The sequence below is a fragment of the Pantoea sp. X-Soil-ISGK-285 genome, assembly GCF_059730815.1.
Window position 1 is genome coordinate 1,432,571 of record NZ_AP035938.1, and the last position, 55,022, is coordinate 1,487,592.

60 protein-coding genes, 2 tRNA genes and 1 pseudogene (1 of these 63 cut by a window edge) are annotated in these 55,022 nt (G+C 60.3%); 19 read left to right on the forward strand and 44 right to left on the reverse strand.

The window, feature by feature from the left end; genetic code table 11:
• The first annotated feature begins 44 nt into the window (after window positions 1-44).
• Window positions 45-1,055: a quinone-dependent dihydroorotate dehydrogenase gene (pyrD, locus tag AC6I8B_RS06680; RefSeq protein ID WP_010255000.1), complete on the forward strand. Its 1,011-nt coding sequence runs from the start codon at window positions 45-47 to the stop codon at window positions 1,053-1,055.
• Between the two features lie 153 nt (window positions 1,056-1,208).
• Window positions 1,209-1,751 (forward strand): cell division protein ZapC, encoded by a 543-nt coding sequence (locus AC6I8B_RS06685; RefSeq protein ID WP_033757182.1) that lies wholly within the window; start codon window positions 1,209-1,211, stop codon window positions 1,749-1,751.
• Here the strand turns inward: AC6I8B_RS06685 and AC6I8B_RS06690 are convergent, their stop codons facing one another.
• A complete protein-coding gene (locus AC6I8B_RS06690) occupies window positions 1,752-2,861 on the reverse strand; it encodes a YcbX family protein (protein WP_033771293.1) in 1,110 nt (369 codons plus the stop codon).
• A gap of 110 nt (window positions 2,862-2,971) precedes the next feature.
• Here AC6I8B_RS06690 and rlmKL point away from each other — a divergent pair, with 110 nt between their 5' ends.
• The 6 genes from rlmKL to rmf all read left to right on the forward strand — a co-directional run bounded on the left by rlmKL (window position 2,972) and on the right by rmf (window position 10,935).
• Window positions 2,972-5,086: a bifunctional 23S rRNA (guanine(2069)-N(7))-methyltransferase RlmK/23S rRNA (guanine(2445)-N(2))-methyltransferase RlmL gene (gene rlmKL, locus AC6I8B_RS06695; RefSeq protein WP_010669780.1), complete on the forward strand. Its 2,115-nt coding sequence runs from the start codon at window positions 2,972-2,974 to the stop codon at window positions 5,084-5,086.
• A 6-nt stretch (window positions 5,087-5,092) separates the two neighbouring features.
• Window positions 5,093-7,009: an ABC transporter ATP-binding protein gene (locus AC6I8B_RS06700; protein ID WP_033757185.1), complete on the forward strand. Its 1,917-nt coding sequence runs from the start codon at window positions 5,093-5,095 to the stop codon at window positions 7,007-7,009.
• Between the two features lie 14 nt (window positions 7,010-7,023).
• Window positions 7,024-8,292 carry a membrane integrity-associated transporter subunit PqiA gene (gene pqiA, locus AC6I8B_RS06705; protein ID WP_010669781.1) on the forward strand — a complete coding sequence of 423 codons (1,269 nt, stop codon included), beginning with the start codon at window positions 7,024-7,026 and terminating at the stop codon, window positions 8,290-8,292.
• On the forward strand, window positions 8,279-9,922 hold the full coding sequence (pqiB, locus tag AC6I8B_RS06710) for an intermembrane transport protein PqiB (RefSeq protein ID WP_010255015.1): 1,644 nt from the start codon (window positions 8,279-8,281) through the stop codon (window positions 9,920-9,922). The genes pqiA and pqiB overlap by 14 nt, the downstream gene beginning before the upstream one ends.
• A complete protein-coding gene (gene pqiC / locus AC6I8B_RS06715; RefSeq protein WP_033757190.1) occupies window positions 9,919-10,488 on the forward strand; it encodes a membrane integrity-associated transporter subunit PqiC in 570 nt (189 codons plus the stop codon). The genes pqiB and pqiC overlap by 4 nt, the downstream gene beginning before the upstream one ends.
• Before the next feature lie 279 nt (window positions 10,489-10,767).
• Window positions 10,768-10,935, forward strand: coding sequence for a ribosome modulation factor (gene rmf, locus AC6I8B_RS06720; RefSeq protein ID WP_008925875.1), 168 nt, complete (start codon window positions 10,768-10,770; stop codon window positions 10,933-10,935).
• 68 nt (window positions 10,936-11,003) lie between these two features.
• Here rmf and fabA read toward each other — a convergent pair whose 3' ends face one another.
• Together fabA and AC6I8B_RS06730 are read right to left on the reverse strand one after the other, a co-directional pair.
• Window positions 11,004-11,522 carry a bifunctional 3-hydroxydecanoyl-ACP dehydratase/trans-2-decenoyl-ACP isomerase gene (fabA, locus tag AC6I8B_RS06725; protein ID WP_009091047.1) on the reverse strand — a complete coding sequence of 173 codons (519 nt, stop codon included), beginning with the start codon at window positions 11,520-11,522 and terminating at the stop codon, window positions 11,004-11,006.
• A 68-nt stretch (window positions 11,523-11,590) separates the two neighbouring features.
• Complete coding sequence (locus tag AC6I8B_RS06730) at window positions 11,591-13,459, reverse strand: AAA family ATPase (protein ID WP_050482636.1); 1,869 nt, start codon at window positions 13,457-13,459, stop codon at window positions 11,591-11,593.
• A 53-nt stretch (window positions 13,460-13,512) separates the two neighbouring features.
• Here AC6I8B_RS06730 and matP point away from each other — a divergent pair, with 53 nt between their 5' ends.
• Complete coding sequence (gene matP, locus AC6I8B_RS06735) at window positions 13,513-13,980, forward strand: macrodomain Ter protein MatP (RefSeq protein ID WP_138919647.1); 468 nt, start codon at window positions 13,513-13,515, stop codon at window positions 13,978-13,980.
• Window positions 13,981-14,081: 101 nt separating this feature from the next.
• Here the strand turns inward: matP and ompA are convergent, their stop codons facing one another.
• Complete coding sequence (gene ompA, locus AC6I8B_RS06740) at window positions 14,082-15,152, reverse strand: porin OmpA (protein ID WP_010255028.1); 1,071 nt, start codon at window positions 15,150-15,152, stop codon at window positions 14,082-14,084.
• 350 nt (window positions 15,153-15,502) lie between these two features.
• Entirely contained in the window at window positions 15,503-15,994 is a 492-nt protein-coding gene (gene sulA / locus AC6I8B_RS06745; protein WP_010255031.1) for an SOS-induced cell division inhibitor SulA, read from the reverse strand.
• Between the two features lie 210 nt (window positions 15,995-16,204).
• Here sulA and AC6I8B_RS06750 point away from each other — a divergent pair, with 210 nt between their 5' ends.
• Entirely contained in the window at window positions 16,205-16,834 is a 630-nt protein-coding gene (locus AC6I8B_RS06750; RefSeq protein ID WP_022625925.1) for a TfoX/Sxy family DNA transformation protein, read from the forward strand.
• Here AC6I8B_RS06750 and yccS read toward each other — a convergent pair.
• A complete protein-coding gene (gene yccS, locus AC6I8B_RS06755; RefSeq protein WP_031592830.1) occupies window positions 16,831-18,990 on the reverse strand; it encodes a YccS family putative transporter in 2,160 nt (719 codons plus the stop codon). The genes AC6I8B_RS06750 and yccS overlap by 4 nt on opposite strands.
• On the reverse strand, window positions 18,974-19,414 hold the full coding sequence (locus AC6I8B_RS06760; protein ID WP_010669786.1) for a YccF domain-containing protein: 441 nt from the start codon (window positions 19,412-19,414) through the stop codon (window positions 18,974-18,976). Before AC6I8B_RS06760 ends, yccS begins: the two co-directional genes overlap by 17 nt.
• A 123-nt stretch (window positions 19,415-19,537) precedes the next feature.
• On the opposite strand from AC6I8B_RS06760, the gene helD reads away from it, so the two are divergent.
• Complete coding sequence (helD, locus tag AC6I8B_RS06765) at window positions 19,538-21,592, forward strand: DNA helicase IV (RefSeq protein ID WP_427053094.1); 2,055 nt, start codon at window positions 19,538-19,540, stop codon at window positions 21,590-21,592.
• A gap of 1 nt (window position 21,593) precedes the next feature.
• On the opposite strand, the gene mgsA is transcribed toward helD, so the two are convergent.
• Together mgsA and AC6I8B_RS06775 are read right to left on the reverse strand one after the other, a co-directional pair.
• Window positions 21,594-22,052, reverse strand: coding sequence for a methylglyoxal synthase (gene mgsA / locus AC6I8B_RS06770; RefSeq protein WP_010246657.1), 459 nt, complete (start codon window positions 22,050-22,052; stop codon window positions 21,594-21,596).
• Between the two features lie 69 nt (window positions 22,053-22,121).
• Window positions 22,122-22,763 carry a YccT family protein gene (locus tag AC6I8B_RS06775; protein ID WP_064704751.1) on the reverse strand — a complete coding sequence of 214 codons (642 nt, stop codon included), beginning with the start codon at window positions 22,761-22,763 and terminating at the stop codon, window positions 22,122-22,124.
• Between the two features lie 176 nt (window positions 22,764-22,939).
• Between AC6I8B_RS06775 and AC6I8B_RS06780 the strand changes: the two genes are divergently transcribed.
• Entirely contained in the window at window positions 22,940-23,359 is a 420-nt protein-coding gene (locus AC6I8B_RS06780) for a CoA-binding protein (protein WP_010669789.1), read from the forward strand.
• A 31-nt stretch (window positions 23,360-23,390) separates the two neighbouring features.
• On the opposite strand, the gene hspQ is transcribed toward AC6I8B_RS06780, so the two are convergent.
• Together hspQ and rlmI are read right to left on the reverse strand one after the other, a co-directional pair.
• Window positions 23,391-23,708, reverse strand: coding sequence for a heat shock protein HspQ (hspQ, locus tag AC6I8B_RS06785; protein WP_010246651.1), 318 nt, complete (start codon window positions 23,706-23,708; stop codon window positions 23,391-23,393).
• Window positions 23,709-23,767: 59 nt separating this feature from the next.
• Window positions 23,768-24,958 carry a 23S rRNA (cytosine(1962)-C(5))-methyltransferase RlmI gene (gene rlmI / locus AC6I8B_RS06790; RefSeq protein ID WP_245116733.1) on the reverse strand — a complete coding sequence of 397 codons (1,191 nt, stop codon included), beginning with the start codon at window positions 24,956-24,958 and terminating at the stop codon, window positions 23,768-23,770.
• Window positions 24,959-25,043: 85 nt separating this feature from the next.
• Here rlmI and yccX point away from each other — a divergent pair, with 85 nt between their 5' ends.
• Window positions 25,044-25,322 (forward strand): acylphosphatase, encoded by a 279-nt coding sequence (gene yccX, locus AC6I8B_RS06795; RefSeq protein ID WP_157351821.1) that lies wholly within the window; start codon window positions 25,044-25,046, stop codon window positions 25,320-25,322.
• Here the strand turns inward: yccX and AC6I8B_RS06800 are convergent, their stop codons facing one another.
• Together AC6I8B_RS06800 and yccA are read right to left on the reverse strand one after the other, a co-directional pair.
• On the reverse strand, window positions 25,323-25,649 hold the full coding sequence (locus AC6I8B_RS06800) for a TusE/DsrC/DsvC family sulfur relay protein (RefSeq protein ID WP_010669791.1): 327 nt from the start codon (window positions 25,647-25,649) through the stop codon (window positions 25,323-25,325).
• A 104-nt stretch (window positions 25,650-25,753) separates the two neighbouring features.
• Entirely contained in the window at window positions 25,754-26,407 is a 654-nt protein-coding gene (gene yccA / locus AC6I8B_RS06805) for an FtsH protease modulator YccA (protein ID WP_003850014.1), read from the reverse strand.
• Window positions 26,408-26,627: 220 nt separating this feature from the next.
• On the opposite strand from yccA, the gene AC6I8B_RS06810 reads away from it, so the two are divergent.
• The 3 genes from AC6I8B_RS06810 to AC6I8B_RS06820 all read left to right on the forward strand — a co-directional run bounded on the left by AC6I8B_RS06810 (window position 26,628) and on the right by AC6I8B_RS06820 (window position 27,224).
• A tRNA-Ser gene (locus tag AC6I8B_RS06810) sits at window positions 26,628-26,715 on the forward strand.
• A gap of 67 nt (window positions 26,716-26,782) precedes the next feature.
• A tRNA-Ser gene (locus AC6I8B_RS06815) sits at window positions 26,783-26,870 on the forward strand.
• Complete coding sequence (locus AC6I8B_RS06820) at window positions 26,829-27,224, forward strand: hypothetical protein (protein WP_497817620.1); 396 nt, start codon at window positions 26,829-26,831, stop codon at window positions 27,222-27,224. The genes AC6I8B_RS06815 and AC6I8B_RS06820 overlap by 42 nt, the downstream gene beginning before the upstream one ends.
• Before the next feature lie 222 nt (window positions 27,225-27,446).
• Here AC6I8B_RS06820 and AC6I8B_RS06825 read toward each other — a convergent pair.
• From AC6I8B_RS06825 to trbB, 15 genes and pseudogenes are all read right to left on the reverse strand, one after another.
• Window positions 27,447-28,490: pseudogene (locus AC6I8B_RS06825) on the reverse strand (recombinase family protein); the annotation flags it as partial.
• Entirely contained in the window at window positions 28,487-28,876 is a 390-nt protein-coding gene (locus AC6I8B_RS06830) for an HVO_A0114 family putative DNA-binding protein (protein ID WP_497817621.1), read from the reverse strand. The gene AC6I8B_RS06830 and the pseudogene AC6I8B_RS06825, both read right to left, overlap by 4 nt.
• On the reverse strand, window positions 28,873-29,226 hold the full coding sequence (locus AC6I8B_RS06835; protein WP_497817622.1) for a toxin-antitoxin system TumE family protein: 354 nt from the start codon (window positions 29,224-29,226) through the stop codon (window positions 28,873-28,875). The genes AC6I8B_RS06830 and AC6I8B_RS06835 overlap by 4 nt, the downstream gene beginning before the upstream one ends.
• Window positions 29,223-29,522, reverse strand: coding sequence for a hypothetical protein (locus AC6I8B_RS06840; RefSeq protein WP_497817623.1), 300 nt, complete (start codon window positions 29,520-29,522; stop codon window positions 29,223-29,225). The genes AC6I8B_RS06835 and AC6I8B_RS06840 overlap by 4 nt, the downstream gene beginning before the upstream one ends.
• 117 nt (window positions 29,523-29,639) lie before the next feature.
• Complete coding sequence (locus AC6I8B_RS06845; RefSeq protein ID WP_497817624.1) at window positions 29,640-29,876, reverse strand: DUF2274 domain-containing protein; 237 nt, start codon at window positions 29,874-29,876, stop codon at window positions 29,640-29,642.
• A gap of 1 nt (window position 29,877) precedes the next feature.
• Window positions 29,878-31,128 (reverse strand): TraB/TrbI/VirB10 family type IV secretion system protein, encoded by a 1,251-nt coding sequence (locus tag AC6I8B_RS06850; RefSeq protein WP_497817625.1) that lies wholly within the window; start codon window positions 31,126-31,128, stop codon window positions 29,878-29,880.
• Window positions 31,125-32,201 (reverse strand): P-type conjugative transfer protein TrbG, encoded by a 1,077-nt coding sequence (trbG, locus tag AC6I8B_RS06855; protein WP_497817626.1) that lies wholly within the window; start codon window positions 32,199-32,201, stop codon window positions 31,125-31,127. The genes AC6I8B_RS06850 and trbG overlap by 4 nt, the downstream gene beginning before the upstream one ends.
• Window positions 32,198-32,881 (reverse strand): conjugal transfer protein TrbF, encoded by a 684-nt coding sequence (trbF, locus tag AC6I8B_RS06860; RefSeq protein WP_497817627.1) that lies wholly within the window; start codon window positions 32,879-32,881, stop codon window positions 32,198-32,200. Before trbF ends, trbG begins: the two co-directional genes overlap by 4 nt.
• Before the next feature lie 3 nt (window positions 32,882-32,884).
• Window positions 32,885-34,249 (reverse strand): P-type conjugative transfer protein TrbL, encoded by a 1,365-nt coding sequence (gene trbL, locus AC6I8B_RS06865; protein ID WP_497817628.1) that lies wholly within the window; start codon window positions 34,247-34,249, stop codon window positions 32,885-32,887.
• 1 nt (window position 34,250) lies between these two features.
• Window positions 34,251-34,595 carry a putative entry exclusion protein TrbK-alt gene (gene trbK-alt, locus AC6I8B_RS06870; RefSeq protein ID WP_497817629.1) on the reverse strand — a complete coding sequence of 115 codons (345 nt, stop codon included), beginning with the start codon at window positions 34,593-34,595 and terminating at the stop codon, window positions 34,251-34,253.
• Window positions 34,596-34,605: 10 nt separating this feature from the next.
• Window positions 34,606-35,364, reverse strand: coding sequence for a P-type conjugative transfer protein TrbJ (gene trbJ / locus AC6I8B_RS06875; protein ID WP_497817630.1), 759 nt, complete (start codon window positions 35,362-35,364; stop codon window positions 34,606-34,608).
• Window positions 35,361-37,799, reverse strand: a complete 2,439-nt coding sequence (gene trbE, locus AC6I8B_RS06880) for a conjugal transfer protein TrbE (protein WP_497817631.1) — start codon at window positions 37,797-37,799, stop codon at window positions 35,361-35,363. The genes trbJ and trbE overlap by 4 nt, the downstream gene beginning before the upstream one ends.
• A gap of 13 nt (window positions 37,800-37,812) precedes the next feature.
• On the reverse strand, window positions 37,813-38,094 hold the full coding sequence (locus tag AC6I8B_RS06885; protein WP_497817632.1) for a VirB3 family type IV secretion system protein: 282 nt from the start codon (window positions 38,092-38,094) through the stop codon (window positions 37,813-37,815).
• Entirely contained in the window at window positions 38,094-38,387 is a 294-nt protein-coding gene (locus tag AC6I8B_RS06890) for a TrbC/VirB2 family type IV secretion system protein (RefSeq protein WP_176614068.1), read from the reverse strand. The genes AC6I8B_RS06885 and AC6I8B_RS06890 overlap by 1 nt, the downstream gene beginning before the upstream one ends.
• 50 nt (window positions 38,388-38,437) lie before the next feature.
• On the reverse strand, window positions 38,438-39,478 hold the full coding sequence (gene trbB, locus AC6I8B_RS06895; RefSeq protein WP_497817633.1) for a P-type conjugative transfer ATPase TrbB: 1,041 nt from the start codon (window positions 39,476-39,478) through the stop codon (window positions 38,438-38,440).
• A 252-nt stretch (window positions 39,479-39,730) separates the two neighbouring features.
• Here trbB and AC6I8B_RS06900 point away from each other — a divergent pair, with 252 nt between their 5' ends.
• A complete protein-coding gene (locus AC6I8B_RS06900) occupies window positions 39,731-41,464 on the forward strand; it encodes a phospholipase D-like domain-containing protein (RefSeq protein ID WP_497817634.1) in 1,734 nt (577 codons plus the stop codon).
• A gap of 30 nt (window positions 41,465-41,494) precedes the next feature.
• On the opposite strand, the gene AC6I8B_RS06905 is transcribed toward AC6I8B_RS06900, so the two are convergent.
• From AC6I8B_RS06905 to AC6I8B_RS06915, 3 genes are all read right to left on the reverse strand, one after another.
• Window positions 41,495-41,941: a ribbon-helix-helix domain-containing protein gene (locus AC6I8B_RS06905; protein WP_497817635.1), complete on the reverse strand. Its 447-nt coding sequence runs from the start codon at window positions 41,939-41,941 to the stop codon at window positions 41,495-41,497.
• 10 nt (window positions 41,942-41,951) lie between these two features.
• Window positions 41,952-43,943: a conjugal transfer protein TraG gene (locus tag AC6I8B_RS06910; RefSeq protein WP_497817636.1), complete on the reverse strand. Its 1,992-nt coding sequence runs from the start codon at window positions 43,941-43,943 to the stop codon at window positions 41,952-41,954.
• A 116-nt stretch (window positions 43,944-44,059) separates the two neighbouring features.
• A complete protein-coding gene (locus AC6I8B_RS06915) occupies window positions 44,060-44,359 on the reverse strand; it encodes a DNA -binding domain-containing protein (protein WP_497817637.1) in 300 nt (99 codons plus the stop codon).
• A 107-nt stretch (window positions 44,360-44,466) separates the two neighbouring features.
• Here AC6I8B_RS06915 and AC6I8B_RS06920 point away from each other — a divergent pair, with 107 nt between their 5' ends.
• On the forward strand, window positions 44,467-44,730 hold the full coding sequence (locus AC6I8B_RS06920; RefSeq protein ID WP_497817638.1) for a helix-turn-helix domain-containing protein: 264 nt from the start codon (window positions 44,467-44,469) through the stop codon (window positions 44,728-44,730).
• A gap of 90 nt (window positions 44,731-44,820) precedes the next feature.
• A complete protein-coding gene (locus AC6I8B_RS06925; RefSeq protein WP_497817639.1) occupies window positions 44,821-45,024 on the forward strand; it encodes a helix-turn-helix domain-containing protein in 204 nt (67 codons plus the stop codon).
• Window positions 45,025-45,147: 123 nt separating this feature from the next.
• Here AC6I8B_RS06925 and AC6I8B_RS06930 read toward each other — a convergent pair whose 3' ends face one another.
• From AC6I8B_RS06930 to AC6I8B_RS06990, 13 genes are all read right to left on the reverse strand, one after another.
• Window positions 45,148-47,445 carry a relaxase/mobilization nuclease domain-containing protein gene (locus tag AC6I8B_RS06930; protein ID WP_497817739.1) on the reverse strand — a complete coding sequence of 766 codons (2,298 nt, stop codon included), beginning with the start codon at window positions 47,443-47,445 and terminating at the stop codon, window positions 45,148-45,150.
• 46 nt (window positions 47,446-47,491) lie between these two features.
• A complete protein-coding gene (locus AC6I8B_RS06935; RefSeq protein ID WP_497817640.1) occupies window positions 47,492-48,421 on the reverse strand; it encodes a lytic transglycosylase domain-containing protein in 930 nt (309 codons plus the stop codon).
• Window positions 48,422-48,425: 4 nt separating this feature from the next.
• Window positions 48,426-48,773 (reverse strand): DUF736 domain-containing protein, encoded by a 348-nt coding sequence (locus tag AC6I8B_RS06940; RefSeq protein ID WP_497817641.1) that lies wholly within the window; start codon window positions 48,771-48,773, stop codon window positions 48,426-48,428.
• A 44-nt stretch (window positions 48,774-48,817) separates the two neighbouring features.
• Window positions 48,818-49,363 (reverse strand): S26 family signal peptidase, encoded by a 546-nt coding sequence (locus AC6I8B_RS06945; protein ID WP_497817642.1) that lies wholly within the window; start codon window positions 49,361-49,363, stop codon window positions 48,818-48,820.
• Window positions 49,360-49,881, reverse strand: coding sequence for a DUF2840 domain-containing protein (locus AC6I8B_RS06950; protein ID WP_497817643.1), 522 nt, complete (start codon window positions 49,879-49,881; stop codon window positions 49,360-49,362). The genes AC6I8B_RS06945 and AC6I8B_RS06950 overlap by 4 nt, the downstream gene beginning before the upstream one ends.
• On the reverse strand, window positions 49,878-50,129 hold the full coding sequence (locus AC6I8B_RS06955; RefSeq protein ID WP_497817644.1) for a chromosome partitioning protein ParB: 252 nt from the start codon (window positions 50,127-50,129) through the stop codon (window positions 49,878-49,880). Before AC6I8B_RS06955 ends, AC6I8B_RS06950 begins: the two co-directional genes overlap by 4 nt.
• Window positions 50,126-50,779 (reverse strand): ParA family partition ATPase, encoded by a 654-nt coding sequence (parA, locus tag AC6I8B_RS06960; RefSeq protein ID WP_497817645.1) that lies wholly within the window; start codon window positions 50,777-50,779, stop codon window positions 50,126-50,128. Before parA ends, AC6I8B_RS06955 begins: the two co-directional genes overlap by 4 nt.
• On the reverse strand, window positions 50,776-51,861 hold the full coding sequence (locus AC6I8B_RS06965; RefSeq protein ID WP_497817646.1) for a replication initiator protein A: 1,086 nt from the start codon (window positions 51,859-51,861) through the stop codon (window positions 50,776-50,778). The genes parA and AC6I8B_RS06965 overlap by 4 nt, the downstream gene beginning before the upstream one ends.
• A complete protein-coding gene (locus tag AC6I8B_RS06970; RefSeq protein ID WP_497817647.1) occupies window positions 51,862-52,131 on the reverse strand; it encodes a helix-turn-helix transcriptional regulator in 270 nt (89 codons plus the stop codon). It lies immediately after the preceding gene.
• A 145-nt stretch (window positions 52,132-52,276) separates the two neighbouring features.
• Window positions 52,277-52,765 carry a DUF2285 domain-containing protein gene (locus tag AC6I8B_RS06975; protein WP_497817648.1) on the reverse strand — a complete coding sequence of 163 codons (489 nt, stop codon included), beginning with the start codon at window positions 52,763-52,765 and terminating at the stop codon, window positions 52,277-52,279.
• 49 nt (window positions 52,766-52,814) lie between these two features.
• Window positions 52,815-53,378, reverse strand: a complete 564-nt coding sequence (locus AC6I8B_RS06980) for a transcriptional regulator domain-containing protein (RefSeq protein ID WP_497817649.1) — start codon at window positions 53,376-53,378, stop codon at window positions 52,815-52,817.
• A 1-nt stretch (window position 53,379) separates the two neighbouring features.
• A complete protein-coding gene (locus tag AC6I8B_RS06985) occupies window positions 53,380-54,222 on the reverse strand; it encodes a DUF932 domain-containing protein (RefSeq protein WP_497817650.1) in 843 nt (280 codons plus the stop codon).
• A gap of 228 nt (window positions 54,223-54,450) precedes the next feature.
• Window positions 54,451-55,022 carry the 3' portion of a LysR family transcriptional regulator gene (locus AC6I8B_RS06990; protein ID WP_497817651.1) on the reverse strand. It continues 322 nt past the right edge of the window, so only the last 572 of its 894 coding nucleotides appear in the window; its start codon lies beyond the right edge, outside the window; the stop codon is at window positions 54,451-54,453.

Genomic DNA, 55,022 nt, shown 5'->3' on the forward strand with positions numbered 1-55,022 from the left:
CGTGCACCGACTTCCACGATCGCTTCCGTCCTTCAGGAGAGTGCATGTTTTATCCTATCGTCCGACCGGCGCTGTTTAAACTCGACCCCGAACGCGCACACGAACTCACCTTTCAGCAACTGCGTTTTATGAATGGCACCCCGCTGGAGATGTTTTATCGCCAGAATCTGCCGTCGCGTCCGGTCACCTGTATGGGACTGACCTTTAAGAATGCCCTGGGCCTGGCGGCGGGTCTGGATAAAAACGCAGAGTGTATTGATGCGTTTGCGGCGATGGGCTTTGGTTTTGTTGAAGTCGGCACCGTCACACCACGCGCTCAGGCAGGAAATGATAAGCCACGCATGTTTCGTCTGGTCGAAGCGGGCGGAATTATCAATCGGATGGGATTTAATAATCTCGGTGTTGATCACCTGGTTGAGAACGTGAAGAAAGCGCGTTTTAACGGCGTGCTGGGGATCAATATCGGTAAAAATAAAGATACGCCGGTCGAGCAGGGCAAAGATGATTATCTCATCTGCATGGAGAAGGTCTATGCCCACGCCGGTTATATTGCCATCAATATTTCTTCGCCTAACACCCCAGGTTTACGTTCGCTGCAATATGGCGAGGCGCTGGATGATCTGCTTTCTTCCATCAAACAGAAACAAAAAGAGCTGGAACAGCGTCATCTGAAATATGTTCCGCTGGCCGTAAAAATTGCGCCCGATCTCTCTGAAGAAGAGTTAATTCAGGTCGCGGACAGTTTAATTCGTCATCAGATTGATGGCGTGATTGCCAGCAATACCACGCTCGATCGTTCGCTGGTGAGCGGTCTTAAGCATGCTGAGGAAGCGGGTGGGTTAAGTGGACGGCCAGTGCAGTCGCGCAGCACGGCGGTGATCCAGCGTCTCTCTCAGGAACTGCAGGGACGGTTGCCGATTATTGGGGTAGGCGGGATCGATTCTCTGACGGCAGCGCGTGAAAAAATCGCCGCCGGGGCAACACTGGTTCAGATTTATTCAGGCTTTATTTATCAGGGGCCAGGCTTAATTAAAGATATCGTCACCCATCTCTAAGACAATTCTCACAATCATTGGCCGGGGGGTTTATTTATCCCCTCGGCTCGTTTATATTTTGTCCTGTTGCACGCTTTTTCAGCTTTTCCTTATGTTTCTTTTTTCGCTGAATTCTGCGTGATTTTTGGCGCAGCGGTAAATACAGGGCACACGATGAAAATTAAACCCGATGATAACTGGCGTTGGTATTTTGACAGCAGCCACGACCGAATGATGCTCGACCTGGCAGACGGTATGCTTTTCCGTTCCCGTTATTCCCGCAAGATGCTCACGCCGGATGCCTTCACTGAATCGGGTTTTTGTGTCGATGACGCCGCCCTTTATTACACCTTTGAAGAGACCTGCCGTCAGTGCAAACTCAGTGGCAGCCATCGCGCCGAACTGGTGTTAAATGCGCTGGTCGCTGCACGTTTCCTCAAGCCACTGATGCCGAAAAGCTGGCATTTCGCCTCTTATGCTCCGGCAATGCAGCCCCGTCCCGGTGAAATGGTACAGGTTACGCTGGCAGAAGAGGGAACGCAGGCACGCCTGCTGGTGGTTGAGAGTGGCGATAACGCGGCACTCTGCCTGCTGGCGCAGCCGGGATTGACGCTGGCCGGAAAAAACATGGTGCTCGGCGATGCTATTAAGGTGATGAACGATCGCCTGCAGCCCCTATATCAGGATGTCGCGCCGCGCTACGCCCGCGCAGTCTGACTACCTCAGTTCTACATCGCCAGCCGGAATACAGCTGCAGCTCAACAGCGTGCCGTCCTGACGCAGGGCGCTCTGTTTCAGCGCCTTAACCTCACCCGCAACCAGACTCAGCTTGCAACTGCCGCACAGTCCTGCCCGACAGGAGTAGGGGATCCGGAAGCCCTGCATCTCCAGCTGATCCAGTAATACCTGCTGATTATCCCCGGTGAACGTCTGACCCTGAAACGTGATAGTCACGGCATCTGGCGCCTGCTGCTTTGGTTTCAGTGTTTCGACCACTTCACCGGCACCATAGCTGCGCGGTGCATGACGTTTCAGGACAATCATCTCATCACCGGCGCGCACCACCCCGCTGTTGCGCGCCACTAAGTTCAGACCGAAATCAATATCCCCGCTGCCATCCAGGGCGGTACGGAACGTCTGCAGCGTGGCCAGCGGATGACCGGCAGGATGCTTAACGCCGGTTTCGGTGCTGACAGTGGTGAGCACGCAGCGACTGCATGGCTTAGGCACCTCGAATATCACGTCGCCAATCTGAATCTCCGCCCAGCTGTCTTCATCCCATGCGGCAGCGCCGCTGACGACCAGATTCGGACGAAACTGTTCGGCACGGACGCTGGCCGGGCAGCGCTGTTGCAGATCATGCAGCGACGCGTTGTTGATCAGCAAAAACGGAAAGCCGTCGGCAAAGCTCAGCGGAATATGATTAAACGCTTTAACCCGGCGGCTGGGTTGCGGCCCGACCCAGCGCAACTGAACCTCACGCGGGAAGAACTGGCTCAGCCATTGGTTAATCGCACGCGGCGCTATGCGCGCGGTGAAATGATTTCCCCAGACTTCGGTGGGGTGATCCTGCTCATCGAAATCGCTGAAGCGGATCAGGGAGTGACTGCCATCCGGGGCCGTCAGCAGCAGGCCATCCGGTAAAATCGCGGGCGTGAAGCGCACCATCTCCGGGTGCTGACGCGCGGTAATAAAGGTGCCATCAGGTTCGGTCACCATAAACAGACGATCAAATGCCAGTCCGCTGTCAGTGACCAGCGCGTGTGACAGCGCTAATCCCCGCATCGACTTCACAGGATGAATAAATAAGCGGGAAAGCGTGATCATGGTGTTCTCCTTGAACCCGACGCGCAGCACAAAAGAAGCTAACTTTATGACATAGGTCTCCGATTCGCTATAATGCGCGACAATTTTCTCAAGAGTTAAAAAGTGACGATATGAATTCTCTGTTTGCCAGCACGGCGCGTGGGCTCGAAGAGCTGTTAAAAAGTGAGCTGGACGCGCTGGGCGCGCAGGATTTGCAAGTGGTGCAGGGAGGCGTTCACTACGAAGCCGACGATCGCACTATGTACCAAAGCCTGATGTGGAGTCGTTTAGCATCACGCATCCTGTTGCCGCTGGGAGAGTTTGGCGTCTACAGCGATCTGGATCTCTATCTGGGCGTGCAGAGCGTGGACTGGCCGACGATGTTCGGCAGCGACAAAACCTTTGTTGTGCATTTCAGCGGTACCAACGATTCGATCCGTAACAGCCAGTTCGGCGCGCTGAAAGTGAAAGATGCCATCGTGGACAGCTTTACCCGTCAGAACCTCGAACGACCCAACGTCGATCGTGAGCAGGCAGATATCCGTGTCAACGTCTGGCTGAATGATGATCGCGCCAGCATTGCGCTGGATCTCAGCGGCAGCTCGCTGCATCAGCGTGGTTATCGCCAGCAGACCGGTCAGGCGCCGTTAAAAGAGACCCTGGCGGCGGCCATCGTGCTGCGTTCTGGCTGGGAGCCGACGACACCGCTGATCGATCCGATGTGTGGTTCCGGTACGCTGCTGATTGAAGCCGCACTGATTGCCTGCGATCGTGCGCCAGGCCTGCTGCGCAAGCACTGGGGCTTCACCGCCTGGAGCCAGTTTAACGCTGCGTTGTGGCAGGAGGTTAAAACCGAGGCGCAGAATCGTGCCCGCACTGGTACGGCTGCCACTCAGGCGCGCTTCTTTGGCTACGACAATAATGGTCGGGTGCTGGAGTGGGCGCAGGCGAATGCCCGCCGCGCTGGCGTCTTTGAACTTTTCACCTTCGGCCAGCAGGATCTGCTGAAGCTGACTAATCCGGTCGATCCGGCGGTTCACGGTACGGTGCTGAGTAATCCTCCTTACGGTGAACGTCTGGAGAGCGAACCAGCCCTGATTGCGCTGCACAGCCAGCTCGGACGTCTGATGAAGCAGCATTTTGGCGGCTGGAACCTGTCGCTGTTCAGCGCCTCGCCAGAACTGCTGAGCTGCCTGCAGCTGCGTGCCGATCGCCAGTTTAAAGCGAAGAACGGTCCGCTGGATTGCGTGCAGAAAAACTATAAGCTGGCGGTTAACAGTCATGAAAGCGCCGGACAGATTGCGGAAGATTACGCTAACCGCCTGCGTAAAAACGTGAAGAAACTGGAGAAGTGGGCGCGTCAGGAAGGCATTGAATGCTACCGTATTTATGATGCCGATCTGCCAGACTACAACGTTGCTGTCGATCGCTATGGCGACTGGGTGATTATCCAGGAGTATGCGCCACCGAAAACCATCGATCCTGATAAAGCGCGTCAGCGTCTGTTCGATGTCATCAGCGCAACGCTGAGCGTGCTGCAACTGCCTGCCGACCGTCTGATTATGAAAACGCGTGAACGCCAGAAAGGCAAAGCGCAGTATCAGAAGCTCAGCGAGAAGGGCGACTATTTCGAAGTTAAAGAGTTTAATGCGCGTTTCTGGGTGAATCTGACCGACTATCTCGATACCGGCCTGTTCCTCGATCACCGCATTGCCCGTAAAATGCTGGGCCAGATGAGTCAGGGCAAAGATTTCCTGAACCTGTTTGCCTATACCGGTACTGCCAGTGTGCATGCCGGTCTGGGTGGCGCGCGTTCAACCACCACGGTAGATATGTCGCGTACCTATCTGGAGTGGGCGGAGCGCAACCTGCGTCTTAACGGACTGACCGGGCGTCAGCATCGTCTGATGCAGGCGGACTGTCTGAGCTGGCTGAATGAGAGTGACGAGAACTTTGACCTGATCTTTATCGATCCGCCAACGTTCTCCAACTCAAAACGTATGGAAGAGAGCTTCGACGTTCAGCGCGATCATATGATGCTGATGCGTAACCTGAAGCGCCTGCTGCGTCGCGGCGGCACCATCATGTTCTCCAATAACAAACGCGGTTTCAAAATGGACATGGATGGCCTGAAATCACTGGGCCTGCAGGCGCAGGATATTACCCAGAAAACGCAGTCGCAGGACTTCGCGCGTAACCGTCAAATTCACAACTGCTGGCTGATCACTCACGCCGGTAAGGAATAAGCTTACATGTCATTAATCAGTATCCACGGCGCTTATCTCTCCTTCAGCGATGCGCCGCTGTTAGACAACACCGAACTGCACATCGAAGAGAACGAACGCGTCTGTCTGGTGGGCCGTAACGGTGCGGGTAAATCCACGCTGATGAAAATCATCAATGGCGAACAGCCACTGGATGATGGCCGCATTATTTATGAAACCGATCTGGTCGTGGCGCGTCTGCAACAGGATCCGCCGCGCAATATTACCGGTTCGGTGTATGACTTCGTGGCCGAGGGTGTTGAAGAGCAGGCTGAGCATCTGAAAGCCTATCACGCCATTTCCCATGTGGTGATGGAAGATCCCAGCGATAAAAACCTCAATGAGATGGCGCGTCTGCAGAGCATTCTCGACCATCAGAATCTGTGGCAGCTGGAGAGCCGCATCCATGACGTGCTGGAGCAGATTGGTCTGCAGCCCGATACCGAGCTGTCATCGCTCTCGGGCGGCTGGCTGCGTAAAGCGGCACTGGGTCGTGCGCTGGTGAGTAACCCGCGCGTCCTGATGCTGGATGAGCCAACCAACCACCTCGATATCGAAACCATCGACTGGCTGGAAACGTTCCTGAAGAACTTCACCGGCAGCATCATCTTTATTTCCCATGACCGTTCGTTTATCCGCAACATGGCGACGCGCATTGTCGATCTGGACCGGGGCAAGCTGGTCTCCTGGCCAGGCAACTACGATCTCTATCTGGAAGGCAAAGAGGAAGCGTTGCGCGTTGAAGAGATGCAGAACGCGGAATTTGACCGTAAGCTGGCGCAGGAAGAGGTGTGGATCCGTCAGGGCATCAAAGCCCGTCGTACCCGTAATGAAGGTCGTGTGCGTGCGCTGAAAGCGCTGCGTCGTGAACATTCAGAACGTCGTGAAGTGATGGGCAAAGCCAACATGCAGGTGGGCGAAGCGTCCCGTTCCGGCAAGATTGTCTTTGAGCTGGAAAATGTCGACTACGCGGTCGATGGCAAAGTGCTGGTGAAGGACTTCTCAACCCAGGTGCAGCGTGGCGACAAAATTGCGCTGATCGGACCGAACGGCTGCGGGAAAACTACCTTACTGCGCCTGATGCTGCAGCAGCTGAAAGCTGACCATGGTCGTGTGCATTCCGGTACCAAGCTGGAAGTGGCCTACTTTGACCAGCATCGCGCTGAACTGGATCCGGATCGCACCGTGATGGACAACCTGGCCGAAGGCAAGCAGGAAGTACTGGTCAACGGCAAACCGCGCCACGTACTGGGCTATCTGCAGGACTTCCTGTTCCATCCAAAACGTGCCATGACGCCGGTGCGCGCCCTTTCGGGCGGTGAACGTAACCGTCTGCTGCTGGCACGCCTGTTCCTGCGTCCCAGCAACCTGATGATTCTGGATGAACCGACTAACGACCTTGACGTCGAAACGCTGGAACTACTGGAAGAGCTGATTGATGGTTATCAGGGCACCGTGTTACTGGTGAGCCACGATCGTCAGTTCGTCGATAATACCGTTACCGAGTGCTGGATTTTTGAAGGCAACGGTGAGATTGGTACCTTTGTAGGCGGTTATCACGATGCTCAGCAGCAGCGCGCCGCCTACCGGCAGCACAAGGCGGCAGCACCGGCGAAAGCGACGGGCAACGCCTCTAAGCCTGCAGCAGAGAAGGGTGATTCGAAGCGTAGCGTGAATAAACTCAGCTACAATCTGGCGCGTGAGCTGGAACAGCTGCCGCAAAAACTGGAGCAGCTGGAAGCGCGTATCGGAGAACTGCAGGCGAAGATGAGTCATCCCGACTTCTTCAGTCAGGCACACGATCAGACGCAACCGGTGCTGGATAATCTGGCTCAGACTGAGCAGGAGCTGGAAACCGCTTTTGCGCGCTGGGAAGAGCTAGAGTCACTGAAAAACGGCGCGTAGGGCAGGGCTAACGGATGTGTTCAGCAGTGAAAAGTAACGCGTGGATGCTCTGTCCACAATGCGATTTAATGATTAAGCTGCCGGACATTCCCGTTGGCAGCCGTGCGTCATGCCCGCGCTGCCACACCTCCCTGACGGCCAACTGGCACGAACCGCGTAAACGGCCAACGGGCTATGCGCTGGCAGCGCTGTTTATGCTGCTGCTGGCGAATCTGTTTCCTTTTGTCTCAATGAAGGTGGCAGGGCTGACCAGCCAGATCACGCTGGCGCAGATACCTCAGGTGATGGTGACGGAAGATTACAGCAGTCTGGCGACGCTGTTCCTTCTCTTTGTGCAGGCGGTTCCGGCCTTCTGCATGATCACCATTATCCTGCTGGTCAATCGGGTCCCGTTGCCGACTGGACTCAAAACTGGTCTGGCACGTATTCTGTTTCAGCTGCGTAACTGGGGCATGGCAGAAATCTTTATGGCGGGCGTGCTGGTCAGTTTCGTCAAGCTGATGGCCTATGGCGAGATCGGCCTGGAGACCAGCTTCTGGCCATGGGTTCTGTTCTGTCTGCTGCAGTTGCGGGCCTTTCAGTGCGTTGATCGACGTGGCTTGTGGGACAGTCTGTCACCCCGGCCTGCGCTGCCCCATCCGCCCGAAGTGGGCATCAGTGGTTTAGAGCAGGGTCTGCGCTCCTGTCCCTGCTGTACGGCCATTCTGCCGGAAGCAGAGCATAAGTGTCCCCGCTGCGGCGTCACGGCTGAGGCACGGCGTAAGCACAGCCTGCAGTGGACGCTGGCGCTGTTGTTCACCTCAATACTGCTTTATATCCCGGCCAACCTGTTGCCGATCATGGTGACGGAAACCCTCGGCACTGCCTATCCTTCCAATATCATGGCGGGGGTGATTGTGCTGTGGGGTGATGGCTCCTATCCGGTGGCGTTGGTGATCTTTATCGCCAGTATCATGGTGCCTACGCTGAAAATGCTGGCGATTGGCTGGCTTTGCTGGGATGCCAGCGGACGCGGACAGCGTGACAGCCACAGGATGCACAAAATTTATGAAGTGGTCGAATTTGTAGGCCGCTGGTCAATGATCGACGTGTTTGTTATTGCCGTGCTCTCTGCGCTGGTGCGCATGGGGCAATTAATGAATGTTTATCCCGCGTGGGGGGCAGTATTGTTTGCAATGGTGGTGATTATCACCATGATTGCTGCCATGACCTTTGACCCGCGATTAACCTGGGATCGTGTACGCGAAAACAATATGAAGGAGTCGCGCCTTGACGGAAACTAATCACGGCCATGCAAAGGTGGAACAGATTAAGCGCTGGTCGCCAGTCTGGATTGTCCCCATCGTTACGCTGTTAATCGGCGGATGGATCCTCTTTTATCACTTCAGCCATCAGGGGCCGGAAGTCACCCTCATCACCGAAAACGCCGAAGGCATTGTTGCGGGTAAAACCACGATTAAAAGCCGTAGCGTGGATGTAGGTGTGGTGGAAAGCGCGGTGTTAAGCGACGATCTCCACCATGTGGAAATCAAAGCGCGCCTGAATTCAGGCATGGAAAAACTGCTGCACAGCGACAGCGTTTTCTGGGTGGTGAAACCGCAGGTGGGTCGCGAAGGGATCAGCGGTCTCGGCACTCTGTTATCCGGTGCCTATATCGAATTACAGCCGGGCACTAAAAGCCAGGCACCCGAGCAGTTTAAGCTGCTGGATGCGCCGCCGTTAGCGCCACCGGATGCCAAAGGGATTCGCATCGTGCTGGACAGCAAGAAAGCGGGTCAGCTCAATCCGGGGGATCCGGTGCTGTTCCGTGGCTATCGCGTCGGTACAGTCGAGACCAGCGCTTTTGATACCGAAAAACGCATGATGACCTATCAGCTGTTCGTCGCTGCGCCTTACGATCGCCTGATTACAACCAATGTGCGCTTCTGGAAGGACAGTGGCATCGCCGTGGATATGTCCGCTTCAGGAATGCGGGTGGAAATGGGATCGCTGACCACGCTGTTCAGCGGCGGCGTCAGTTTTGACGTGCCGGATGGCTGGGAGCTGGGTCAGCCTGCGCAGAATAAGTCTGACTATCATCTGTTTGACGATCAGCGCAGCATTCAGGACTCGCTCTACACCAACCATATTGATTACCTGATGTTCTTCACCGACTCCATCCGTGGTCTGCAGGCGGGGGCGCCGGTTGAGTTCCGCGGCATTCGCCTGGGTACCGTCTCAGAAGCGCCATTGATGAAAGCCGGTCTGGACCAGGCGCTGAACAATGATTACCGCGTGCCGGTGCTGATTCGCATTGAGCCGGATCGCTTTATCAGCCGACTGGGTGAGAACTTCGATCTGCAGCAGCATCTGCAGGATGGTAAAAAACGTGGCCTGCGTGCGACGCTGAAAACCGGTAGCCTGTTGTCGGGGGCGCTCTATGTCGATCTCGACTTCTATGACAATGCACCGCCTTACAAAGGGCCGCAGAAAGTCTCTGGCTATGAAGTTATCCCAACGGTCAGCGGTGGCCTGAGCCAGATTCAGCAGAAGCTGATGGCGGCGCTGGATAAGATCAACAGTCTGCCACTGAACGGTATGGTCAATGAAGCGACAGGTACGCTGAAAGAGAGCCAGAAAACGATGCGTGATTTGCAACGCACCATCGACAACATCAACAAAGTCACCGCCAGTCCGGCTATGAAAACCCTGCCGGAAGACCTGCAGCAGACATTGCGCGAGCTGAACCGCAGCATGAAAGGCCTGCAGCCAGGTTCACCAGCCTACAGCAAGCTGGTGGGGGATATGCAGCGCCTGGATAAGGTTCTGCGTGAACTCCAGCCGGTGTTAAGAACGCTTAACACCAAGAGCAATGCGCTGGTATTTGAGGCAAAACCGGGACAGGATCCCCAGCCGAAGAGGGCGAAACAGTGAATAAAGGATTGATACTTTGTGCCGCGCTGGTGTTGAGTGCGTGCAGTAGCAGCGTTGACAATACCTGGTATCAGCTGCCCTCCGGGGCAGCTTCCATGCAGGTCAGCAGCAGCCAGCTGAATGAAGCGCAACCGATGTTATGGGTGCAGCAGGTGACGGTGCCGGACTATCTGGCAGGCAACGGACTGGTTTATCAGACCAGCGATGTCAAATACGTTATCGCCGCGAATAATCTCTGGGCCAGCCCGCTCGATCAGCAGTTGCAGCAGACATTGATCACTAACCTGAGCAAGGCGCTGCCAGGCCGGCTGGTAGCCGGTTCACCTTTAGGCGCGCAGCACGATACGCTGAATGTGACCGTGACAGGCTTTCAGGGGCGCTATGATGGCAAAGCAATCGTCAGTGGCGAATGGACGCTGGAACATCAGGGCCGGCTGACTAAACAGGCGTTTAACCTGGTACTGCCGCAGACCGAAGATGGCTACGATGCGATGGTCAGAACGCTGGCGGCGGGCTGGCAACAGACAGCACAGAAGATTGCCAATAGTGTGGTTGCGTTAAATTAAGATTGATGTGAATAAATAAGCTAAGCCCCTGACCGATTGTCGTGCTTTTTCGACATGGGTGAGGGGCTTTTTTATTAGCTTAATCAGAAAGATAGTGTTGTCGCATGCATCACAGAACGTCATTATTTTTACCGATTAAGGTCACATTTATGACACTGGCATGAAGATTGGGCATTGATCTTTGGGTGCGCAGGAGGTAGAACATAAGGGTGGTTGAACATTAATTCACCACTTTTCTTTCCACCAGATTCCACAGACCTTACATGAGGGACACGGAGTATGAAGAGACAGAAACGAGACCGCCTCGAACGCGCCCATTCACGTGGTTATCAGGCAGGCATTACTGGACGCTCAAAAGAGATGTGTCCGTATCAGTTGATTGACGCTAAGTCTCACTGGTTGGGAGGTTGGCGACAAGCCATGGAGGACAGGTCGGTAGCTGCATAACCGGATGTCACTGAAAAGGGAATATAACCTCCGCCATGCGCGGAGGTTTTTGTTTCCGGGGGAAACACTTAGAAAGCGGCGGTATCTTTAAACAGGCCGACTTTAAGATCGCTGGCGGTATAGATCAGATTACCGTCAACCAGCACTTCACCATCTGCCACACCCATAACCAGTTTGCGGTTAATAACGCGTTTGAAGTGAATGCGGTAAGTCACTTTCTTCGCATCTGGCAGGACCTGACCGGTGAATTTCACTTCACCCACGCCCAGCGCACGACCTTTACCTTCGCCGCCCAGCCAGCCCAGATAGAAACCAACCAGCTGCCACATGGCATCAAGGCCCAGACAACCCGGCATCACAGGATCGCCTATAAAGTGACAGCCGAAGAACCAGAGATCAGGATTGATATCCAGTTCCGCTTCAACAAAGCCTTTGTCATATTTGCCGCCGTCTTCGGTCATTTTGACCACGCGGTCCATCATCAGCATGTTGCCGGATGGAAGCGGCGGACCATTTTCGCCAAACAGTTCACCACGACCTGACAGAATCAGATCTTCTTTGGTATAGGATTCGCGTTTATCTACCATGTTTTCAATAAGCCTTGTTTTAGTGAATCACGAATATTAGCGAACAGTTGTACGCTGAGCAAATCGGATTAACGGTGGTTGAACCAGTTAAGCCAGCGCAGCGCCCAGGGACGTTGCGGACCGTCCGGCTGGTTGAACAGGCTAATGCGTTCCTGGATGGTATTAAGCAGGCAATCGCCCAGGCCATCCTCGGTACTCCAGATTTTACCGGTCAGCAGCGGTAGCGCTTCATCGGCACGGTCAATTGCCCAGATATGGAAATGACCCTGTTCAACCGCACTGACAACGGCCTGGCTGAGGCTGAGATGACGGACATTGCTGGCGGGAATAATCACACCCTGCTGACCTGTCAGTTCTCGCTGATGGCAGATATCAAAGAAGCCTTCGATTTTCTCGTTCAGTCCGCCCACCGGTTGTACGTTGCCGAACTGATCAACCGAGCCGGTCACCGCAATTTGCTGATTGATGGGCTGATTAGCCAGCGCGCTGATTAAGGCACAGAGTTCAGCCAGTGAAGCACTGTCACCATCCACCTCGGAGTAAGATTGCTCAAAGACCATTGAGGCCGAGAAGGGCAGTTGCTGATCGAGTTCCAGCTCGGCAATCAGGTAAGCCTGCATAATCATCATGCCTTTGGCATGAATATTACCGCCCAGCTCCGCTTTGCGCTCGATATCCATGAATTCGCCATCGCCGGGATGTACCACGCAGGTAATACGCGAGGGATCGCCCCAGGCACGGGGATGGCCAGGATATTCAACGACCGACAGGCCATTAATCTGACCAACCACTTCGCCTTCTGTTTCAATCAGAATCTGTCGCAGCAGGATCTCGTCACGCATCCGCTCATTGAGATAATTCTCGCGCCACAAACGCGCTTCCAGCGCATCACGCAGCGCTTCAGCGTTCAGTTCATCGCCCATCAGGGCCGATTCGCGCATCTGGCGTTGTAGCCAGCGGGGGCAGAGTGGCAGCGTTTCCTGATCGCCGCTGTAGCGGACGCCTTCTTTAATCAGTTCTGGCCAGAAGTCCGCTTCCGGCTGGGGCAGACCCGCCTGTTGCGCCAGTTCGATGTTCCAGCGACACCAGGCAAGCATGTCATCTTCATCCAGAATCTGAATATTCTCTTCAAATTCAGTATAGATGGCCATTTCGTGAGCTTCGGGATCCAGCTCCTGAAATTCTGCCAGCGCTTCCCGATCGCCACACAGGACCAGTTTCAGATTGAGGGGCAAGGGAGGAATCGAGACTGGCAGCGGCCGGCGTTCATCCTGAGATGTCCACTCAACATAACCCTGCTCAATACACTTTTTCAGGCGTAACCAGAGAATCGGTTGCGTCATCAGGCTACGCAGTGAAAGCAGCAGCGTGCCGCCATTAGCACGATGGATCAGGCCCGGTTCCAGCTGGATGCGATCTTTATACTGGCGCACGCAGCCAAACAACTGCTCCATCTCAGTCCATTCAGCAAAGTGAATACCACCCTGACTGGTGAATGGGCGTTGAGGATCGGAGGGGGGCTGGAGCGTGACGTTGTCGGCCATGATATGGTAATCACCGCCGAATAGAGTGGTACTGTCGGCCATAACCCGCTCTGCGGCCTGGGCAATGAATGTCAGATAATCGCGATTCTCCTGGCTACGAACCAGCAGTAACGGGAAACCCTGCGTCTGATGGTGTAAATGCGCCAGTGCATTCAGCAACCGGGGCTGTACCGTTGCCAGAGCATCAGTTTCTTCATCAGCAATTCGGGAGAAAACGGATTGGTATTGCGCGCTATCTGGCTGTAAGGTCTGCCACGTAAGTTGAGTGCTGGTCAAAATAATCGCATTTGTCTGTTTTAAGAAAAGCGAGATTATACAGGATTCACCCTTGTTAAGCACTGCAGACTTCCTGTTGAAGATGTGATGGTGACAGCATGTTTTTCGTTGCTGCATCCGGGAAAAAAGCTGTTATTCTTAGTTCGTTACGTGATCACGATGAGATTCCGATGAAATACCAGCAACTCGAAAATCTTGAATGTGGATGGAAGTGGAAATACCTGGTGAAAAAACATCGGGAAGGTGAACTGATCACGCGTCACCTTGAGTTAAGCGCGGCGCAGGCAGCAGTGGATAAGCTGCTGGCAATGGAAAATAATCCGGTTACAGTGAATGAATGGATCGCAGAACATATTCACGCTGATCTGGATAACCGACTGAAGCAGACCATCCGTGCCCGACGAAAACGCCATTTCAACGCTGAACATCAGCATACGCGAAAAAAATCGATAGACCTGGAGTATCTGGTCTGGCAGCGACTGGCAGGTCTGGCACAGCGGCGCGGCTGCACGCTCTCTGAAACGATTGTTCAGCTGATAGAAGATGCAGAACGTAAAGAGAAATATGCCACTCAGATGTCGAGCCTGAAGCAGGATTTGCAGGCGATTCTGGGTAACTCCGGTTCAGAGAGCGAATAATCGGAATCGGGCAGGGCAATCAGAGCCTTTATCTTTCAGTCCGGTTTTATTACCGGCATAAAAAAACCCCGCCTTAGCGGGGTTTTTTATTACGTATAAACTTAAGCCTGTGGCTGAGTTACAACGTCTTTGATACCTTTAACGTCGATTTCTACACGACGGTCCGGCGCCAGGCAGTCGATCAGGGCATTACGGCCTTTCACGCTGTCACAGGTGTTGCCGGTAACTGGGTTAGATTCACCCATGCCACGTGCAGAGATCTTGTTAGAAGGAATACCTTTAGATACCAGGTAATCTACGACTGACTGAGCACGTTTCTCAGACAGTTTCTGGTTGTACTGCTCTGAACCGATGCGATCGGTGAAGCCCAGTACGACAACGGAACCATCTTTAGGATCCATTGAGCTCAGCTGGCTGTACAGCTGATCCAGAGCCTGCTGGCCTTCTGGCTTCAGGGTAGATTTGTTGAAGGTGAACAGAACGTCAGACTTCAGAGTGAAACGCTTGGTTTCAACAACTGGAGCTGGTGCTGGAGCCGGAGCTGGCGCCGGAGCAGCGACGTCATCCTGACCGAAGCGGTATGAAACGCCTACGCTCAGCATGCCGTTGTCTGGACGCGTACCAACAGTCTGTGCATCACCGATGTTGTTAACCCACTGGTAATCCAGACGGGTAGCCCAGTTTTTGGTCAGCGCATATTCAACACCAACAGCAGCCAGCGGAGATACGCCGGTGTCGTGGTCGCTGATGCGGCCAGTAGTTGGGTTAGTCTGCGTTGAGTCTGCACGCCATACCATGCCGCCCAGACGAGTATACACGTCCAGATCGTCATAGATTGGGTAGCTCAGTTTAGCAGCCAGCTGAACGCCCTGTGCTTTGAATGCGCCGTTAGTCACGTTGCCTTTGTTAGGCATGCGACCCAGCCAGTCATAGCCCAGCTCGAAGCCCAGGTATGGATTTGCCTGGTAACCAACGAATGCACCTGCACCCAGCTGGCTTTCATGAGTTGGACCGTCATTGTTTTCGTAACCGTTACCGTAGTAACCAGTGTCGTGATACTGAGACCAGCCCAGTTTAGCACCGGTGTACCAGGTGTCATCTTTCGGAGCGGCCTGCGCTACGGTAGCGAAGCCAGCCAGTGCCACTGCAATTGCGATAGCTGTCTTTTTCATTTTGCGCCTCGTTATCATCCAAATAGGCAATGAGCAAAAAGGTTGCTCTTGGTTTAAATCCTTCGCCGGGTCAAAACGCTCGCTTATGACTCTACCGCAAAAAACGGAGGTTATTGAGCACCCTGGCGAGCTAAAGTCTACAACGAGATTGGAAACTTACAAGTATGATGTGAGGCGCTTATGTAAAAAAACAGCGATTTATACACAATTTCTAACAATTAGGCTGGTCTTATTGCCGCGGCAAAAAGCCCTAAAAACTTGCTAAACCATTGTCAACGCTCGAACTAACAGAATCAGTGGTTTAGCTGCGACAGATAAGAAAAATAGCTTGGGAAACTTCTGATTTTTACTTAATGAAACAAATCCGACTGAATTTTTATCGCAGTTTGCGGTCTGAGAGGCGCTTCTGATGTCCCGCTTGCACGCAAAATCAATCCTAACGCTTCACCCTCTGCCGCCGCATTTTCAAGTTGACGTCGTTCATCTTCGTCAAGATCGTAAGGAATCCATGCCAGAACGACACTGTAATTTCCTGTACGCAATGCTTTAACCATCGCTTCAACCGCATTCAGACGTTCAGAATCGGCGATATGCATACTTTTATCCAGTGGTAATCCTGATTCCTGCAGCCAGGTGCGATTCAGTTTATATGCCGGTGTTAACCACAACTGCCAGCGTGATTGCTGACTCAGCTGCTGCAATAAAGGCAACAGCAACATCTGCATCATACCGGGCTGTTCGCTGTAGCGTAACTCAGTAATTCCACCGCCCTGAGAGGCCGGAACGGAAGAGGACGCATAATGATGAGCATAGCGTGAATTATTAGGATGTTGTGTTCGCATAAGTTAATCACCAGCAGTGGACTGTATGAATATACAGTACTGTCATCCTGGATAAAGATCAACCCAAATTTCTGAAAACGCCTCGCAAAATCGCGACAAGATTAGTTGAAACGCTATTTATTCATTGAACCCGTTGACGCTTTTTTTTATCTTCTAATTACCTGATACCCAAGGTAATTTACGATATATTTCTTACATGGAGGTGGTGCAATGAAAAAGGTGAATCCGGTTGTAGAGCGCTCCAGAGCGCGCCTGGCCCCATTAGGAACAATAGAGTCGCGCACCCAGTTCGGAGGCTATGCCCTGGCTGTAGAAAGTGTGGTTTTTGCCTTAATTAATAAAGACGAACTCTATCTGCGTGCCAGTGAACCTCTGCGGGAATACCTTACAGATCGTCCGCTGCAACCCCTGATTTTTCGCAAGCGGGGCAAGCTGGTGAGTCTCAATTACTTTCGGGTCGATGAGGCGTTATGGCGCGACCCTGACCATCTGCTGGCGCTCTCTGCTGCCTCTTTAGAAACGGCGCAGCTGGAGTTGCAGGACCGACAATCCTCACCGCGGTTAAAAGATCTGCCAAATCTCAGCGTACGTATGGAGATGATGCTGTACGAGGCGGGCGTCATGAGCGTCAATCATCTCTACCAGATGGGGGCTAAACAGTGCTGGCTGAAGCTTAAAGCGATCAACCAGCACGTTGGGTTCCAGACATTACTTGCGCTGCAGGGGGCCATCACGGGCCACCATGCCGCCGCGCTGCCGCAGGCGACACGGGCGGAGCTGAATGCGTGGTTCCAGCGCACGCTTTTATCAAACCCCAATCTCAGAAGCGGCGAAGGCTAATCAGTGATTAGCGTGCGGCGCAGGCGAGCCACATCGGGCATTAATGCCACCAGCAGACCGAGTTGCTGGAGCACCAGCGGCGCACGCGTATCCGCATCTGCGGCCAGCTGGCTGATTCGCTGAGCCAGTTGATGGCGCATCGTTTCTACGTGCTCATCGCTGACAACTTCCGTCTGCAGCACATCCTCCACATAGCAAACCGTATCATCCAGCAATGTCAGCAGTTCGGGTGCGGTAATTTTATCGCGGTGAGCGCCCAGCGCAGAAATGTAACTCAGAAACGAATGGTTGGAGCAAAGCAGCTGAAAAGCCGAATCGCGCAGCTTCTGGCTGGTGCGACTTTCACTGCTCATGTTTGAGACCACCGACGCCAGTTCAGCATCCGCGTTATGCGCATCACGCCGTGCAATGCGATAGGCGAGACGGTTATCTTTGCCCTGATGATATTGCTCCATGATCGCGTCCAGATAGCGGCAATTCGCTTTCAGCGTTCGTTCTGCCACGGCAGGTAACTGACGAAAGCGCCAGTCAGGCCAGATAAACGCGACAGCCAGCCAGGCCAGGCCACAGCCCAGTAAGGTATCCACTACCCGCGGCAGGGCAACCTCAAACCCTTCGCCCAGCAGGTTAAAGCAGAGCAGCACCAGCAGAGTGATAAACAGCGTGGCCTGTGCATACTGCACCTGCCTGAAAGCGAAGAACAGTACGCCGGTAATCACTATCAGGATTAACTGACCTTCAATCGAAGGCACCAGCCATAAAACGGGCAGACCAATCGCAATCCCCGCCAGCGTTCCGCCGATGCGCAAGGCCAGTCGTCGCTGCGTTGCATTGTAGTTGGGCTGGCAGACAAACAGGCTGGTCAGCAAAATCCAGTAACCCCGTTCCAGCCCGGTTACCTGAATAAAACCATATCCAATACAGAGCACCACAGACATCCGAACCGCATGCCGGAACAGCGCCGATGCGGGCGAGAGGTGGCGGCTGAAACGCAGCCGGATATCACTCCAGCCACTCAATCCTTCGCGTGACAGCAGATTGTCACTGTGCTGAGGATCTTCACCGGCCAGCGTCTGTTCTGATTCGATCGAAGCAAGCTGTGCGTCGATGGCGCGCAGGTTGCGCAGCAGCCAGAAAAGAGCACGGGTATGCGTAGCGTCGGGGTCATGCTGCTCCAGACGTTCTATCGCTTTCTGTAATCGTTCAAATGCACGCTCAAAACGGCTGTCATGCACCCACCTTTGACGCATCAGAATGCAATGTGCCAGCTGGCGACAGGCCTGAGCCTGCATATTCAGCAGGCGCTGAAAGCGAAACAGAATTTCGTTGTAGCGCCAGTCGCCGCGCAGCAGATGATATTGCAGATGGGAAGAGCTGGCCCGTTCATGAATATCCTGCGCCACAAAGTAGTAGTGCAGACTACGGCGGGTGCCGCGCGACCCGCGATCGCCGCGCAGACGACTCTGCAGTGTGGTCTTGGTCAGATTAAGTTGCGCCACTAACTGGCTGTTGACCATCGCCGCATCGATAAACGCGGCATCATCCTGATCGCCTGCGTCGGGATCGAAAAGGTTCGCTTTGGCATCAAGGTAACGCGCCAGTTGTGAAAAACTCCCGGCCAGTTGCTCCTGCACCGGCCGGACCGGAAACATCAGATGGCCCAGTAATGTCAGCAGGTTGTACCACAGCGCGCCGACCAGCAGCAGCATCGGCTGCATATACCACTGGCTGAACAGTCCGATGCCGAGCATGGTATAGACCGCAATCAGCAGAGCACCAAAGGCGATAGTCGCGTAGCGCTGGCCAAGGGCGCCCAGCAGAATAAAGCCCCAGGTCGAGATTGCCAGCCCGATAATAAAGGCGAACGGATAAGGAAACAGTAACTCGACTGAAACCGAGGCGATGCAGAAGCAGAGCAGGGTAATCAGCAGATTCTTCAGGCGACCGGCCAGGCGATCATCGAGATCGGCCAGCGCAGCAGCGACCACTCCCAGGGTCAGAGGGATCGTCCACTCAATCTGATGCAGCCACCAGGGAATGGCGGCGCAGCCACTCAGTGCAAACAGGATCCGCAGCAGATAGCGCCACGTACTGTTAAACAGATATTTGCGCCAGCCTGGCACGGCATCCGACATCATATTAATAGCGGCGGGCATTGGCTTCGCGCGCGGCACGCGCCTCTTCCACCGACACCACCCTGCGGCCAACCGGCCAGAGCGCGATAGCGGCGATCTTAAAGTTCGCAATCCCTACCGGAATACCGATGATACTGATGCACTGCACAATCCCCACGGAGATATGCGAAAGGCAGAGCCACCAGCCGAAGAAAATCAGCCAGAAGATATTCAGAAAGGTGCCGCCGGTATTCAGAATATGACTCTTACTTTCCGGACGCAGCACATCAACATGCACCGCCTCGTTGCCAAACGGCAGCAGCGAGAGTTTGGTGATTTCCCAGCAGGAGCGGGTCAGCGGCAGGGTGAAAATCAGCACGATGCTGATTAACGTGGCAAACAGCCAGCTCAGGGTGGTGAAAAAACCGCCCAGAACAAAATTAAGAATATTTAAAACGGTGCGCATGATCTTCTTTTCCTTTTGCATTCCGCAAGATGTGACGCCAAGTTTAGCCTGTTTTAAGGCTGGAGCGCTAAGGGTCTGACAGGTAAACTCCCCCTAATCCTATTCTCTGACGTTGGTGTCGGCGTGGAACTGAAAGCAACCTCGATGGGCAAACGGCTTGCCCAGCATCCTTATAATCGTGTCCGTTTGATGGCGGCAGGCGTCGAAGTCAGCGGCGATAAGCATGAGTATCTGATCCCCTTTAACCAGTTACTGGATATCGCCTGCAAGCGCGGGCTGGTGTGGGGCGAGCTGGAGTTTTTGCTGGCCGATGAAAAAGTGGTCCGCCTGCATGGCACGGAATGGCAGGAAACGCAGCGCTTTCACCACTATCTGCTGCAGGCCTGGCAGAGCTGGAGTCTGGAGATGAGCGCAGTGTGCCGCGAGGTGCTGCAGGCGCTACGCGACGAAATCGAGGCGTTTGGCGCGCAGGATCGCTGGCTGAACCGCCACGAGTTGCAGGCGCTGAAAACCAACATCCTCAAACAGTTCGATGCATTGCCGATGCCGCTCTCCCGCTTAAAAGATTTTGCTGACTGCCGGGACAACTGGCAATTCTGTCAGCGCTGGCTGGAGCAGGGCGAAACGGCGTTGCGGCAGCGAAACCGTGACTGGACGGCCGCCATGCTCACCCGCTATCAGGATTTCTTTGCCAGCGTCGAGAGCACGCCACTCAATCAGTCGCAATGTGAGGCGGTGGTTAATGGCGAGAATTCTCTGCTGGTACTGGCAGGCGCGGGCAGCGGTAAAACCTCGGTGCTGGTGGCTCGTGCAGGCTGGTTAATGCAGCGCAAGCTGGCCAGCGCCGATCAAATCCTGTTACTGGCATTTGGCCGCCAGGCGGCTGAAGAGATGAACGCACGTATCCAGTCGCGGCTCTCCGCTGATGACATCCAGGCGCGGACTTTCCATTCTCTGGCGCTGCATATTATTCGTGAAGGCAGTAATAAGCAGCCGGTTATCAGCAAACTTGAGAGTGATGCCGATGCGCGTCGCACGCTGCTGATTCAGCAGTGGCGGCAGCAGTGTCATGAGAAGAAGGCGCAGGCAAACGGCTGGCGTCAGTGGCTGCGTGATGAACTGGAGTGGGAGTTGCCCGATGGGCCATTCTGGGAGGACGACAGGCTGGCAAACCGGCTGGCGTCACGGCTGGAGCGCTGGCTTGGTCTGATGCGCATGCATGGCGGTGCGCAGGCAGCGATGATCGCCGACGTGCCCGAAGAGATCCGCGATCTCTTCAGTAAGCGCATCAAACTGATGGCACCGTTGCTGAAAGCGTGGAAGAGCGCATTAAAAGAGGAGGGCGCGGTCGATTTTTCGGGTCTGATTCACCAGGCGATTTCCATTCTGGAAAAAGGACGGTTTATCAGTCCGTGGAAACACATTCTGGTGGATGAATTCCAGGATATTTCGCCTCAGCGTGCCGCGTTACTGAGCGCATTGCGCCAGCAGAATAAGCGTACCGCACTGTTTGCTGTTGGGGATGACTGGCAGGCCATCTACCGCTTTAGTGGGGCGGAGATGACGCTGACGACGGCATTCCATCACTATTTTGGTGAGGGAGACCGCTGCGTACTGGACACAACCTACCGTTTCAACGACCGCATCGGCGACATTGCCAACCGGTTTATACAACAGAATCCGCAGCAGCTGGCAAAACCGCTGAACAGCGTCACCAAAGGCAATAAAAAGTCGATTTCGCTGCTGGCGCAGGATCAGCTGGAAGCCTTGCTGAACAAACTCAGCGGTTACGCGAAGCCTGATGAGCGAATTCTGCTGCTGGCGCGTTATCACTATCTGCGGCCGGATTTACTGGATAAAGCCAGAACCCGCTGGCCGAAGCTTAATCTGGAATTTATGACGATTCATGCCAGCAAAGGTCAGCAGGCGGATTACGTCATTTTGCTGGGATTACAGCAGGGTAAAGAGGGCTTCCCGGCAGAAGCGCGCGAATCGATTATTGAACAGGGCTTATTACCGCAGCCAGAAGCGTTTCCTGATGCAGAAGAGCGCCGTCTGGCCTATGTGGCACTGACGCGCGCGCGTCAGCAGGTTTTTCTGATGTTCGATAAGGCAGCGCCGTCACCGTTTGTCGATCACTTCCGCGAGCTGGGTGTGCCGGTGCTGCGTAAAGCCTGAGTTACTTCAGACGATCGGCCAGATAGCGCTGATAGTCGGGGATCATAATCTCTACACTTTGCGCAAACAGTGGCGACTGAATGATAAAGTCAGCCGTGGAGCGGTTAGTGGCTACCGGGATATTCCATACGGTAGCCAGACGCAGCAGCGCTTTGACATCCGGATCGTGCGGCACTGCGTTGAGCGGATCCCAGAAAAAAATCAGTGCATCGATCTTCCCTTCCGAAATCAGCGCACCCACCTGCTGATCGCCGCCCATCGGGCCGCTCAGCATGGCTGTCACATTCAGACCCGTATCGCGATTGATCAGATTCCCGGTAGTGCCGGTGGCATAGAGGATGTGCGATTCCAGCGCGGGCTGGTTTTGTTTCACCCAGTCAAGCAGGGCGGCTTTGCAGTGGTCGTGGGCGACCAGCGCGATATGTTTTGTGGTGCCGAGGGTACGAACAGTCTGTTCCATAAAGGCGTCCTGGTAAGGCTCATGCGCAAGAAGAGAGAGCATGAGTGTACCTCTGGCCTTTCGACTCTATCAACTTGTACGTAGCATTTTGACCAGCGTCAGAAGCTGCTGACGCGTGGCTTCATCGAAGCGGTGAAACCAGCGGTGCAGCGAGGGCAGTTCGGCCTGAGTGGTCCAGTCCAGATCGGCGGTAAGCCGGACGGAAGAGGGCGTAGCAGAAGTGGTATTTGCAAACCGGGGCACAGAGGCAATCTGGCGGGTGCGATTATAATTCAGCATCGCTTTTTCCATATCTGCGGATGTGGTGACCGGCAGGTGGTCGCGCACGCTGGTAATCTCCGTGCCTTTTTCATCCACCAGCTGAAAGTTCAGGCTGCGGTCAAAATGATAACGCTCGCGTTTTGTCTCCAGCGCAGGCAACCGAATGGTGATGGTTTTGGCTACCGCGGTGAACGTGACGATCATCGGCACCGACTGATAAGCGATGACGTTCTCTTTCTGACCTTTGCGCTGCTGCTCTACCCGAAACAGAAACTGATGCTGACCGCGGTCCAGCTCCAGGCTGTCTGCGCCTTTGAGGAGGGAGCCTGAAATTTTTCGACCATCCAGCACCAGCAAATCGATCTGAGGATCGAGCTTTAATGTGATGGCAGAACAGGACGCCGAAACGAGGAGGGTAAGTAACCCCGTTACAGCCAGCGACAGCTTCATTTCAACTCCGGTAACTGAAGACACAAAGGATGGTGTGTAGCAAATTCTTACATTATGGCAGTTAATTTACATTTAAACATATTTATTCGTGCGCGGGTTCAATTAATTTCGCTTAGGGCTTACCCGCTAAAGGGCACGCCAATCTACACTCAACACTGGCCTGAAAGGAGATAAACATGAACGATCAGACAATTCGTGAGGTGCTGACGCGCACCCAACGTATCGCCTTAGTCGGAGCAAGCGATCGCCCCGAACGTCCCAGTTACGGTGTGATGAAATATCTGCTCGATCAGGGGTATGAGGTGATCCCGGTCAGCCCGAAACTGGCAGGGAAAACGCTGCTGGGGCAGCAGGGGTATGCCAGCCTGGCGGATGTACCGGGCAAGATTGATATGGTGGATGTGTTTCGCAATTCTGAAGCCGCGTGGGGCGTGGCCCAGGAGGCTATCGCCGTGGGGGCAAAAACATTATGGCTGCAGCTGGGTGTGATTAATGAGCAGGCGGCGGTACTGGCACAGGATGCGGGCATGACGGTGATTATGGATCGCTGCCCGAAGATTGAAATTCCGCGTCTGGGAATAACGCGTCAGAAATGATGAGTGTGGCGGCAGAGCGTGCCGCCACTAATTAGTGTCGCAGATGAGGTGCCTGTAATTGCTGACGTACCGATGCTGCCAGCTCATCCATTGAAGGCTGTTCAGGGTGTTCAATGCTGGTTTCGCCGGAAAGCTGAATCTCCGCAACATAGGTATGTACCTGATCGCCTTCCTCATCTTCCATTACCACATGATACCAGGGTGCGGTGCGCATTTTCTCTTCCGCGCCAACATCTTCAATTTTAGGCTCATCTAACGAGTATTCAGGATCGACATCGACGATAACGCCCAGTACGCCGGACAAACGATGACGAACCTGCTGACCAATACCAAATTTACTGGCAATCATTGTGACCTCCCAAAAAAAAGCTCTCTTACCAATATGGGGGCAGGAGCCGTTTTTTCAAGTCACATTACGCGGCAGGCGAAACCTTTCAGGTAGAGACCTTCCGGATAGCTGGCGATCACCGGATGATCCGCGGCCTGGCGGAACTGTTCGATAAACTGTACTTCACGGCCCGCATCCAGCGCGGCATCAGCGATGATCTTCTGGAACAGATCGGTGGCCATCAGACCGGAGCAGGAGAAGGTCATTAATACGCCGCCCGGATTCAGTAACTGAATGGCAAGCATATTGATGTCTTTATAGCCGCGACAGGCGCCCATCAACTGGCTTTTGTTTTCAACGAACTTTGGCGGATCCATAATAATCAGATCAAATTTCTCGCCACTGTCCCGGTAACGGCGCAGCAGTTTGAAAACATCATCACGCTCAAATTGCGCGCGTGAGAGATCCAGCTCATTGAGTTCAACGTTCTGACGGGCAACGTCCAGCGCCTCCTGTGAAGTATCCACGCTGATCACTTCTTTACAGCCACCCATCAGCGCAGAAACCGCGAATCCACCGGTGTAAGAGAAGCAGTTAAGGACGCGGGCATCCTGCGCGTAACGACGCGTGGCGAGACGGCTATCACGCTGATCAAGGTAATAGCCGGTTTTGTGACCGCCCTGGATATCCACCAGCAGCTTCATGCCATGTTCGGTAATCGGCAGCAGCGGCGGCGGCAGTTCACCGGTAACGGTGCCCTGAGTCAGCGCCAGCCCCTCTTTCTTACGAACGGCGACGTCAGAACGGTCATAGATGGCGCAGCCAGGGAAACAGTGCTGCAGGGCGGTGATGATCGCTGCACGCTGATATTCTGCGCCTGCTGAGAGCAGCTGCATCACTAAAAAGTTGCCAAAGCGGTCAATGGTGACGCCCGGTAAACCATCAGATTCACCGGCGATCAGGCGATAGCTGTCCAGAACATCGCGGGCCGCCAGCCATTCGCGCCACTGCTGTGCCTGTTCAAAACGGCGGACAAAGAAGGCGATATCGATGGATTCATCGGCCTGCCAGCTCCAGACGCGGGCGCGGATCTGCGACTCGGGTGAATAAGCGGCGCGAGCCAGCCATTTACCGTTGCTGTCACAAACGTCAATGGTTTCACCCAGTTGCGCTTTACCTTCCAGACGCGCAACGGCACCTGAAAAGACCCATGGATGGCGACGGAGCAGGGACTTTTCACGTCCCTTTGCGAGAATCAATCTGACTGTCATAGTTTGCTATGCTTACCTGAAAAAATGAGGCGCCATTGTCCGGTGGATAACGGGAAATTGCAACGAACAGCAGCAGGAGAGAATAATGTCAGCAGCCTGTTTTAAAGCATGGGTTCATGGCCGCGTCCAGGGCGTCGGGTTTCGTTACAGTACTCAGGCAGAAGCCAGGATGCTGGGCGTACTGGGCTATGCGCGAAATCTGGATGACGGCAGTGTCGAGGTGCTGGCCTGGGGTGAGGCGGAGCAGGTCGATGCGCTGATCGCCTGGCTTAAAGCGGGCGGGCCACGCAGCGCGCGCGTTGAAAAGGTGCTGGTGGAGCCGCACCAGCCCGCAGAGCCGCCCCGCGATTTTACGACCGGTTAATTACAGACATTTCGCCGGTTTAGGCAGGCCGGCGATTTTCGTCGCCTGTTTAGCCGGCCCTTCAGGGAACAGGCGAAACAGATAGCGGCTATTGCCTTTCTCTTCCCCATATTTCTGCGCCATCGCCTTCACCAGCATTCGCACGGCAGGGGAGGTGTTATATTCCAGATAAAAGGCGCGCACAAAATGGACCACTTCCCAGTGTGCTTCGGTCAGGGTCAGGCCTTCCTGCTCAGCGATGTGGACAGCCAGTGCTTCACTCCAGTCGCCGGGATGCTTCAGATAGCCTTCGGCATCGACGGCGATTTCGTTACCGTTAAAATTCACGTGACATCCTCTTAGTAAATGACGGCGCAGTTTATCAAACCTGGCGGGCAGTAAAAGCAAAAACCCCGCCGAAGCGGGGTTTTACAGGCTACTGTCACTGCGGATTAGTTACTGCGGGCAAACCCCAGCAGGCTCAGCAGGCTGACAAAGATGTTATAGAGCGAAACATAGAGGCTGACCGTCGCCCGGATGTAGTTGGTTTCGCCACCGTGAATGATGTTGCTGGTTTCCCACAAAATCGCACCAGCTGAAAACAGAATGAACAGGGCGCTGATGGCCAGATGCAATGCAGGCAGCTGCAGGAAGATGTTGGCTACCACAGCAACCAGCAACACAACGAAACCTGCCATCATCATGCCGCCGAGGAAGGACATATCACGACGTGTGGTCAGCACGTAAGCCGAACAGCAGAAGAACACCAGCGCCGTGCCGCCCAGCGCCAGCGCTATCACGTCACCCATGCCTGCGGTTAAGAATGAGCTCAGGATAGGCCCCAGGCAATAACCCAGGAAGCCGGTAAAGGCAAAAGCGGCCAGAATGCCCATCGGGCTGTTAGCCAGACGGTAGGTTAAAAACATTAAGCCATAGAAGCCAACCAGCATCAGGATTAAACCCGGCGCAGGCAGGGCCAGCAGGGTGCTGGCGGTAGCCGTAACGGCCGAGAAGGCCAGGGTCAGTCCGAGAAGAAAATAGGTATTGCGCAGAACTCTGTGCGTAGACAGCAGTGAGGACTGCGATGAGGTGACAATTCTTTCCATGTTGCGCTCCTTTAAGCAGAACACCAAATATGTGCCGAGAATACGCAGGCCATTAAAGAGGGAAAAGGCGTTTTACCCTTCTTTACGCGCTAAACTGCTAATTGTTTGAGCAGAGTGGCGATTTTGACACCGAAAAATCACAATCTGGCTGTTTTTCAGGCGAATAGACAGATAGGTGCTTTACATCCCTAAACGGGGTGTTTATAGTGCGCGTCATTGCGGAGGGGTGGCCGAGCGGCTTAAGGCAGCGGTCTTGAAAACCGCCGATGGGAAACCATCCGAGAGTTCGAATCTCTCCTCCTCCGCCACTTTATCTGCCCTGGGCAATAAAGCGGCAAAAATAGATGTTTTGCCAATGCAGTACAGTTTCAAAACGGAGGGGTGGCCGAGCGGCTTAAGGCAGCGGTCTTGAAAACCGCCGATGGGAAACCATCCGAGAGTTCGAATCTCTCCTCCTCCGCCATTTCAGTCCTTGACTGGGCACACCAATAGTCGCCGATTTCCCTCCCTGTGCGGCGACAAGCGTCCTCAGCAGGTCAGACTTCGATCCCAGGATGCGGATTTCGCGATCTGCGACCTCGACGCGTTGCGCAAGGGCGCGCAGATGATCCCGCCGATAGCCGCCCCCATCGATCCGCATCCGTTCACGGGCTACCCGTGCAAAGCGGCGGACCATCGCCGGGCTGATGGCGTTATGGCCGGAGCTTTCCAGCATCGTTTGGGCGCGTTCGGCATCCAGCTTCGACTGGTCGCGGATGACCTTGAGGCCGGCGATACGCTCCTTGAGCGAAGAATCGTCCAGATCGGCAACACCTGATTCGATGGCGTCGTAGAGCCGCTTGAGGCGCAGTTCCGACTCAGCGGCGCGACGGTTCAGCTCGGCGATATGCTGCTGGCGGCGTTCAGATTGCTCCTGCCGGCGATCCAGCACGGTCGAGAGGATGTCTTCCAGCCGTTCGGGATCGAGCAGCCGTTCCTCGATATGGTGAGCGACAAGGCCGTCGAGCTTGTCCATCGGGATCGCGCGGCCCTTGCAGCCGGTTTCTCCCTGCCGTGCCTTGATCGAGCAGGCATAGTAGCGATAGCGCCCGCTCTTGCCGGTGCGCACGGTCATGGCACCGCCGCACTTGTCGCAGAAGCAGATGCCGGTCAGCAGTGTCGGGCCGAGGATAACCCGCGCGGGCATCTCGGTCTTGGGATTGCGGGCCTGCAACAGCGCCTGCACCGTATCGAACGTCTCCATGTCGATGATCGGCGGGACCGGCACGGTCACGACTTCGCTGATCGGCTTCAACTGCTTGCTCTTTGAGCGCTTGTTGAAATGATGCTCGCCGATATAGGTCCGCCGCGTCAGGATGCGGTGGACCTGGCCGATGCCCCAGCGTCCGCCGTCGCGGGTGAAGATGCCGCGTTCATTGAGATATTTCACGATCGCCTTGACGCCCATCTGCGGGGCATCGCCTTCCCGGCCCAGGGCGAGCCGGTAGATCAGGCGGATCGTGTCCGCGTGCAGCGGGTCGATCTCCAGCTTCTTCTTGGTCTTGGAAGCGCGCTGCTCGGCCGCAACGATGCGATAACCGATCGGCGGAAGCGCCCCGTTCCAGAAGCCTTGCCGGGCATTCTCCTTCAAGGCGCGCAAGACGTGCTTGGCGTTCTCCTTCGACTGGTATTCGTCGAACAACGCCATGATCTGCCGCATCATGACGTGCATGGGATCGTCACCCATTTCCTGCGTGATGGAGACGAGCTTGACGCCGTTCTTGGCGAGCTTGCGGACGTAGAACTCCAGCTCGAAGTGGTCGCGGAAGAAGCGCGAGAAGCTGTGGACCACCACCACATCGAAGGGCGCTGGTTTGGACGTGCCCGCCTCGATCATGCGCTGGAACTCGGGGCGTCGATCATTGGTGGCGGACGCGCCCGCTTCCACGAAGGTATCGACGAGTTGATAGCCGCGCGAGGCGCAATAGGCTTCGCCCTGCTTGCGCTGATCGGGGATCGACACGTCATGTTCGGCCTGACGGACGGTCGAGACGCGCAAGTAAAGCGCGGCGCGCTGCGAGAGGATCGGGGTTTCAGCGTTCATGGCCGGCCTCCCGCCGCCCTGCGGCCCTCGACCAGCGGCAACGCCAGTTCGACGCGATCATGCACGACCTTCGGCGCGAGCTTGCGCCCCTGGCCCGGCTCCATACGGACGAGGCCGTAGCCGGCCATCGTCTTGAGCGTGCGTGACAGGTTGGATTTGGCGCGGCCGGTGATCTCGGCCAGTTCCTCCAGCGATCCGGGCGCCTGCTCGGCGATGATGCGCAGCAGTTCCCGATTGCCGGCGGACAGAACCTTGGCAAAGGATTCGGTGGAGGTGAACCACACGTTCGGATCGTCCGACGCCGGCTTTTCCTCGCCGCGTGCGATCCGCATGGTGCGGGCCTTCATCTCGTCATAGTCGGCGATGCCGACTTTCAGGGTCGTCATAGTACGCCTCGCTCCTTCAACACCGCATCGACCTGTGCCCAGAAGTCGGCCAGCAGTGTGCCGGCGTCCTCATAGGCGTAGGGCTTCACGGTCTGGAGCCGATGGCGATGGTCCTGCGGCTCGCCCTTCTTCTGGCGGCCGACCGGATGGGCATTGTCGAACCCGACCAGCCGTTCGCCCGAAGGCCCGTGAAGCGTGAGCGAGTAATCGAGGCCGTGCGGTTTTTCCGGAGAAACCGGAATGCGTGTCACGACGAACTTCACCCAATGACCGCCGTCGGGATCGACGACAAGCACTTGCCCGTCGAGGTCCAGAAGCGTGTCGAGGCTCGGATCACGAACCTCGCTCATGGGAGTTTGTTATCAGATTGAGATAACTTATTCAAGCCCTTTTCGGGCGATGGCGAACCGAACAACTCGTCGAACAGGTCTCCGAACCAGCGCTCGAACACCTCGATCTCTGCTTCGCTGACGGGAATGCGATCGGGCCAGTCATCCACGACGCGCCAGGTTTCGATCTCTTCGATCGGCGTTGGGGTGCGACGCGGCCCGGGCTCGGCCGTATAATAATCATAGAGGTCGTCAGGCAGGACACCGGGAGCGTCAGACGCCCGACGCGCCGACCTTTGGACGCGGCGTCGAGACATGGCGTCACCGTCTGGAGCAAGTTGTCGTCGGATCACCCGATCGAGAAGCGCGGCGGATCGCCGCCGATCGAGTGTGGGACGATCTGTATCGTCGTGAAGTCTGCATAGCGCGATACCTCAATCGCGTTTCGTGATCGTGGACGCCCGCCGGGCTTTGGCGAAGCCGCGATCGGTGGCGATAAAGCGCTCCAGCATGGGGACGATGAGGCGGACGGGATCGGCGGACGGCTGTCCCGCCTCTTGGGCGAGGATGCCGGCATAGGCCGTGAGATCGCGATGCAGGCCGGCTGGCAGTTCCAGGGTGACCTTGACCGGCTTGTCGTCGGGAATGGATGAGAGTTTGAGCGTCGCCATGTCAGCCTCCGTATGTCTCTAATACAATGTCGCGGGTGACGAGGACGCGGACCGGGAAGCCCGGCCGGATGGTCAGTGTGGGCGCGATGTCGAGCTGGCGGCCGACGACCTGCCGGCCGACCTGGCTGATGCCGTCCGACGCGCCCTGGCGGATGGCACGGGCGATGTCGCTTTCCTCACCGGACGAACCGGCCTGCGATCCGATGCTGAGCAGCGTCGACAGGCCAGCGGCCTTGGCGAGATCCCACCAGTGATGATCGACGCCATCCTCAAGGCCGGCATAGCCTTCGGCATCGGCGCCCGGCTGGCGCTCGAGAACGATCGAGCGACCGTTCGGCATGATGAGCCGCGTCCAGACAAGCAACACACGACGTTGACCGAAGCCGACGCCATTGTCGTACTGGCCGACGACACGCGTCCCCTGCGGGATCAGCAGGATTTTGCCGGTGGGACTGTCATAGACGTTCTCCGTCACCTGGGCGGTGATCTGGCCGGGCAGATCGGAACGGATGCCCGTGATGAGCGCAGCGGGGATCACCGCGCCGGCTTGAAGCACGTTCGGCGATGCCGGGGCCGCGACGCGATCGGGCGCGACGGTGCGCTTGTCGGGCGCCTGGTTGAGGAAGGCGAGCTGGCGATCCTGCGCCGAGGGCGTCGCCGGCTGGGGTGCGAGGCCGAGGCTGGCAAGGTCGGTCGATGGCATCGTCGCGATCGTGGACGGCTGCACGGCTGTCCCGTTGTTCGCGGGCCGGGTTTCGGTCGAGGCGAACAACCGCGCCGTCCGGGCCGACTCCAGCTCCTGCGCCTGGCGCTGTTCCTCCGGCGTGGGGCCGACTGGTCCGGTATTGGGCGTGGCGATCCCCGGCGTGGGGACCGGCTGGCCGGCGTTCTGCGCATTGAGGATCGGGCGGCCGAGATCGCCCGGCAGCGGCGGGCCGAGCTTCGGCACACCGCTATAGTCCTTGGGCAAGCCGGCCAGCCCATCCGGCGTCGTGCGGTTGTCGGTGGAATAGAGTTCCTGACCCTGATGGCCGCCGTTCCGGGTCTGGAGCGCATAGACCAGCGCGCCGCCGACGCCGAGACTGGCAACCAGGCCGAGACCGGCCAGCACCTTGCGCGACAGCCGCGTGACGCGCGGCGGCTCGGGACGCAGCCGCATCGGTGCAATGGGTTCACCGGTCAGGGGCTTGGCGTCATCCTCTGCCCTGTCAGGCTTCTTGCCTTCTTCTTTCTCGGGATGTTCCTCGCTCACGATGCCGGCCTCCCATCGGTGCGGGAGATGCGGACACGCTTCTGGTCCTTGGCGGAGCCAAAGCGGAGTTCGGCGGCGGCGAACAGGCGGTCGACGATCATGTAGTTGCCGCGCACCCGGTAGTTCACCAGTTCGGAGGTGTCGCCCTCGGGGCCGACGACGAAGAGCGGCGGCATTTCCCCTTGCGCGATACCGCGCGGAAACTCGATGAACACCTGCCGGCCGTCGTCGAAGGCGCGCAGCGGACGCCAAGGGGCACGGTCGCCGGAGACCTCGTAGCGGAAATTGACCTTCGCGAGATCGACGCCGCTGGCGACGGGCTGCTGAGCCTCCGCCTGTTGATTCTGGCGGCGCAGGGCGATGAGCTGGTCCTGCGGATATTGCCAGGACACCGAGGCCATATAGGTCGCGGGCGTCGAGCGCAGCTCCATGTGATAGGTGCGCCGATCGGTATTGATGACGAGATTGGTCATCAGGTCGGCGCGTGTCGGCTTCACCAGGATATGGATTTGTTTCGCCGCGCCCGCGCCGCTCTCGGTATCGCCGATCACCCAGCGCACGGTGTCGCCGGCCGCGACCGGGCCGGCGCCGACCAGCGTCTCGCCGGGCTGGAGACCGATATCGGTGATCTGCCCCGGCGAAGCATAGACCTGGTAGAGCGCGCCATCGACGAAGGGATAGACTTGCATCGCATTGATGAAGCCGCCCCGCACCGGCTGCATCCGGGCGGCGGCATTGGCCTCACTGACGCGCGCGGCAGGGTCCGGCAGCTCGGGGGTTGGTTTGCCGTCCTTGCCAACCAGCTTCAACTGGCCGGGCAGCGGCAAAACCTTCGGCAATTCGATGACCTGCACGGGCTTGGGCGGATCGACGGCGATGACGGCGGGCGCCGCGTCGTCATAGGCGATGTCCGGCGGCGGGGTATGTCCGGCGCAGCCGGCGAGCGCCGATGTGCAAAGCAGCAGAAGCGGCAAGCCGGATTTACGTAAACCCGGAAAGCCGCCGAAGCGGACACCTGGAAAGGCGAGGATGAGGAAAGCCGGCCTCCCGGCATGACGGAAGGTCGGTGTCATTGCGAAAGCTCCTTCGACCAGTTGATGGCGTTGATGTAGATTCCGAGCGGGTTCTTCCTGAGCGTGTCGGCGTCATGGGGCGGCTGCACGGCGACGGTGACGATCGCCGACCAGCGCTCGGTGGCGGCGAGGCTGCCGTCCTGATAGCGGCGCTCGATCCAGGCGATGCGGAAGCTCGACGGCGAGGCGCGGATGACGCTGGAGACCTCGACCGCGATCTGCTGCTTGCCGACCTTGGCGAAGGGGTCGTTGGCGCGGGCATAGTCGTTCAGCGCCAGTGCACCGCCCTGCGTGGTGAAGTCATAGGCCCGGAGCCAGTTCTGCCGCACGATGATCGCGTCGGAGGGAATGCTTCTGACCTGCTCGATGAAGCGCGCGAGGTAGAAGGCGATCTGCGCATCGTTCGGCTGATAGTCGGCAGTGGCGGGCGCGACGGCTTGTGCCTGACCGAGCTTGTCGACCTGCACCACCCACGGCACGATCGAGCCGTTCAGCGATTGCCAGACCAGCGCGCCCGACAGGCCGGCGGAGAGCGCCAGCGAGCCGAAGGCCATCAGCCGCCAGTTCTTCGCCTGCACGCGAGCCGACCCGATGCGGTCGTCCCAGACCTGCGCGGCGCGCTGATAGGGCGTCTCGGGTTCGGGGGATTTGCCGTAATGGGCGGAAGGTCGCTTGAACATGGATCAGTCGCTTTCGGAAAGATTGACGGACGCGCCGCCGCCATGGGCGTCGCCGGATTTGACGGCATGGGCGGCGGCCTGCACGCCGTGGGAGAGTTTCTGGGAGCGCTGCATCCGCGTCGCCCAAGCGGGCGGGCTGCCGGGTGCGGCAGACGATGCAGCCGGTGCGGACGCGGCATCAGTGGCGTCGCCGCCGACCGTGCCGGCCGTCGATGATCCGCCCGACACCTCGAAGGCGGTGCGCGCACCGGACTGGTAGCTCTGCTTCATGCTGTCGGCGGCACGGCCGGCCGCGCGTTTGAGCGGCGACACAGCGGCCTGTGCGCCGGTCGAGGCGACATTGCCGAGACCGGAGGCGACAGCCGATGCACCGGACTGACCGGCCGCGCCGAGGCTGTAGGCGGTGGACGCGCCGCCCGCGAGCGCGGCCCCGCCACGGGCGGCAGCAGCGGCACCCCCGGCAAGGGCAGCGCCACCGGATGCGACGGCGCCGATCGCAGCACCTCCGGCTGCAACCATGCCACCGGCGGCGAGCCCCGTGCCGATCGCCGCGCCCGCGCCGAGCTGCGGGCCGCCGGAGACGAGGCCGTTGGCGATGCCGGGGCCGAAGATGCCGAGGCCGAGCAACGACAAGGCGGCGAGCACGATTGCCATGGCATCGTCGATCGACGGCGTCGCGCCGTTGAAGCCGCGCGTGAACTCGGCAAACAGCGTCGAGCCGATGCCGATGATGACGGCGAGCACCAGCACCTTGATGCCGCTGGAGATGACATTGCCGAGCACCCGTTCGGCCATGAAGGCGGACTTGCCGAACAGGCCGAAGGGGATCAGCACGAAGCCGGCGAGCGTCGTCAGCTTGAACTCGATCAGCGTGACGAAGAGCTGGACGGCGAGCACGAAGAAGGCGAGCAGCACCAGCGCCCAGGCGAACAACATGCAGGCGATCTGGATGAAGTTCTCGAAGAAGGACCAATAGCCCATCAGATTCGAGATCGAATCGAGCAGCGGACGCCCGGCGTCGAGCCCGGTCTGCGCGACTTTGCCAGGGCGCAGCAGATCGCCGACCGAAAAACCGGTGCCGGACGCCTTCAGGCCGAGGCCGGCGAAGCTGTCGAAGACGATGCGGGCGAGGTTATTCCAGTTGCCGATGATGTAGGCGAACACGCCGACGAACAGCGTCTTCTTGACCAGCCGGGCGATGATATCCTCGTCGCCGCCCATCGACCAGAACAGCGCCGCCAACGTCACGTCGATGACGATCAGCGTGGTGGCGATGAAGGCCACCTCGGGTTTGAGCAGCCCGAAGCCGCTGTCGATGTAGCGGGTGAAGACTTCGAGGAAATGATCGATGACGCCGGTGCCGCCCATGTCAGCGCGTCCCCGGTTGGGCGGATTGCGTTTCGGCCGGAAACAGCGTGGTTGGTGCCGCCGATGGGGCGGACGCAGCGGCCCCAGCCGCAGCCGGCTGGCCGAGGAAGCGACGGCGGTTCTCGGCCCACGCCTTCAGGCAGGCCGGATCGCGGGCACCCGCTTCGCCGATCCCGCTGCACCGGGCGAGTTCCGCGTCCAGCGGATCTCGCTCCGGGGCCGGCGATGCCTGTGTCGGTGCGGCACTCTGCGGATCGTCGTGGCGATTCATCTCGATCGCGGTCGCGATGATGGCGATGGCGACGAAGGCAATGGCGCCGATGCGTGCGAGGGTCTTGCCGTCCATCGGCCCTGCCTCAGTGGTTGCCGTAGAACATCTGGGCGTTGCCGGCCTGATAGCCGGCGCCCGGCGTCAGGAAGCGGCGGCGCTGTTCCTGACCCTGCGCCGCGGCGGCGGCCTGTTCGGCCGATTGCAGCGCCTGCGCGCGGCCGTTGGCGGCGACGACGGCGGTGAGGTCGGCGAGCTGCTGGGCCTGAAGCGCGAGAAGCTGGTTGCCGGCCTGCGTCGCCTGCAAGGCGCCGGTGGCGGATTGGCTCGATCCGACCAGCGCCGACATCTGCGTGCGGTTGGTGTCGATATTGCCGACGACGGTCGCCTGCACGCGCATCGCGTCCTGCAAGCCGCCGACCGTGTTCTCCCAGCGGGCCTTGGCGCCGGCGACGAGCTGCTGATCCGACACCGACATGGAGGCGGTCGAATATTTCTGGGCGAACGCCTGGTCGATCTGCTTCACGTCATAGGCGATGTTCTGCGCCTGTTGCAGAAGCTGTTGGGTCTTCTGGACCGACTGCTGAAGCTGTTGCAGCGACGAGTATGGCAAGCTCGCAAGGTTACGCGCCTGGTTGATGAGCATCTGCGCTTCGTTCTGAAGCGAGGTGATCTGGTTGGTGATCTGCTGGAGGGCGCGGGCCGCCTGGATGACGTTCTGCGCATAGTTCGACGGGTCGAACACGATGATGGCGTAGGCCGGGGTCGTGACGATCGGCGACAGGGCCAGCGGGACGGACAGGATGGACGCGGCGAGCATCGCCGCGCGGGAACGGCGCAGTATCATGACAAGGTCTCCAGGTTGGCGAGGTTGGGGATGAGATCGGCGGCCCAGCCGAGATCGCGAAGGCGCAGCCAGGCGGCGAGAAAGCCGTCCGCGCCATGCTCGGCGACGATGCCGGCGATGGCGGTCTGATCGGACTTCGATGACGCGGCGCAGAGCGCCAGCGCCACCTCGGACAGGCCCAGCTCGAAGAGCCGGTTGCCGTGCCGCGACTGGCAGTAATAGTCGCGCTTGGGCATCGCCCGCGCGAGAATCTCGATCTGGCGGTCGTTGAGACCAAAGCGGCGATAGATGGCGGTGATCTGCGGCTCGATCGCCCGTTCGTTCGGCAGCAGCAACCGGGTCTGGCAGCTCTCGATGATCGCGGGCGCGATAGCCGACCCGTCGATGTCAGACAGCGATTGCGTGGCGAAAATGACGGAAGCGTTCTTCTTGCGCAGCGTCTTCAGCCATTCGCGGAGCTGGCCGGCGAAGCCCTCGTCGTCGAGCGCGAGCCAGCCTTCGTCGACGATGATGAGCGTCGGCGATCCGTCGAGCCGGTCTTCGATCCGGTGGAACAGATAGGCGAGCACGGCCGGCGCGGCGTCGGTGCCGATCAGCCCTTCGGTCTCGAACGCCTGCACGGTGGCGGTGCCGAGATGTTCGGCCTCTGCGTCGAGCAACCGGCCCCAGGCCCCACCGATGCAGTATGGCCGCAATGCCTGCTTCAGGTCGTTGGACTGGAGCAGGACGCACAGGCCGGTGATCGTCCTCTCCTCGATCGGCGCTGAGGCCAATGAGGTCAGCGCCGTCCAGAGATGCTCCTTCACCTCCGGCGTGATGGTGACGCTCTCGCGCGACAGGATCGCGCCGATCCAGTTGGCGGCCCATGCCCGTTCGGCGGCATCATCGACACGGGACAGCGGTTGAAGACTGACGGAGGTTTCCGAACCATCCGTCAGCCCGCCGCCGAGATCGTGCCAATCGCCATGCATGGCGAGCGCGGCGGCGCGGATCGAACCGCCGAAATCGAAGGCGAAGACCTGCGCGCGGGCGTAGCGGCGGAACTGGAGCGCCATGAGCGCCAGCAGCACCGACTTGCCGGCGCCGGTCGGGCCGACGATCAGCGTATGGCCGACATCGCCGACATGAAGGGAAAACCGGAACGGGGTCGAGCCTTCGGTCTTGCCGAAGAGCAGTGGGGGTGCCGCAAAATGCTCGTCCCGTTCCCGCCCCGCCCACACCGCCGATAGCGGGATCATATGGGCGAGGTTCAAGGTGCTGATGGGCGGTTGCCTGACGTTGGCGTAGACGTGGCCCGGCAGGCTGCCGAGCCAGGCATCCACCGCGTTGATGGTCTCGGCCATCGCGGTGAAGTCGCGGCCCTGGATGACCTTCTCGACCAGCCGCAACTTCTCGTCGGCGATGCGCGGGTCGGTGTCCCACACCGTCACCGTCGCGGTGACATAAGCGATCCCAGCATAGTCAGCGCCCAGCTCCTGCAAGGCGAGGTCGGCATCCGCCGCCTTGTTCGACGCATCCGTGTCCACGAGCACGGATTGCTCGTTGGTCATCACCTCCTTCAGGATGGCGGCGATCGACTTGCGCTTGGCGAACCATTGCCGCCTGATCTTGGTCAGCAGCTTGGTCGCGTCGGTCTTGTCGAGGAGGATGGCGCGGGTGGACCAGCGATAGGGAAAGGCAAGCCGGTTCAGCTCGTCGAGCAGGCCCGGCGTCGTCGCGGTCGGGAAGCCGGTGATGGTCAGCACGCGGAGATGCGACGATCCCAGGCGCGGCTCCAGCCCGCCGGTGAGCGGCTGGTCGGCGAGCAGCGCGTCGAGATACATCGGCGTCTCCGGCACGCGAACGCGATGCCGGTGCGTGGAAACGCAGCCGTGCAGATAGGTCAGCGTCTCCGCATCATCGAGCCAGTGGCATTCGGGCATGAAGGCTTCGATCAGGCGTAGCAGCCGGTCGGTGCGATCGGCGAAGACCGAGAGCACTTCCCGTCCATCGACGCCGGATTGTTCGCGGCCCTCGTAAAGCCAAGTCTCGGCGCGCGCCGCGTCCTCGGCCGGCGGCAGGTAGGTGAAGGTCAGGAAATAGCTGGACTCGAAATGCGCACCGGCTTCCTCGAAATCGGCCTTGCGCTCGGCATCGACCAGAGCCGACGCGGCATCTGGGAACGTGCTGTCGGGATAGGTCGCTGCCGGATGGCGCTGCGCTTCGACGAAGATGGCCCAGCCGGAGCCAAGGCGGCGGAAGGCGTTGTTCAACCGGCCCGCGACCGCGACCAACTCGGCTGGCACGGCGGAATCCAGATCGGGACCGCGAAACCGTGCGGTCCGCTGGAAGCTGCCGTCCTTGTTGAGCACGATGCCGGCACCAACCAGCGCCACCCAGGGCAGGAAGTCGGCAAGCCGGCTGTTGCGATTGCGATATTCGGCGAGGTTCATCATGGTCGCGCTCCCCTCAGACTGCGAGGTGCGCGGGGATGCGCAGGTGGCGGCGGCCGACCTCGACGAAGAGTGGGTCTCGCTTCGCCGCCCACACCGCCGCGAAATGCCCGATCGCCCAGATGGCGAGGCCGACCAGCCACAGCCGCAGGCCGAGACCGACCGCGCCGGCGAGCGTCCCGTTCATGATGGCGATGGCGCGCGGCGCGCCGCCGAGCAGGATCGGTTCGGACAGCGCCCGGTGCAAAGGGACGGTATAGCCGGGTACGTCCCCGCCCTGATCGACGGCGCTCGCCATCAGACCAGCGCCCCGCCGCCGAACGAGAAGAACGACAGGAAGAACGAGCTTGCCGCGAACGCGATCGACAGGCCGAACACGATCTGGATCAGTCGGCGGAAACCGCCCGACGTATCGCCGAAGGCCAGCGTCAGGCCCGTGGTGATAATGATGATGACCGCGATGATCTTGGCGACCGGGCCTTCGATCGACTGCAAGATCTGTTGCAGCGGCTGTTCCCACGGCATGGACGAGCCGGAGGCGTAAGCGGGCGCGGCCATAACCACGCTGAGCGTGGCAACCGATACGGTCATGGCGAGGCGATGGCGGACGCGGGTCAGCCGCGCGGGATGGTGGCGTTGGATCACAGATTTTCTCCTTCGGGGTTGGTGTCGAGGGCTCGACGGGGGGAAGCCGCAGCACCGTCGGCCCCGGAAACGGGAAGGCCGACGGCGGGTGCGACGCGGTAATCGCCATCGGGACCGAGGCCCTCGACGCGGGCGAATTCGGACAGCCGGCGCGCGGAACCACGGCCGGATAGGACGGCGACGAGATCGATGGTCTCGGCGATCAGGGCGCGCGGGACGGTGACGACGGCTTCCTGAATGAGCTGTTCCATCCGGCGCAGGGCGCCGATGGCGCTGCCGGCGTGGATGGTGCCGATGCCGCCGGGATGGCCGGTCCCCCATGCCTTCAAGAGGTCGAGGGCTTCGGCGCCGCGCACCTCGCCGATCGGGATGCGGTCGGGGCGCAGGCGAAGCGATGAGCGGACGAGATCGGACAGCGAGGCGACGCCATCCTTGGTGCGCATGGCAACGAGGTTGGGCGCGGCGCATTGCAGTTCGCGCGTATCCTCGATGATGACGACGCGATCGGCGGTCTTCGCCACCTCGGCCAGCAGCGCGTTGGTCAGCGTCGTCTTGCCAGTCGACGTACCGCCGGCGACGAGGATGTTGGCCCGCGCCGCTACGCCCGTCCGCAGCGCCTCGGCTTGCGCGGCGGACATGATGCCGGCTGCGACGTAATCGTCGAGCGTGAACACCGCGACGGCAGGCTTGCGGATGGCGAAGGCGGGAGCCGCGACGACGGGCGGCAGCAGGCCCTCGAACCGCTCGCCGGTCTCGGGCAGCTCGGCCGAGACGCGCGGTGCGCCCGCATGGACCTCGGCGCCGACATGATGCGCAACCAGGCGCACGATGCGTTCGCCATCGGCGGGTGACAGCCGCTCGCCCGTGTCGGACAGCCCTTTGGAAAGACGATCGATCCAGATGCGCCCGTCCGGGTTCAACATCACCTCGACGACGGCGGCGTCTTCCAGATACCGGGCAATCGCAGGCCCCAGCGCCGTGCGCAGCATCCGCGCGCCGCGTGCCAGTCCTTCCGAGTTGTGATGCGAAGCCGCCATCTGATCCCCGTGTCGGCCGGGGAGAAACAGACGGTCCCCGGACGGGGATGATTAAAAGAGCCCGAAATCAGGCTGGTTCAACAACTATCGAATGTCGTGCGGGGATCGGCGAGAAATGGCGGTGATCGGCGGAGTACGCTGGATTGGGCATCATGGCCGTGACCGCGAGAGAACTTCCGATTCGACCGCCGATGATGTAATTCTGAAGCAATCGTAAAATATACCGGAGACACTTTCTCGAAGGGGCGGACGATGGCTATCGAACTGATCGTACATCCGGGCGTCGACAGTGCATTCTTGGCGTGGCGCGCACCGTTTATCGACGGGTGCCGGGGCTTCGCGTTACGGCGCAAGGTCAGGCGCGCCGCAGGCAGCGCCCCCAGTCCCAATGCGACCGGCGCCGCCGATGCCGATGGGTTCGTCGAGGAGATCGTGGCGAGCTGGGTCGGCTTCGCGGACGGCCCCGATGTCGAGGAAGGCACGCGCAAGCCGACGACGGAATGGCCGATCCAGAAATATCTCTGGTCGGACTTCGCGGTCGGTCCGGGTGACGAGGTCGCCTATCGCGTCGCCCCGATGATCGGCCCGGAAGCGGCGATGCAGGAAGCCATCGATCAGGCTTCGCCCTGGAGCGAGCCGGTCGCGATTGGCGCGGAAACCGAAGGGCGGGCGAGTTGCTTCTTCAATCGCGGCATCGTCGCCAGCCAATGGCTGGCGCGGCTTCTGCCCGATGTCAGCCCTTCGACGAAGCTGCGAGAGGAAATCGCCGATCCGCAAAGCCGCATCCGTGCGTTCCTCGGCGGCCCTGTCCGCGACAAGCTCCTGTCGGTGCTGACCAATGCCGCCGCTGCCAAGGCGCATGTCTATGCCGCGCTGTTCGAACTCGACGATCCAGAGCTGATCCCGCTGCTCAAGGCGCTCAAGAAGCGCGCCCATATCGTGCTAGGCAATGGCGCGGTGAAGAAGAAGGGCGAGGACGAGAATGACGACGCGCGCGCGGCCCTGAGCGGCTGCGACGTGCGCGATCGGATGACGGCACCGCGCGCGCTGGCGCACAACAAGTTTCTGGTGATCTGCGACGCCGACAAGACACCGCAGGCGGTGTGGACGGGCAGCACCAACTGGACGAAGACGGGCCTCTGTACGCAGGCCAACAATGCCGTGCTGATCGCCAACCCTGCGCTGGCGCAATTCTATCTCGATCAGTGGAAGGCGCTGGCGGATGCCGGCGATGCGACACCGGACACGCTTTACGGGAGCAACGGCACGCCCCGGAAGAGCACCAAGGCCAAAGGCACGACGCTCTGGTTCACGCCGATGCGTGGTGGTGCCGATCTCGATCAGGCGGGAGAACTGATCGCGGCGGCCCGGCATGGCATCCTCTTCCTGATGTTCAATCCGGGACCGCGCGGCACGCTGCTCAACGATATCATCGAGCTGGCCTCACCGGGTAGCCCGAACTTCAAGCCCGATCTCTACATTCAGGGCGTCGTCAATCAGAATCCCGGCACCGACAAGAACCCGGTCGTGTTGTTCAATCGCGGCGACCGCATCGACGCGAATGCCGACGTGCTTCTGCCGGCCGCTATACCCGGCCCGCTCAAATATTGGCACAAGGAACTGGTAAAGCTCCCCGGAACCTTCGCCATGGTTCACAGCAAGGTCGTCGTGATCGACCCCTATGGCGACAAGCCCGTCGTGATGACCGGCTCGCACAATATGGGGCCGAAGGCGAGCGGGGTGAACGACGAGAACCTGCTCATCATCGAAGGCAATGGCGCGCTCGCCAGCCAGTATGCCGGCAAGATCATGGAAATCTATGCGCAGTACCGCTGGCGGCAGTCGGTCCAGAAGCAGGATGGCAAGCCGCGCTGGTCCGGTCTGGCGAACGATGACACATGGCAGATCGCCGACGCGACCAAAGCCTATGACAAGCGCCGCCTGCGGGAGCTGGATTTCTGGTTCGGGTCGGACGCGGCGGGCTGACCTTCGTCATAGCGGCCCAGGTCGCGGCGGTCAGGTTTCAGTTGGCGGCCTGTCGGCGCCTTCCCGGCGTCCATCGATGTCGCGCGACAGGTCTTTGAGGAACCGGTCGCCGGTCGCGAGCCTGCGGCCAAGCGATTGCAGGAAACCCTCGAACCGCTCGTTGCCCTTGGCGCGCGCCGAGGCTTGTGCGCTGTCGGACAATGGTGGCGTCAGCGTCATCCAGAAGCGGATGAACAGCGACAGCGTTTCGCCGAGGATGGCGAGGTCTTCGTCCAGCCCATCGATCTGGCGGCCGATCCGGTCCATGCGGCGCGCGAACACCGCCTCCAGCCGCTCCGAGGCATCAGCAGAGAGGAAGGACGCGACGGCGGCTTCGATCACGGCGGATTTCGAGATGTTGCGGCGGAGCGCCAGCGCCTCGACCTTCTTCAAAAGGTCCGGCTCGAAATAGACGTTCATGCGGGTCTTGGTCTGCATGGCCGCCCCCTCACAACTCGATGCCGTCGGCCGGGTCCATCGTCGCCTGCCGGGCGTTCGATGTGACCTGAAGACGGAGACGACGCGCCTTGGCGGCGTCGAGATCGGGATCATCGTCGAGCACATCGAACTCGTTGAAGGCAGGACGCTCCGGCGGTGCGATCTCCTCATGCTCGGGCAATTCCGGCTCGCGACGGATGCCGGCGTTGGCCGGATCGGCGGCAATACCATTTTCGTTGCCTGGTGCGGCTCCTGCCGATGCGGTCGGGATCGCCAGCGCCGACCAGTCGTCGACCGGTGGGGTTGCCGGTGCTTCCATCGCGTTCGGCTTGGGCGGCGGCAGGATGCGCTCGCGGAAACGGGCATCCTCGTAATAGCGGGCCTTCTTCGCCCGCACCGGCGGCACACCCGCGACCAGCAACAGTTCGTCAGCCGGCGGAAGCTGCATCACCTCGCCGGGGGTCAGCAACGGCCGGGCCGTCTCCTGCCGCGACACCATGAGATGGCCGAGCCAGGGCGACAGCCGGTGGCCGGCATAGTTGGTGGAATCGCGCATCTCGGTCGCGGTGCCGAGCGCATCCGACACGCGCTTGGCGGTGCGCTCGTCGTTGGTGGCGAAGGCAACGCGCACATGGCAATTGTCGAGCACACTGTTGTTCGCGCCATACGCCTTCTCGATCTGGTTGAGGCTCTGCGCGATCAGGAAGGACTTGATGCCGTAGCCCGCCATAAAGGCCAGCGCGCTTTCGAAGAAATCGAGCCGCCCCAGCGCCGGAAACTCGTCGAGCATCAGCAGGAGGCGATGCCGATTGGCGGAGGTCTTCAGGTCTTCGGTCAATCGCCGCCCGACCTGATTGAGCAACAGGCGGATCAGCGGCTTGGTGCGGTTGATGTCGGAGGGCGGTACGACGAGATAGAGGCTGACGGGCTTCTCGCCCGCCACCAGATCGGCGATGCGCCAGTCGCAGCGCGCCGTCACCTTCGCTACGACGGGATCGCGGTAGAGACCGAGGAACGACATGGCGGTCGAGAGCACGCCCGAACGCTCGTTGTCGCTCTTGTTCAGCAGCTCGCGGGCCGATGAGGCGATGACGGGATGGACACCGGCTTCGCCCAGATGCGGTGTGCTCATCATGGCGCGCAGCGTTGCCTCGACCGGGCGCTTCGGATCGGACAGGAAATTGGCGACGCCCGCCAAGGTCTTGTCGGCTTCCGCATAGAGGACGTGCAGGATCGCCCCGACCAGCAGCGAATGACTGGTCTTTTCCCAATGGTTGCGCTTGTCGAGCGCGCCTTCGGGATCGACGAGGATGTCGGCGATGTTCTGCACGTCGCGGACTTCCTTGTCGCCGCGCCGCACCTCCAGCAGCGGATTATAGGCCGACGACGTGGGATCGGTCGGATCGAACAACATCACGCGACCGTGGCCCGCGCGGAAGCCGGCGGTCAGGCCCCAATTCTCGCCCTTGATGTCATGGACGATGACGCTGCCCGGCCAGGTCAGCAGCGTCGGTACGACGAGACCGACGCCCTTGCCGCTGCGGGTCGGGGCGAAGCACAGCACATGCTCGGGACCGTCATGGCGGAGATAGTTGCCATCGAGCCGGCCGAGCAGGACGCCATCGGGGCCGAGCAGCCCTGCGGCCTTGATCTCCTCGGGTTCGGCCCATCGCGCCGAGCCATAGGTGGCGACGTTCTTCGCCTCGCGCGCCCGGATTACCGACAGGGTGATGGCGACGACGATCGAGATGAATGCGCCTGCCACCGCGATCGTGGCGCCTTCGATAAAGATGGGCGGCGCATAGGCGTCGTAGCAATACCACCACCAGAAGAAGATCGGCGGATAGTAGAACGGCCAGCCCGCCACCTCGAACCAGGGCGCGCCGAGTTGCGCCTGAAAGCCGAGACGCCATGCCGTCCATTCCGTCGCGCACCAGATCGCGGTAAACACGATTGTTAGAACGAGGGCGACTTGTCCCCACAGGACACGGCTTCCCGACATAAAAACTCCGATCAGCAGAAGAGACGGAGCTGATCAGAGAATAGCCGTTCCGGCCATAAGCAACAGAAAATCCGAAGCGTCGGGATTCCGGATACCATGGCGAAGAAAAAGGACGGTCAGTGCCGTGACGGTCGCGCCTCGGCTGCCGCCTGTTCCAGGATCTTGCGATAGCCGGTCTTCGTCATCCAGTGCGCACGCGCAAGATGGCTCTGCCAGCATCTACGGGTCCGATCGGTTTCCCCGACCGGATCGCGATGCAGCACGATCCGCGCCACCTCCCGCCAGTCCGCGCCATCGGTTTCGGCGTCGAGCAGGCGCAGGTAGGTGACGAAGTGCGTCTCGTCGTAGATCGTGATCTCTGGCGCGGCCGGCGCCAGGTCATCGACATCGGGGTCAAGTTCGGGGCGCACCCGCATCGCACGGCCCTCCTACGAACCTCGCGCTCACAATAAACCCGAAATGGGATAATCCTAAATCAGGATTAGCGGAACGGCTTCCCCTTTTCAACGGAGAGCCATTCCGAATGCAGAAATCCTTGCGCGCGCCCCGACAAATCCTGCTGCAATCTCTCCTCATCGAAGCGCGCAAGACCAAGGGACTGACCCAGGCGGAGCTGGCCGATGCTCTCGGCAAGCCACAATCCTTCGTCGCCAAGTATGAACGTGGCGAGCGACGGATTGATGTCATCGAGTTCATCGACATTACTGCGGTCCTCAGCATCGCCGCCAGCGACTTGCTCGCGAAGATCCAACCGATCACGCCCAGGACCCGACCGATACCGCAATGAATATCACAGGCCGGGACGAATCGGAACGATCATTCCTGGAACGATCGTTCCTGCACTGGTTCCTCTCGGGCCATGGACCTCAAGGAGGTCATGGCGGTCAACCTGCGTCGGATTCGTCATGATCGGAACATGACGCAAGAAGAGTTGGCCGATCACGCCGGCCTCAGCGCGCGCTATATCGGCGCGATCGAACGCGCCGACGTGTCCGCGAGCGTGACGGTGCTCGGGCAGATCGCCGAGGCTCTCGGCGTCGACGCCGGAGAGTTGGTGAGGTTAGCGGGCGGGAAGCGATGACCGGCTCATCTCGAAAGCGAGATCGAGCAGGTTCTTGAGCGCAGGACTACGGTTGTGCGGCGACCGCACCGCGCTGAGTTATTCAGCTTCGAGAAGCCATGGCACCTGATAGATACTCAGTCATCAAATTCCCAATCCTCGTTGTCGTCCCAACTGCCAGGACACCGATCCGCCCTGCACGATGCCCGCGACCTCGCGACCGAGCTGGCGGTCAATGACTGGCCGCCACGGGACGAGCGTGAACTCGTGGGACTTCTCGACGATGGCGAACTTACCGCTCGATAGCTGCACGGTTCCGCTGAACGTGCCGCTGACGGTTTCGCCATCAGTGGCGGCTCTGAACGGCAGCACCTTCCTCGCCGCCATCTCTTCGCCGACGCGGGCAACCTCGCGATCCTGAAGCGTAGTGATAAGGTTGCGCCGATAAGCCGTGCGGCCGTCGTTCTGAAGGATGGCGTCGCCGCGATCAATCAGCGTCTCGCGCCGGCGCTCCATCGCCTCGCGCACCTGCTCCCCGAAGCCCGACGCCGACAGGTCCGACGCGCTCGCGCCAACCAGCCGCCGGTCGAGCCAGGTCGCACCATCCGATCCGATCTGCCGCTCCAGGTCGAAGCTCGAAAGGATGCGGATATTGGCGCGGGCATTGCGTCCGGCATCATGGGCGGCGGCACGCGCCTCGAAGTCTTCGGGGATGCGCCATTGGTCGGCGTCGATCCGCTCAGTGATGCCAGCACGACGCAACGCCTCCAGCCGGCGTACATGGGCATCGACAAAGCCTTCATAGTCGCCCCCCGGCACGCGCCCCTCGAACCGGGCCTGCTCCAGATGGCGGCTCGGCCGGTAGATGCCGCCCTCGGCCATGCCGGCGATAGCGCGGTCGGAGGGGCGGCCAGCGTTGTCGGGCGGCGCGATCTCGATCACGCTGCCGATGCGGGCGTCCTCGACGCGAGCCGGGTCGATCCCGGACACATGATGCGTCCGCCCGTCGATGCCATCGACCACCAGCATCAGGGTCTCGCCCAACTCGTCGGAGAGATGCTTGTCGATGACGCGGCCGGTGATCGGCGTGGCGGGTGCCGCATCGTGAATCTGGAAACTCATCGGATCGCGCTCGGCACCATCGGCCTGGAGCGCCTTCTGCATGGTGCGGATGATGTCGCCACGCTCGCCCATCTCGCGCAACGTCGGCTCCAGCCGCTCGCTCAATTCCCAAACGCCCGGCGCGTGTTCGGTGGCGAGACCCATGTCGCCGAGCTTGCCGAGACGGCGCAGCCGCAGGGTCCGGTCGGACTGGCCGCGCGGATCGCCCGGCTCGTGGCGTAGGTCGAGGAAGCGGTCATCGGCCTCCGCGATCATCGCCCGGTCGATGCGGGTCAGCCGGTCCTGATCGATCTCGGCCGTGAGCTTCCGACGTTGCTCGATCTCGGTGACGAGGCCGAGTTCCAGCGTCGCCAGTTCGCTCGCCCGCTCGCGAATGCCGTTGGCGAGATAGTCGCCATTGATGACGAGATCCTCGCCGAGCGCATCGCGGCCATTGACGATGACGTGGACATGCGGATGGCCGGTGTTGTGATGATTGACCGCGACCCAATCGAGCTTAGTGCCGAGGTCGGATTCGACCTGCGCCATCAGCTCGCGGGTATAGCCGGTGAGGTCGGCGAGATCGGCAGCATCCTCGGGCGAGACGATGAAGCGAAACTGGTGGCGATCGTCTTGGCCGCGATCGAGGAAGGCGTCACCATCGGCCCGATCCTCGCCCGCCGAATAGAGCTGCCCGCGCTCGCCGTCGCGGGCTGTGCCGTCGCGTTGGATATAGCGCAGATGGGCGGCGGCCTTGCTGGTCTTGCCCGCACCTTTGACGAAGCGGGTCTTGATGACGACGCGGCGCATTCCCGGCGTGCTGTGTCGCCAGCCGCCGGCGATGTGCCGGGACTGCACGAAGCTGGCGCCCCGGCCGCGGCGGACGCCCGGTCCCGCGAAGCCGTTGCGCTTCGCTCCGGCCTTGCCGGACGATGACGCCTTCGCCGAAGCGGACCGGCGCGATGATGCCGCCGTGCTCTGCTGGCGGGCGATCTTTTTGACCTGGGTGAAGAAGCTCTTGGCCCGACCCGCCTTCGGCGCGTCGGCGCGGACGCGACCGGGCTTCGGCCGGAAGCGATTGTCGTCGTCTCCGCTCACGGCCGATCCGCCCGGAACCGGCGATTTCGGCGAAGAGTGCCGCCAAAAACGTGGCAGAGACGGGCTTTGCCGCGCCTCGCGGCACCATGACGGCCCGCGGACGGTGCCGCCCCGAACAGTGTGCAGACAAGGGCTTGGCCCCCGGATCGGACCCATGGGGTGCCGTCCGCTTTTATCTTGCCCTCCCGCCTTCCTCTCCCTTCTGCCCCTCCTGCCGACGAATGAGACTGCTGCCCGTCCCATCCACTGCACACTGAACTCGGCCGCCCGACAGACGGGATCGCGATGCTCATGGCTGCCGTCCCGTTACCGCGCGCGCGACGAACAGGTCGCCCGATTGCGGCACGATGGCGGAGACATCGCGCACGGCCGTCGGCGGTGCCGCGTCGATCGCAGCACGCCCGGCCTGCACCGGATCGGCAGCGGGATTGCGATCCGGCGGCGCGATGAACAGCGGCGCGCGGGTCCAGGCCAATGGATCGACCGCCGCGACCATGACAGGGCTGGCTGCGTTGTTGCCGTCCAGTGACGACCCGACCGCAGCGACATAGGCCCGGGTTTCCGCCGGAAGCGGTCGGCCGCTCAGCGACGCCTCGTAGCGGCCGGGACCGGCATTGTAGGCGGCGATCCAACCGGGCGAACCGTAACGGTCGAACAGCTCGCGGATATAGGCCGCGCCCGCGATGATGTTGTCATGCGGATCATAGGGATCGCGGCCGAGACGGTGACGAAGGCGCAAGGCCGCCCAGGTGTCCGGCATGATCTGCATCAGCCCCATCGCACCCTTTGGCGAGATCGCGCGGGGATCGCCGTTGCTCTCGGCCATCAGCACGGCCCGAATCCAGGCGGCCGGAAGTGCGAAGCGCTGCGCCGCCTCGGCGATAGGATCGCCGTAGGGATCGCGCGGCGACGATTGCGCGACGGGTGCGTTCTGCGCCAGCGCGATCGACGGCATAGCACCGCCCGACAGCAGGCCCGCGAGCAGAATGACCGCCCATCGGACAGGCGTGCTTTCTCCGCTGCGACACCAGCCTGCCAGCGTGCTCGCTACGGTCAAGGATACGCGCGAAGCGCCGATCTTCGATCGTCCTTGACCTTCGCTGCGCGCGCCGGCCGACCTGCGATCGAGCGGGACGAAGGAATGAGACGGCTTTTTCGCGAACCAAGGAATGACCGATTGAGTGAGGATCGAGCGTTCGGACGGGCTGACGATGTTCACGATGTCAGTCCCTCCCGTCGCGCTTTTGCGGGCGGCTCCAGTGCAGCGACCAGGCATGGCCGGCCTCGTCGTCGCGGAACAGGTTGGCGCGGATCGGCTGCGGCAAGGCCGGATCGTCGATCAGCAATGCGATGTACTCGCCCGCACGCTCGCCGGTGCGTTTCCAGCCCGCGCCGATCTCCGGGCCGGTCTCGGGACCGTCGCCATTGCCGTGATGAATGCGATAATCGGGCGCGTTCTCGGTGTCGGACGGCTCGGCGGGAACGATGGTGATCTCGCGATAGAGCGTGAAGGTGTGGATACGGCCGGTGAAGCCGGATGGCTCGCGGGTAAAGGTGCCGATCTGCGGCATGAGAACCTCCATGGGATTGTTGTGGAAGGGAGAAGCAGCGGTCGTCAGCGTGTCGCCGCGCGCCAGACGAAGTGGCCGTCGCCATCCTCGTCGGTGTAGAGCGGCGTCGCCTTGCCGATGACGGCGCGCGCGGCGATCGGCCCGAAGTAGCGGCCGTCCAGACTGTCCGGCACGTCGGGATTCATCAGGAAAACGTCGCCGTCCGCGATGCGCCGGCAGCCCTGCCAGACCGGCAGCGGACGGCCGCGCCGATCGCGATTGAGCGCGTCACCGAACGCCACGGCATCGACGGTGACGGTATTGCCGGTGCGGCAAACCTGCTGACCGGGCAGCGCCGCCACATGCTTCATCAGCGGCACGCCGCGACCGATATAGCCGCGCTCGACCATCCAGCCGGCGAGCGCTTTGTCCGGCATCACGGCGACCAGATCGCCGACAGCAAGGTGGCGTGGCGGATCGAGGTCGTAGAGACCGATCGGCACGCTAGCCGAGGCGTTCCAAACGAGGCGCAGCGGCATCGGCACGAAGGACGCGATGGTGGCGCTCATCGCGGAGATGTACGTCACCATGACATAGCCGAAGCGGGTCATGGTTCGATCCTCCGGCGCAGGAGGAAGGCCCGGTGGCGGTCCGACGTGTAGGCGCGCGGCTCCTGGCCGGCGCCGATCCGGTTGCCGAGATGCCGCCAATGGTCCGGCGCGACATCGCACGCATCGACGCCGGCGGCGTCCACCGCGTCGATATGGCGAAGCACCTGTTCGACCTTGGGCCAGCCGGCGATCGTCAGCAGGATGTCGCCGCCCGGACGGATGCACCGCAGCGTCTGGTACGGTTCGCCGGGGCTCACGGCGCGCACGATATCGATGCGCGAAGTGACGGTGCCGTAGTCGTTGGCGGCCCAGCGGACGAAGGCAAAGATGCTGCCGGGGCGGAAGGACAGCACGCGCCGCCTTCGGTCGAGGATCTGTTCGTGCGCCTCGCGGCCGAACCTGATCCAGTTCTCGATCCGCTTCTCGATATGCGTCAGCTCGACATGGGTGAGACTGTCGGCGGGCAACGCGGCCGGCATGGCGCCGCCGCGCGCGCGGGACACCGCGGCGCTGGTCATGGATGGTCTCCTTCGGAGGTGGGGAATTCACGCGCGAGCAGGTCGCGCAGCATGTCGGCGACGGTGACGCCGCGGCGGAAGGCGGCGATCTTGATCCGGCCGCGCTGGTCGGGCGTCACGTCGATGGTGAGGCGCGCGGTGAAAGCAGACGCGTCGCCGTCGGGCTTCGGGCTGTCCGCCGCCTTGATCCAGCGATCGGGATCGGCGGGCCGGGCGGCGAAACCGCGACGGGTCGGACGCCCGCTCATCGCGCTGGTCTCCCGATACCAAGCGCGCCGATCGCATCCGCCAGCGCGGCGATCTCGCGCGCGGCGGGCGTGTCGTCGTCCAGCTCGGCGACCAACCGCCCGGACTGCGCAGCAGCCGCGAAGGCGATGCGCTGGCCGATGGTGGCTGTCAGCACCGGCGGATCATGGTCGGCCAGCGTCTCGGCCGTCTCGCGGGCGAGCACGGTGCGGGTGGCACAGCGATTGAGCACGAAGCGCGCGGCCAGTTCGGGCCGGTAGATGCGCGCCTCGGCGACGAGCGCCAGCATCTCGGCTGAGGCCCAGCCGTCGAGCGGCGATGGCTGCACGGGGATCAGCACCAGGTCGGCGGCGAGCAAGGCCGAGCGCATCAGGCCGGCGACGCGCGGCGGCCCATCGATGACGATCACGTCGGCGTCGTGGGCCAGCGCGGGCGCTTCCCGGTGCAGCGTGTCGCGGGCCAGGCCGACGACGCCGAACAGGCGCGGCAGGTCTTCGCGGGCGCGCGCCTCCGACCAGTCCAGCGCCGAGCCTTGCGGGTCCGCGTCGATCAGGGTGACGCGCCGTCCCCGCCGCGCCCATTCGCCGGCTAGGTTCAGCGCCAGCGTGGTCTTGCCGACGCCGCCCTTCTGGTTGAGCAGGGCGACGATCATGGTAGCCGCCTCGGCCGCCCGACGGCACCGGCACCGTGGGTAGCGCCCGCGCGCGTCAAAGACAAAAAGTTAGATTCTCTATTAGACTCTAAGTTAGCAGTCGGATTCCGCGTTTCGGGCCAAAGACTTAATTGCGGTTTGTGCGCCTGATGTGCCGATAGGGCTGCGCCTGATGTACCGATAGCCTTTGCGCCTGATGTGCCGATGCCATTCACACCCTTATCCACAGGCACTGTGAATTGTTCGATCGGCAGGATTCGCAAGCATTCGCGACGACCTTCGCGCTCGATCGACAGCCCGTATCCGGGCAACGGTTGGCGGGCGGCGATGCGGCGGAGATCCAGCGCAAAGTCCGATATCCGCGCGAGGCTGCCGGACTTCTCATGGAGATGCGCGATCTCGAACAGCCAGCCATGCGGCTGACGGCCGGCGTGCTTGCGGGCGACGCGGTAGAGCCAGCGTTCGATGCCGCCGGTCAGCCGGAAGTAATCGGGGTCGATGGTGAGGACCAACGAGCGATCGACGACGCCATTGTAGAACCATTCGGGCAGGACGAACTCCATGCCTTCGACGCGGCCGTCGCGCGTGGTCATCTCCTCCCATTCGTTGATCCACGAGAATTGCCGGCGCCGCCAATGTACGCCGTTGCGGATGGTGGTGGCGACGACGGTCGATTGCAGGCGGGCGAGCGACGCTTTCAGCAACTGGTATTGGCGGTTGCCGGTGTCGCGGCCGATGCCGCGCAGGAGCTGGTAGGGGGTGAAGCGGAAAAAGCGCGACGTGCGCAGGCCGTGGTTCTCGGCCTCGACGATCTGGCTCGCTGCCCAGATCAGCACGTCGGCATCCCAGATCGTCGCCATGCCGTGTTCGGGCATACCGAGCACCTGCACCTCGATGTCGGCGGCCTTGTAGAGGATGGGCCTGGTGCGCGGCGTCTTCGACAGCGAGAAGAACGGACGCTCCATAAGGTCGCGCTGATCGCGTGGGGATGCGTCGCCGGTCGCGATCACGAAAGGATCGAGCCGCTGGCGCTCGCTCCCCTGCGAAAGGCATCGCCGGCTATGATGGTCGGCGCCCGGCATTCAGCGGGACGCCTTTTCGGCCGGGGTCAGCGGACGCGCCGGGAAGACGCGCGTCGCAGTCTCGTCGGTCGTCGATTTGCGGATGCCGTCTTCGGTCCACGCCTGGAGGTCATCGACGGCATAGACGATGCGACCGCCGATCTTGCGGTAGATCGGGCCGGTGCCATAGGTGCGGTGCTTCTCCAGCGTGCGGATGGAAATGCCGAGGAAGCGGGCGGCATCCGGCGCGCGCAGGTATCGGGGCGGCAGCCCCGTCTTGGGATCGAGCATGATCGGGTCTCCGGTCGGTTCGGGCGCTGCCGGCGAGGACAGCGGGCTATGGCGAACCGTGGCGGAGAACCGGCGGCGGCGAGCGTGCCGGAATCAGGGGGGTGCGATTCCGGCACCCCCCGAGCGTTACTTCGCTATCCGAAAGTCAGCGTCGTCGTGGCAAGCGGACGGGATAGTGCAGCAGATCGCGATAGCCGCCGCGCATATAGCGCTGACCATCCGCGATCAGACGGCGCGTTCGATTCTTGCGGGGATCGACCTCCCAATCGGCCTTGGTGCCCCGGAAATCGAGGAGGGCTTCGGCGATCTGACGATAGCTCGCACCATCGCTGCGGCCGTCGAGGGCGCGCAGAGTGAGGATATGACGGCTGCGGGTTTGCGGCGGCAGATCATGCGGGCGCTGGCCGGGAGGTCGCCCGACAAGCGCCCGCCAGAAGCGCAGCACCGCCTCGGTGCGAAGCTCCAGGAGCGCGTCGAGCGGCAGCATGACGAAATAGCTCGTCATGACGGTCGCGGGCGGATCGCTCATCCAGAATTGGTGCGCAACGTCGGTGGGCCGCCAGAGGCCGTGCCATGTGTTGTCAATCGCAACGCGCCCGTTGATACCGGGCAGGCTTGCAAGATCGAGGGGCATGGCGGCAGGGTCGCCAGCACCTGAAACGACGGGCTCCAACTGTATGGCGTCAGGCAGCAGCTTGGGCAGCCAGATCGTCGGAGCGATATCGGCGGGCTGGTCGGGATCGACCGGGAAATCGCAACCCCCAATGTTCGGAGAAGCCCGTCCGGGCGTCGATGTCGCTGCGGGGAAGCCTGTTCACCCGGTCGAACGCGCGACGATAGTCTTCGTCGCGGCGGAGATATTCCCAGGCAAAGCCGGCGGCCGGGATGCTGTTCGCATGGGCATAGGCGGCCGGCGAGCGCCAATCTGAACTCGGCATGGCGTTACCTCTCCACTCACGCGCCTGTTGACCGGCGCTAGAGTTGGGCAGCATGAACAACCATGGGTTTATTTTGGAGATACTGTTTGCAGATATGTCGATCGTGCATCGCGATCGATTTCGGTTAACGATTACTATCATTCTGGATGCGATTTGGCGAGCCGGGCCACGCCCGGCGAGCCGCGTTACTTTCTGCCCGGCAGAAAGCCGCCGATCCGCAAAGGCGGATCGGCGCGAAATCTGATCCACGCCTTCGCGGAAAAGGGCAAAGCCGTGAAACCGGAAACCCAGCTTCACGGCTTTCCGCATATCAGGCGGTCTTGAGCCGCTGCATTCCCTCGGCGAGAGTCCACAGCGCCCGGTTCAGCCCGACATTCTGGTCGATGCCGTTGATCGGACGCGTCCGGCTGCGGCGGATACGGCCGTCCGAAGTCTCACGGCGGCCGTCGATCCCGCCCCGGATCAGGTTTTCCTGAATGATGTTGAAGGTCTGCCACAGGCTTTGCCCGACATCCTCGCGACGGCGCGGGGCGATGATCTGATCCGGGCGGACGGGGCTTTCGTCCTCGCCATAGCGGGCGACAAGGCTCGCCTCCGCCAGCACCTGTTGTTCATCGCGCGACAGCCGGGTGTCCTTCATGGTCTCGGTGGCGTCGATCAGGCGCGGGAAATCCTCCGCCACGGTATAGACGCCTTCGATGATCTGATCCTGTACGCCGCCCTTGTGATGCACGCGAACCTCCTCGAAGCGCTCGCCCGCAATCATGCTGTTGGTGCAGACGAAACGCAGCACGCCGGCAAACATCTGATAGGCGCTGGTCCCGTCGTGCGAATTGACGATGATGACTTCCGCCGCCTCGGGCTTGCCGATGCCGCCATCGCGACGCAGGCGCAGCATGTGCTTGGCATGGCCCATACGATCGCCATCACGCGGCACCGCCTGCACGGCGAAGAACGGAAACCATCCCTCTCGGCGCAACCCCTCCACGATCTCGATGGTCGGGACGTACACATAGCGATCCGAACGGCTGTCATGGGCTTCGCGGGCAAAGATCGACGGGACGTGACGGTGAAGGGTTTCGTTGTCGAGGGCTTCGCGCCCGCTGATCTGATGCGAATTACGGCCGAAGCGGGTGGCGAGACGGTAGGTCATGGTCTTGATCCTCATGGGCTTGGGTTGGAGCGCAGCGCTGCGCTGCAACCCTGCCCGTCGGCGAGACCGGGGGGTGCAAGGGGCAAGGGCGACCGGGGCGGAGGGGGATCACCCGGTCTGCACGGAACGGCGGATCCGTGGAGGAAGGCTGGGGAGACCGCCCCGGACGAGCGTCAGCGATCCCTTGCGCCGCGCCAGGGGGCAGAGCCCCCAAGCTCCGTTTTCAACTCAAATCCTCTCGCCCGACATGCGTTGCTTCAGCATGTCGACAAATGCGCGCGTGCGGGTCGGTGTCGTCCCATTTTCCAGCCACAACGCATATACGGGGACCGGCGGAGGCTCGTGTTCGGCAAGCAAGGGTTCCAACAGACCCTGATCGATGTCCGATCGCACCTGCCAGAGCGGTGCCAGACCTATCCCGGCGCCTTGCAGGACAGCCGTATTGGCAGCGGCCGCATCGTTACAACGGAACTTGCCCTTGACTGGGACCCTGACAACATTGCCGCCGTCCGTCATCGGCCACAGGTCGCCTTCGGGGCCAAAGGTACGGACGACACAGTCATGATCCTTGAGATCGACGAGCTTTAATGGATAGCCGCGAAGGGCAAGATAGCGAGGCGATGCGACGACGACCCGTCTCAACTTGGCAAGCAACCGGGATTTCAGCGAGGACGACGGCGGCTCTCCAATGCGAATGACGACATCGAGCTTATGCTCCAGCAAGTCGACGATCGTGTCGGACAATTCGAGATCGATCTCGACGTCGGGATATCGCTCGATGAAGGCCGTGGTGGTCGGAA

Coding starts and splice junctions, on each gene's coding strand:
- pyrD (WP_010255000.1), top strand. CDS start 45: ATGTTTTATCCTATCGTCCGACCGGCGCTGTTTAAACTCGACCCCGAA.
- AC6I8B_RS06685 (WP_033757182.1), top strand. CDS start 1,209: ATGAAAATTAAACCCGATGATAACTGGCGTTGGTATTTTGACAGCAGC.
- AC6I8B_RS06690 (WP_033771293.1), bottom strand. CDS start 2,861: ATGATCACGCTTTCCCGCTTATTTATTCATCCTGTGAAGTCGATGCGG.
- rlmKL (WP_010669780.1), top strand. CDS start 2,972: ATGAATTCTCTGTTTGCCAGCACGGCGCGTGGGCTCGAAGAGCTGTTA.
- AC6I8B_RS06700 (WP_033757185.1), top strand. CDS start 5,093: ATGTCATTAATCAGTATCCACGGCGCTTATCTCTCCTTCAGCGATGCG.
- pqiA (WP_010669781.1), top strand. CDS start 7,024: ATGTGTTCAGCAGTGAAAAGTAACGCGTGGATGCTCTGTCCACAATGC.
- rmf (WP_008925875.1), top strand. CDS start 10,768: ATGAAGAGACAGAAACGAGACCGCCTCGAACGCGCCCATTCACGTGGT.
- fabA (WP_009091047.1), bottom strand. CDS start 11,522: ATGGTAGATAAACGCGAATCCTATACCAAAGAAGATCTGATTCTGTCA.
- AC6I8B_RS06730 (WP_050482636.1), bottom strand. CDS start 13,459: ATGCAGCAACGAAAAACATGCTGTCACCATCACATCTTCAACAGGAAG.
- matP (WP_138919647.1), top strand. CDS start 13,513: ATGAAATACCAGCAACTCGAAAATCTTGAATGTGGATGGAAGTGGAAA.
- ompA (WP_010255028.1), bottom strand. CDS start 15,152: ATGAAAAAGACAGCTATCGCAATTGCAGTGGCACTGGCTGGCTTCGCT.
- sulA (WP_010255031.1), bottom strand. CDS start 15,994: ATGCGAACACAACATCCTAATAATTCACGCTATGCTCATCATTATGCG.
- AC6I8B_RS06750 (WP_022625925.1), top strand. CDS start 16,205: ATGAAAAAGGTGAATCCGGTTGTAGAGCGCTCCAGAGCGCGCCTGGCC.
- yccS (WP_031592830.1), bottom strand. CDS start 18,990: ATGCCCGCCGCTATTAATATGATGTCGGATGCCGTGCCAGGCTGGCGC.
- AC6I8B_RS06760 (WP_010669786.1), bottom strand. CDS start 19,414: ATGCGCACCGTTTTAAATATTCTTAATTTTGTTCTGGGCGGTTTTTTC.
- mgsA (WP_010246657.1), bottom strand. CDS start 22,052: ATGGAACAGACTGTTCGTACCCTCGGCACCACAAAACATATCGCGCTG.
- AC6I8B_RS06775 (WP_064704751.1), bottom strand. CDS start 22,763: ATGAAGCTGTCGCTGGCTGTAACGGGGTTACTTACCCTCCTCGTTTCG.
- AC6I8B_RS06780 (WP_010669789.1), top strand. CDS start 22,940: ATGAACGATCAGACAATTCGTGAGGTGCTGACGCGCACCCAACGTATC.
- hspQ (WP_010246651.1), bottom strand. CDS start 23,708: ATGATTGCCAGTAAATTTGGTATTGGTCAGCAGGTTCGTCATCGTTTG.
- rlmI (WP_245116733.1), bottom strand. CDS start 24,958: ATGACAGTCAGATTGATTCTCGCAAAGGGACGTGAAAAGTCCCTGCTC.
- yccX (WP_157351821.1), top strand. CDS start 25,044: ATGTCAGCAGCCTGTTTTAAAGCATGGGTTCATGGCCGCGTCCAGGGC.
- yccA (WP_003850014.1), bottom strand. CDS start 26,407: ATGGAAAGAATTGTCACCTCATCGCAGTCCTCACTGCTGTCTACGCAC.
- AC6I8B_RS06820 (WP_497817620.1), top strand. CDS start 26,829: ATGGGAAACCATCCGAGAGTTCGAATCTCTCCTCCTCCGCCATTTCAG.
- AC6I8B_RS06830 (WP_497817621.1), bottom strand. CDS start 28,876: ATGACGACCCTGAAAGTCGGCATCGCCGACTATGACGAGATGAAGGCC.
- AC6I8B_RS06835 (WP_497817622.1), bottom strand. CDS start 29,226: ATGAGCGAGGTTCGTGATCCGAGCCTCGACACGCTTCTGGACCTCGAC.
- AC6I8B_RS06840 (WP_497817623.1), bottom strand. CDS start 29,522: ATGTCTCGACGCCGCGTCCAAAGGTCGGCGCGTCGGGCGTCTGACGCT.
- AC6I8B_RS06845 (WP_497817624.1), bottom strand. CDS start 29,876: ATGGCGACGCTCAAACTCTCATCCATTCCCGACGACAAGCCGGTCAAG.
- trbG (WP_497817626.1), bottom strand. CDS start 32,201: ATGACACCGACCTTCCGTCATGCCGGGAGGCCGGCTTTCCTCATCCTC.
- trbF (WP_497817627.1), bottom strand. CDS start 32,881: ATGTTCAAGCGACCTTCCGCCCATTACGGCAAATCCCCCGAACCCGAG.
- trbL (WP_497817628.1), bottom strand. CDS start 34,249: ATGGGCGGCACCGGCGTCATCGATCATTTCCTCGAAGTCTTCACCCGC.
- trbK-alt (WP_497817629.1), bottom strand. CDS start 34,595: ATGGACGGCAAGACCCTCGCACGCATCGGCGCCATTGCCTTCGTCGCC.
- trbJ (WP_497817630.1), bottom strand. CDS start 35,364: ATGATACTGCGCCGTTCCCGCGCGGCGATGCTCGCCGCGTCCATCCTG.
- trbE (WP_497817631.1), bottom strand. CDS start 37,799: ATGATGAACCTCGCCGAATATCGCAATCGCAACAGCCGGCTTGCCGAC.
- AC6I8B_RS06885 (WP_497817632.1), bottom strand. CDS start 38,094: ATGGCGAGCGCCGTCGATCAGGGCGGGGACGTACCCGGCTATACCGTC.
- AC6I8B_RS06890 (WP_176614068.1), bottom strand. CDS start 38,387: ATGACCGTATCGGTTGCCACGCTCAGCGTGGTTATGGCCGCGCCCGCT.
- trbB (WP_497817633.1), bottom strand. CDS start 39,478: ATGGCGGCTTCGCATCACAACTCGGAAGGACTGGCACGCGGCGCGCGG.
- AC6I8B_RS06900 (WP_497817634.1), top strand. CDS start 39,731: ATGGCTATCGAACTGATCGTACATCCGGGCGTCGACAGTGCATTCTTG.
- AC6I8B_RS06905 (WP_497817635.1), bottom strand. CDS start 41,941: ATGCAGACCAAGACCCGCATGAACGTCTATTTCGAGCCGGACCTTTTG.
- AC6I8B_RS06910 (WP_497817636.1), bottom strand. CDS start 43,943: ATGTCGGGAAGCCGTGTCCTGTGGGGACAAGTCGCCCTCGTTCTAACA.
- AC6I8B_RS06915 (WP_497817637.1), bottom strand. CDS start 44,359: ATGCGGGTGCGCCCCGAACTTGACCCCGATGTCGATGACCTGGCGCCG.
- AC6I8B_RS06920 (WP_497817638.1), top strand. CDS start 44,467: ATGCAGAAATCCTTGCGCGCGCCCCGACAAATCCTGCTGCAATCTCTC.
- AC6I8B_RS06925 (WP_497817639.1), top strand. CDS start 44,821: ATGGCGGTCAACCTGCGTCGGATTCGTCATGATCGGAACATGACGCAA.
- AC6I8B_RS06930 (WP_497817739.1), bottom strand. CDS start 47,445: ATGGGACGGGCAGCAGTCTCATTCGTCGGCAGGAGGGGCAGAAGGGAG.
- AC6I8B_RS06940 (WP_497817641.1), bottom strand. CDS start 48,773: ATGCCGCAGATCGGCACCTTTACCCGCGAGCCATCCGGCTTCACCGGC.
- AC6I8B_RS06945 (WP_497817642.1), bottom strand. CDS start 49,363: ATGACCCGCTTCGGCTATGTCATGGTGACGTACATCTCCGCGATGAGC.
- AC6I8B_RS06950 (WP_497817643.1), bottom strand. CDS start 49,881: ATGACCAGCGCCGCGGTGTCCCGCGCGCGCGGCGGCGCCATGCCGGCC.
- AC6I8B_RS06955 (WP_497817644.1), bottom strand. CDS start 50,129: ATGAGCGGGCGTCCGACCCGTCGCGGTTTCGCCGCCCGGCCCGCCGAT.
- parA (WP_497817645.1), bottom strand. CDS start 50,779: ATGATCGTCGCCCTGCTCAACCAGAAGGGCGGCGTCGGCAAGACCACG.
- AC6I8B_RS06965 (WP_497817646.1), bottom strand. CDS start 51,861: ATGCCGGGCGCCGACCATCATAGCCGGCGATGCCTTTCGCAGGGGAGC.
- AC6I8B_RS06970 (WP_497817647.1), bottom strand. CDS start 52,131: ATGCTCGATCCCAAGACGGGGCTGCCGCCCCGATACCTGCGCGCGCCG.
- AC6I8B_RS06975 (WP_497817648.1), bottom strand. CDS start 52,765: ATGCCCCTCGATCTTGCAAGCCTGCCCGGTATCAACGGGCGCGTTGCG.
- AC6I8B_RS06980 (WP_497817649.1), bottom strand. CDS start 53,378: ATGCGGAAAGCCGTGAAGCTGGGTTTCCGGTTTCACGGCTTTGCCCTT.
- AC6I8B_RS06985 (WP_497817650.1), bottom strand. CDS start 54,222: ATGACCTACCGTCTCGCCACCCGCTTCGGCCGTAATTCGCATCAGATC.